The organism is Nonomuraea sp. NPDC049625, assembly GCF_040675285.1.
Classification (GTDB): domain Bacteria; phylum Actinomycetota; class Actinomycetes; order Streptosporangiales; family Streptosporangiaceae; genus Nonomuraea; species Nonomuraea angiospora_A.
The window spans coordinates 1-56033 of sequence record NZ_JBFAOQ010000037.1 but is presented as its reverse complement, the minus strand read 5'-3'; the positions used below and the strand labels follow the sequence as shown (position 1 = coordinate 56033).

The 56033-nt window shown below is 72.0% G+C and carries 52 protein-coding genes and 1 pseudogene (1 of these 53 running past the window's edge); 34 read left to right on the top strand and 19 right to left on the bottom strand.

Going from position 1 to position 56033, the window contains the following annotated elements:
• The 8 genes from AB0J87_RS62740 to AB0J87_RS62705 all read left to right on the top strand — a co-directional run.
• Nucleotides 1-306, top strand: partial view of a serine hydrolase domain-containing protein gene (locus tag AB0J87_RS62740; RefSeq protein ID WP_363985345.1) — the end only. Its footprint begins 1008 nt before the window's first position; the window shows 306 of its 1314 coding nt (coding positions 1009-1314); the start codon falls outside the window, past its left edge; the stop codon is at nt 304-306.
• A gap of 10 nt (nt 307-316) precedes the next feature.
• Complete coding sequence (locus AB0J87_RS62735; protein WP_363985343.1) at nt 317-1630, top strand: serine hydrolase domain-containing protein; 1314 nt, start codon at nt 317-319, stop codon at nt 1628-1630.
• The gene (locus AB0J87_RS62730) at nt 1623-2465 is read left to right on the top strand and encodes a serine hydrolase (protein ID WP_363985341.1); all 843 of its coding nucleotides are present in this window, start codon (nt 1623-1625) and stop codon (nt 2463-2465) included. Before AB0J87_RS62735 ends, AB0J87_RS62730 begins: the two co-directional genes overlap by 8 nt.
• Nucleotides 2466-2494: 29 nt before the next feature.
• A complete protein-coding gene (locus AB0J87_RS62725) occupies nt 2495-4084 on the top strand; it encodes a helix-turn-helix domain-containing protein (protein WP_363985339.1) in 1590 nt (529 codons plus the stop codon).
• A 97-nt stretch (nt 4085-4181) separates the two neighbouring features.
• The gene (locus AB0J87_RS62720) at nt 4182-5762 is read left to right on the top strand and encodes an ABC transporter substrate-binding protein (RefSeq protein ID WP_363985337.1); all 1581 of its coding nucleotides are present in this window, start codon (nt 4182-4184) and stop codon (nt 5760-5762) included.
• A gap of 47 nt (nt 5763-5809) precedes the next feature.
• Nucleotides 5810-6769, top strand: a complete 960-nt coding sequence (locus AB0J87_RS62715) for an ABC transporter permease (protein WP_363985335.1) — start codon at nt 5810-5812, stop codon at nt 6767-6769.
• Entirely contained in the window at nt 6769-8652 is a 1884-nt protein-coding gene (locus AB0J87_RS62710; RefSeq protein WP_363985333.1) for a dipeptide/oligopeptide/nickel ABC transporter permease/ATP-binding protein, read from the top strand. The genes AB0J87_RS62715 and AB0J87_RS62710 overlap by 1 nt, the downstream gene beginning before the upstream one ends.
• Nucleotides 8649-9326: an ATP-binding cassette domain-containing protein gene (locus AB0J87_RS62705; RefSeq protein WP_355211588.1), complete on the top strand. Its 678-nt coding sequence runs from the start codon at nt 8649-8651 to the stop codon at nt 9324-9326. The genes AB0J87_RS62710 and AB0J87_RS62705 overlap by 4 nt, the downstream gene beginning before the upstream one ends.
• A gap of 41 nt (nt 9327-9367) precedes the next feature.
• Here the strand turns inward: AB0J87_RS62705 and AB0J87_RS62700 are convergent, their stop codons facing one another.
• The gene (locus tag AB0J87_RS62700; RefSeq protein ID WP_363985331.1) at nt 9368-9736 is read right to left on the bottom strand and encodes a hypothetical protein; all 369 of its coding nucleotides are present in this window, start codon (nt 9734-9736) and stop codon (nt 9368-9370) included.
• 35 nt (nt 9737-9771) lie between these two features.
• Here AB0J87_RS62700 and AB0J87_RS62695 point away from each other — a divergent pair, with 35 nt between their 5' ends.
• Nucleotides 9772-10374 (top strand): helix-turn-helix domain-containing protein, encoded by a 603-nt coding sequence (locus tag AB0J87_RS62695; protein WP_363985329.1) that lies wholly within the window; start codon nt 9772-9774, stop codon nt 10372-10374.
• A gap of 78 nt (nt 10375-10452) precedes the next feature.
• Here the strand turns inward: AB0J87_RS62695 and AB0J87_RS62690 are convergent, their stop codons facing one another.
• The 4 genes from AB0J87_RS62690 to AB0J87_RS62675 form a co-directional block, all read right to left on the bottom strand.
• Nucleotides 10453-10926, bottom strand: a complete 474-nt coding sequence (locus AB0J87_RS62690) for an SRPBCC domain-containing protein (protein ID WP_363985327.1) — start codon at nt 10924-10926, stop codon at nt 10453-10455.
• Nucleotides 10923-11282 carry a metalloregulator ArsR/SmtB family transcription factor gene (locus AB0J87_RS62685; RefSeq protein ID WP_363985325.1) on the bottom strand — a complete coding sequence of 120 codons (360 nt, stop codon included), beginning with the start codon at nt 11280-11282 and terminating at the stop codon, nt 10923-10925. Before AB0J87_RS62685 ends, AB0J87_RS62690 begins: the two co-directional genes overlap by 4 nt.
• 63 nt (nt 11283-11345) lie before the next feature.
• Nucleotides 11346-11963 carry a LysE family translocator gene (locus AB0J87_RS62680; protein ID WP_363985323.1) on the bottom strand — a complete coding sequence of 206 codons (618 nt, stop codon included), beginning with the start codon at nt 11961-11963 and terminating at the stop codon, nt 11346-11348.
• Entirely contained in the window at nt 11960-12715 is a 756-nt protein-coding gene (locus AB0J87_RS62675) for a metallophosphoesterase (protein WP_363985321.1), read from the bottom strand. The genes AB0J87_RS62680 and AB0J87_RS62675 overlap by 4 nt, the downstream gene beginning before the upstream one ends.
• Before the next feature lie 93 nt (nt 12716-12808).
• On the opposite strand from AB0J87_RS62675, the gene AB0J87_RS62670 reads away from it, so the two are divergent.
• Nucleotides 12809-13426, top strand: a complete 618-nt coding sequence (locus AB0J87_RS62670; RefSeq protein ID WP_363985319.1) for a CGNR zinc finger domain-containing protein — start codon at nt 12809-12811, stop codon at nt 13424-13426.
• Between the two features lie 21 nt (nt 13427-13447).
• Here the strand turns inward: AB0J87_RS62670 and AB0J87_RS62665 are convergent, their stop codons facing one another.
• Nucleotides 13448-16243 carry an AAA family ATPase gene (locus tag AB0J87_RS62665; protein WP_363985317.1) on the bottom strand — a complete coding sequence of 932 codons (2796 nt, stop codon included), beginning with the start codon at nt 16241-16243 and terminating at the stop codon, nt 13448-13450.
• A gap of 94 nt (nt 16244-16337) precedes the next feature.
• Here AB0J87_RS62665 and AB0J87_RS62660 point away from each other — a divergent pair, with 94 nt between their 5' ends.
• A complete protein-coding gene (locus tag AB0J87_RS62660; protein ID WP_363985315.1) occupies nt 16338-17507 on the top strand; it encodes an MFS transporter in 1170 nt (389 codons plus the stop codon).
• Complete coding sequence (locus tag AB0J87_RS62655) at nt 17497-18888, top strand: M20/M25/M40 family metallo-hydrolase (RefSeq protein WP_363985313.1); 1392 nt, start codon at nt 17497-17499, stop codon at nt 18886-18888. Before AB0J87_RS62660 ends, AB0J87_RS62655 begins: the two co-directional genes overlap by 11 nt.
• On the opposite strand, the gene AB0J87_RS62650 is transcribed toward AB0J87_RS62655, so the two are convergent.
• Nucleotides 18849-22247, bottom strand: a complete 3399-nt coding sequence (locus AB0J87_RS62650) for a serine/threonine-protein kinase (protein WP_363985311.1) — start codon at nt 22245-22247, stop codon at nt 18849-18851. The genes AB0J87_RS62655 and AB0J87_RS62650 overlap by 40 nt on opposite strands.
• Nucleotides 22248-22522: 275 nt before the next feature.
• Here AB0J87_RS62650 and AB0J87_RS62645 point away from each other — a divergent pair, with 275 nt between their 5' ends.
• The 3 genes and pseudogenes from AB0J87_RS62645 to AB0J87_RS62635 form a co-directional block, all read left to right on the top strand.
• Nucleotides 22523-23113 (top strand): Chromate resistance protein ChrB, encoded by a 591-nt coding sequence (locus AB0J87_RS62645; RefSeq protein ID WP_363985309.1) that lies wholly within the window; start codon nt 22523-22525, stop codon nt 23111-23113.
• Nucleotides 23110-23550 carry a DUF1232 domain-containing protein gene (locus tag AB0J87_RS62640; protein WP_363985307.1) on the top strand — a complete coding sequence of 147 codons (441 nt, stop codon included), beginning with the start codon at nt 23110-23112 and terminating at the stop codon, nt 23548-23550. The genes AB0J87_RS62645 and AB0J87_RS62640 overlap by 4 nt, the downstream gene beginning before the upstream one ends.
• Nucleotides 23551-23809: 259 nt before the next feature.
• Nucleotides 23810-24079, top strand: a pseudogene (locus AB0J87_RS62635) (winged helix-turn-helix domain-containing protein); the annotation flags it as partial.
• 22 nt (nt 24080-24101) lie between these two features.
• On the opposite strand, the gene AB0J87_RS62630 reads toward AB0J87_RS62635, so the two are convergent.
• A complete protein-coding gene (locus AB0J87_RS62630) occupies nt 24102-25982 on the bottom strand; it encodes a histidine kinase (protein ID WP_363985305.1) in 1881 nt (626 codons plus the stop codon).
• 60 nt (nt 25983-26042) lie between these two features.
• Between AB0J87_RS62630 and AB0J87_RS62625 the strand changes: the two genes are divergently transcribed.
• From AB0J87_RS62625 to AB0J87_RS62610, 4 genes are all read left to right on the top strand, one after another.
• Nucleotides 26043-26648, top strand: a complete 606-nt coding sequence (locus AB0J87_RS62625) for a response regulator transcription factor (RefSeq protein ID WP_355211647.1) — start codon at nt 26043-26045, stop codon at nt 26646-26648.
• Between the two features lie 141 nt (nt 26649-26789).
• A complete protein-coding gene (locus AB0J87_RS62620; RefSeq protein ID WP_363985303.1) occupies nt 26790-27680 on the top strand; it encodes an alpha/beta hydrolase in 891 nt (296 codons plus the stop codon).
• Nucleotides 27680-28723, top strand: coding sequence for an aldo/keto reductase (locus tag AB0J87_RS62615; protein ID WP_363985301.1), 1044 nt, complete (start codon nt 27680-27682; stop codon nt 28721-28723). The genes AB0J87_RS62620 and AB0J87_RS62615 overlap by 1 nt, the downstream gene beginning before the upstream one ends.
• Before the next feature lie 27 nt (nt 28724-28750).
• The gene (locus AB0J87_RS62610; protein ID WP_363985299.1) at nt 28751-30013 is read left to right on the top strand and encodes an alpha/beta fold hydrolase; all 1263 of its coding nucleotides are present in this window, start codon (nt 28751-28753) and stop codon (nt 30011-30013) included.
• A 129-nt stretch (nt 30014-30142) separates the two neighbouring features.
• Here AB0J87_RS62610 and AB0J87_RS62605 read toward each other — a convergent pair whose 3' ends face one another.
• Nucleotides 30143-31105, bottom strand: a complete 963-nt coding sequence (locus tag AB0J87_RS62605) for an aldo/keto reductase (RefSeq protein WP_363985297.1) — start codon at nt 31103-31105, stop codon at nt 30143-30145.
• A gap of 106 nt (nt 31106-31211) precedes the next feature.
• Here AB0J87_RS62605 and AB0J87_RS62600 point away from each other — a divergent pair, with 106 nt between their 5' ends.
• Entirely contained in the window at nt 31212-31832 is a 621-nt protein-coding gene (locus AB0J87_RS62600; protein ID WP_363985295.1) for a TetR family transcriptional regulator, read from the top strand.
• A gap of 321 nt (nt 31833-32153) precedes the next feature.
• On the top strand, nt 32154-33443 hold the full coding sequence (locus tag AB0J87_RS62595; protein WP_363985293.1) for a glycoside hydrolase family 30 beta sandwich domain-containing protein: 1290 nt from the start codon (nt 32154-32156) through the stop codon (nt 33441-33443).
• A gap of 42 nt (nt 33444-33485) precedes the next feature.
• Here AB0J87_RS62595 and AB0J87_RS62590 read toward each other — a convergent pair whose 3' ends face one another.
• Nucleotides 33486-35246 (bottom strand): GAF domain-containing protein, encoded by a 1761-nt coding sequence (locus AB0J87_RS62590; RefSeq protein WP_363985291.1) that lies wholly within the window; start codon nt 35244-35246, stop codon nt 33486-33488.
• Between the two features lie 117 nt (nt 35247-35363).
• Between AB0J87_RS62590 and AB0J87_RS62585 the strand changes: the two genes are divergently transcribed.
• Genes AB0J87_RS62585 through AB0J87_RS62560 form a run of 6 tightly spaced genes read left to right on the top strand, consistent with a single transcriptional unit; the run spans nt 35364 to nt 41952 of the window.
• Nucleotides 35364-36827 carry an aldehyde dehydrogenase family protein gene (locus AB0J87_RS62585; protein ID WP_363985289.1) on the top strand — a complete coding sequence of 488 codons (1464 nt, stop codon included), beginning with the start codon at nt 35364-35366 and terminating at the stop codon, nt 36825-36827.
• Between the two features lie 31 nt (nt 36828-36858).
• Complete coding sequence (locus AB0J87_RS62580; protein WP_363985287.1) at nt 36859-38256, top strand: MFS transporter; 1398 nt, start codon at nt 36859-36861, stop codon at nt 38254-38256.
• A complete protein-coding gene (locus AB0J87_RS62575; protein WP_363985285.1) occupies nt 38253-39446 on the top strand; it encodes an FAD-dependent monooxygenase in 1194 nt (397 codons plus the stop codon). Before AB0J87_RS62580 ends, AB0J87_RS62575 begins: the two co-directional genes overlap by 4 nt.
• Nucleotides 39447-39470: 24 nt before the next feature.
• A complete protein-coding gene (locus AB0J87_RS62570; protein ID WP_363985283.1) occupies nt 39471-39917 on the top strand; it encodes a hypothetical protein in 447 nt (148 codons plus the stop codon).
• The gene (locus AB0J87_RS62565; RefSeq protein WP_363985281.1) at nt 39914-40885 is read left to right on the top strand and encodes an amidohydrolase family protein; all 972 of its coding nucleotides are present in this window, start codon (nt 39914-39916) and stop codon (nt 40883-40885) included. Before AB0J87_RS62570 ends, AB0J87_RS62565 begins: the two co-directional genes overlap by 4 nt.
• Nucleotides 40882-41952, top strand: a complete 1071-nt coding sequence (locus AB0J87_RS62560) for an NADH:flavin oxidoreductase/NADH oxidase (RefSeq protein WP_363985279.1) — start codon at nt 40882-40884, stop codon at nt 41950-41952. Before AB0J87_RS62565 ends, AB0J87_RS62560 begins: the two co-directional genes overlap by 4 nt.
• 9 nt (nt 41953-41961) lie before the next feature.
• Here the strand turns inward: AB0J87_RS62560 and AB0J87_RS62555 are convergent, their stop codons facing one another.
• The 3 genes from AB0J87_RS62555 to AB0J87_RS62545 form a co-directional block, all read right to left on the bottom strand.
• Complete coding sequence (locus AB0J87_RS62555) at nt 41962-42633, bottom strand: hypothetical protein (protein ID WP_363985277.1); 672 nt, start codon at nt 42631-42633, stop codon at nt 41962-41964.
• Nucleotides 42633-43142: a SigE family RNA polymerase sigma factor gene (locus tag AB0J87_RS62550; RefSeq protein ID WP_363985275.1), complete on the bottom strand. Its 510-nt coding sequence runs from the start codon at nt 43140-43142 to the stop codon at nt 42633-42635. The genes AB0J87_RS62555 and AB0J87_RS62550 overlap by 1 nt, the downstream gene beginning before the upstream one ends.
• Before the next feature lie 86 nt (nt 43143-43228).
• Nucleotides 43229-44122 (bottom strand): LysR family transcriptional regulator, encoded by an 894-nt coding sequence (locus AB0J87_RS62545; RefSeq protein ID WP_363985273.1) that lies wholly within the window; start codon nt 44120-44122, stop codon nt 43229-43231.
• A gap of 121 nt (nt 44123-44243) precedes the next feature.
• Here AB0J87_RS62545 and AB0J87_RS62540 point away from each other — a divergent pair, with 121 nt between their 5' ends.
• The 4 genes from AB0J87_RS62540 to AB0J87_RS62525 are packed head-to-tail and all read left to right on the top strand — an operon-like array spanning nt 44244 to nt 48537.
• A complete protein-coding gene (locus AB0J87_RS62540; RefSeq protein WP_363985271.1) occupies nt 44244-44780 on the top strand; it encodes a nuclear transport factor 2 family protein in 537 nt (178 codons plus the stop codon).
• A gap of 57 nt (nt 44781-44837) precedes the next feature.
• Nucleotides 44838-45347 (top strand): PadR family transcriptional regulator, encoded by a 510-nt coding sequence (locus AB0J87_RS62535; protein ID WP_350742052.1) that lies wholly within the window; start codon nt 44838-44840, stop codon nt 45345-45347.
• Nucleotides 45344-46036 (top strand): ABC transporter ATP-binding protein, encoded by a 693-nt coding sequence (locus AB0J87_RS62530; protein WP_363985268.1) that lies wholly within the window; start codon nt 45344-45346, stop codon nt 46034-46036. Before AB0J87_RS62535 ends, AB0J87_RS62530 begins: the two co-directional genes overlap by 4 nt.
• Nucleotides 46033-48537, top strand: coding sequence for an FtsX-like permease family protein (locus tag AB0J87_RS62525; protein ID WP_363985266.1), 2505 nt, complete (start codon nt 46033-46035; stop codon nt 48535-48537). Before AB0J87_RS62530 ends, AB0J87_RS62525 begins: the two co-directional genes overlap by 4 nt.
• A gap of 22 nt (nt 48538-48559) precedes the next feature.
• On the opposite strand, the gene AB0J87_RS62520 is transcribed toward AB0J87_RS62525, so the two are convergent.
• Together AB0J87_RS62520 and AB0J87_RS62515 are read right to left on the bottom strand one after the other, a co-directional pair.
• Nucleotides 48560-49747, bottom strand: coding sequence for an MFS transporter (locus AB0J87_RS62520; protein WP_363985264.1), 1188 nt, complete (start codon nt 49745-49747; stop codon nt 48560-48562).
• A gap of 168 nt (nt 49748-49915) precedes the next feature.
• On the bottom strand, nt 49916-50281 hold the full coding sequence (locus AB0J87_RS62515) for a hypothetical protein (RefSeq protein WP_363985262.1): 366 nt from the start codon (nt 50279-50281) through the stop codon (nt 49916-49918).
• A gap of 175 nt (nt 50282-50456) precedes the next feature.
• Here AB0J87_RS62515 and AB0J87_RS62510 point away from each other — a divergent pair, with 175 nt between their 5' ends.
• Complete coding sequence (locus tag AB0J87_RS62510; RefSeq protein WP_363985260.1) at nt 50457-51746, top strand: HAMP domain-containing sensor histidine kinase; 1290 nt, start codon at nt 50457-50459, stop codon at nt 51744-51746.
• Between the two features lie 3 nt (nt 51747-51749).
• On the opposite strand, the gene AB0J87_RS62505 is transcribed toward AB0J87_RS62510, so the two are convergent.
• Together AB0J87_RS62505 and AB0J87_RS62500 are read right to left on the bottom strand one after the other, a co-directional pair.
• On the bottom strand, nt 51750-52427 hold the full coding sequence (locus AB0J87_RS62505; protein WP_363985258.1) for a response regulator transcription factor: 678 nt from the start codon (nt 52425-52427) through the stop codon (nt 51750-51752).
• Nucleotides 52428-52528: 101 nt separating this feature from the next.
• Nucleotides 52529-52960, bottom strand: coding sequence for a calmodulin-binding protein (locus tag AB0J87_RS62500; protein WP_363985256.1), 432 nt, complete (start codon nt 52958-52960; stop codon nt 52529-52531).
• Between the two features lie 153 nt (nt 52961-53113).
• On the opposite strand from AB0J87_RS62500, the gene AB0J87_RS62495 reads away from it, so the two are divergent.
• Nucleotides 53114-53764, top strand: coding sequence for a hypothetical protein (locus AB0J87_RS62495; protein WP_363985254.1), 651 nt, complete (start codon nt 53114-53116; stop codon nt 53762-53764).
• A 78-nt stretch (nt 53765-53842) separates the two neighbouring features.
• Entirely contained in the window at nt 53843-55312 is a 1470-nt protein-coding gene (locus AB0J87_RS62490; protein ID WP_363985252.1) for an SDR family oxidoreductase, read from the top strand.
• A 116-nt stretch (nt 55313-55428) separates the two neighbouring features.
• Here the strand turns inward: AB0J87_RS62490 and AB0J87_RS62485 are convergent, their stop codons facing one another.
• Together AB0J87_RS62485 and AB0J87_RS62480 are read right to left on the bottom strand one after the other, a co-directional pair.
• Nucleotides 55429-55932 (bottom strand): cellulose binding domain-containing protein, encoded by a 504-nt coding sequence (locus AB0J87_RS62485; protein WP_363985361.1) that lies wholly within the window; start codon nt 55930-55932, stop codon nt 55429-55431.
• A partial coding sequence (locus tag AB0J87_RS62480; RefSeq protein ID WP_363985359.1) for a hypothetical protein occupies nt 55902-56033 on the bottom strand: 132 nt, incomplete at its 5' end. The genes AB0J87_RS62485 and AB0J87_RS62480, both read right to left, overlap by 31 nt.

Genomic DNA, 56033 nt, shown 5'->3' with positions numbered 1-56033 from the left:
CCGTCCCTGCCGGAGACACCGGCCGGCGTGGACGTCGCGCCGTACGCGGGCGTCTACGAGCGGGCCGGCGCCCGGATCACGGTGAGCGTGCTCGACGACGGCAAGGCCCGCCTGCGCCTGGAGGCCACCGGCGAGCTGGCCGCCCTGCATGAGCCCGAGGAGTCCGACTTCGTCCCGGTCGATGAGAACCTGTTCCTGTTCCAGGCACCGGGCACCCGCGACTGGATGGCGGCCGTGTTCTTCGAGCTGGCCGATGGCACTCTGTACATGCACATGGGCGCTCGCGCCACTCCCAAGGTCGGCTGAGGAGAAGGACATGGACCTGCGGGATCGCCTCGCCGAGGCGGCGCGCGAGCATGGCGTGCCCGGCGCGGCCGTCGCGGTGTGGCACGACGGCGAGCTGCACGAGGCCGCCACGGGCGTGGTCAACACGGCCACCGGCGTGGAGACCACGAAGGACAGCCTGTTCCAGGTCGGCTCCACCACGAAGGTGTGGACGGCGGCGCTGGTCATGCAGCTCGTGGAGGACGGCCTGGTCGAGCTCGACCAACCGGTGGGGGAATACCTGCCGGACTTCGCGTTCGGCGGCGTCACCGTCCGGCAGTTGCTCATGCACACGGCCGGCTTCGACGGCGACGTGTTCGAGGACACCGGGCGCGGCGACGACTGCCTGGACACGTTCCTCGAGCACCTGCGCACCGCGGGGCACGTGCACGAGCCGGGCGAGCTGTTCTCCTACTGCAACGCCGGCTACTGCGTGCTCGGCGCGCTGGTGGCCAGGCTGCGCGGCGGCACCTGGGAGCAGGCGATGCGCGAGCGCCTGCTCACCCCCTTGGGTGCCACGCACGCGGCGCTGTTCGGTGAGGAGGCCGTGCTCTTCCGCGCGTCGGCGGGGCACGTCGGGCCGGACGCCACCGTCTACCCCCGCTGGCAGATGCCCCGCTCCAACGCTCCGGCCGGCTCCACCATGTGCCTGGCGCCGCGCGAGCTGGTCGCGTTCGGCCGGGCGCTGGCGGCCGGCGGCCTGGCACCGAACGGCACCCGGCTGCTGTCGGAGGAGTCGGTGGCCGCGATGCTCACGCCGCAGATCCACGTGCCCGGGGTGGGCGGCGCGCTGGCCGACCGCTGGGGTCTGGGAGTGGAGCTGTTCGGCTGGGGCGCGTTCGGCCACGACGGTGGCACGCCCGGGCAGAGCACGTTCTGGCGCGTCGTTCCCGAGTCGGGCTTCGTGATCGCGATGAGCGGGAACGGCGGCTCGTTCTTCGGCCTCATGGACGACGTGGCGCGGCCGGTCATCGAGCAGGCGACCGGCCTGACGATGCCCGCGCGGCCCCTGCCGCCGCAGGCGCCGAAGCCCGTGGACGGCGCCCCGTACGCGGGCCGCTACACCGGCCCGCAGCTCGGCTACGAGGTCGCCGCCGCCGGAGACGGCCTGGACGTCACGCTCATCCCCGGCCCGCTCATGGAGAGCATGGGCTCCACCCGTACGACCACCCGGTACGTGCACCTTCACGGCGAGTCGTTCATCGCCGTCGAGGCCGAGGACGGCCGGCACGACGTGGTCACGTTCGTGATGCGGGACGGGACGGCCGCCTACCTGCACAACGGCCGTGCGGTGGCCCGTGCCTGACCTGCGGGAGGTGTTCGACGAAGCGGGCGTTCGGGGCTTCCTGCACGCCCGAGAGGTGGACGGCGACGCCGAGATCGGGATGGACCCAGACGAACCCGTCGTGCTCGCCTCGGTCTTCAAGATCGCGATCGCGCTGGAGTACGCCCGGCAGGCCGCGGCGGGCGAGATCGCCCGCGGCGAGCGGCTCACCGTCACCGCGGCCGACAAGGACGGCGGCATCGGCACCTCCGGCTGCCTCGACGACGTGTCGCTCACCCTGCGCGACCTGGCCCACTTCATGATCACGATGTCCGACAACGCGGCGACCGACGTGCTGCTCCGCCGCGTCGGGCTCGCCCGGGTCAACGGCACCCTCGCCACGCTCGGGTTGAGCCGCACTCGGCTCATAGGCGGGTGCGCGGAGCTTTTCCGGCAGGTCACCGAGGACATCGGTGCGGACTGGGACGCCGCCACCGAGGACGAGCTGCGGGCCATGGCCGTACGCGACCCGGCCCGCACCACCGCCGGCACCCCGCGCGAGATCACCACGCTGCTGAGCCTCATCTGGCGCGACCAGGCCGGCCCTCCGGAGGCGTGCGCCGAGGTGCGGAAGGTCATGGGCGAGCAGATCTGGCCGCACCGGCTGGCCGCGGGCTTCCCCGACGAGGTGAAGGTGTCGGGCAAGACAGGCACCCTGTGGGGGATCCGCAACGAGTCGGGCGTCGTCGAGTACCCCGACGGCAAGCGGTACGCCGTCGCCGTGTTCGTACGAAGTGACGTCATCCGGTCCCGCCTGCCCGCCGCGGACGCCGCCATCGGCCGTGCCGCCCGCCTGGCCGTCGACCGGCTCCGCTGATGTCGGTTTTCGTGGACTATCGTGACCGTGTGAGGAACCGTCCCCGTGCCAGTCTGGGACGGATCCTGCAGGACCTCGGCACCACCGTCCTCGACGTGGCGGCCTCACCCGGTGACCTCGACGCCGAGGTCACCGGCGTGCACATCTTCGATCCGCTCGACGAGCTGATCGTCCCCACGGGTGGGATCCTGCTTGCGGTCGGCGTGCGGGGCGCCGCGGAGATCTGCTCCCTCATCGAACGCGCGCCCGCCGCCGCGGGCGTCGTCGTGAAGCTGCCCGTGGACGTCGACGAGCAGGTCCGCGCCACCGTGCTGGAGACCGGCGTCGCCGTGCTCGGCCTCACCCGGGCCGCCTCCTGGGCGCAGGTCGCCGCGCTGCTGCGTTCTCTGCTGGCCGAGGCCGACCTGGCCGAGCCCGAGCAAGGGCCGCAGGGAGACCTGTTCTCGCTGGCCAACGCCGTCTGCGCGCTGCTCGACGCGCCCGTCACCATCGAGGACAGGTCGTCCCGGGTGCTCGCCTTCTCCGGCCGGCAGGACGAGGCCGACCCGGGCCGCGTGGAGACCGTCCTCGGCCGTCAGGTGCCCGAGCGCTACCTGCGGATGCTCGACGAGCGCGGCTTCTTCAAACAGCTCTACCAGAGCCGCGCGCCCGTCTACATGGAGCTCGAGGACGAGGGTGTGATCAACCGGGCCGCCGTGGCCGTGCGCAGCGGCGACGAGATCCTCGGCTCGATCTGGGTGGCCGTGCGCGAGCCGCTCAGCGAGCAGCGGCAACGCGCGCTCGCCGACGCCGCCAAGATCGTCGCGCTGCAGTTGCTGCGCGAGCGGGCCGGGGCCGACACCCAGCGGCGCCTGCGCGCCGACCTGCTGTCCACCGTGCTGGCCGGCGGCGGCGACGCGCCCGAGGCGGCGGGGCGCCTCGGCATCGCCACCGCCCGGCTCTGCGTGCTGGCCGCCCAGCTCGTCCCGGACGACACCGCCGCCGATCCCGCCCGCGGCGAGAGCGATCGGCAGCGGTTCTGCGACGCGCTGGCGCTCCACGTCGCCGCCATCCACCCCAAGGCCGCCGCCGCGCTCGTCGGCTCCGTCGCGTATGCCGTGCTGCCGCTGCACTCGATAGGAGACGAGGAGGCGCGGGCCGTACGCGTGGCGGAGAGCTTCCTGGCCAGGGTCGGGCCCCGCCACGCCGCCAACATCGGCGTGGGACGCCTGGCCGCCAACCTTTCCCAGGTCGCCAGGTCGCGCGCGGACGCCGACCGGGCGCTGCGCGTGCTGGGCGCCCGCGGCACCACCGGCCAGGTCGCCGGCTACACGACCGTGCACTTCGAGTCGCTGCTGCTGCAGGTCGCCGACGTGGCCGCGGCCGAGGAGCAGACGCCCACCGGTCCCTACCAGCGGTTGCTCGACCACGACGCCGAGCACGGTACCGAGCTGGCCCCCACCCTGCGGGCCTATCTCGACGCGTTCGGCGACGTCAACGCGGCCAGTGCCCAGGTGCACGTGCACGCCAACACCTTCCGCTACCGGCTCAAGCGCCTGGTCGAGATCAGCGGCCTCGACCTGTCCGACCCCGACGCCCGGCTCACCGCGATGCTGCAGATGCGGATCTTCGGTCGCTAGCACGAGCCTTCCCGGCTTTTTCGTGTGCAGGCACATAGAACCGGATCTGCGCAGGCAGGAAGGTTGTGCACACCCCCCGTGCTCGTCTGGAGTCCTCATGACAAAACCAGCAGTCGCGGCCCTCGCCGGGCTCGCTCTGCTCACGGCCGCGTGCGGAGGCACGACGAGCGGTCCCGAGCAGGGCAAGCCGGCCACCGGCGGCACCTTCACGTTCGCGATCCCGGCCGATCCCGGCGTCCTCGACCCGGCCACGGGCGTGCTGACAGTCACCAACAACGTGCTCGTTCTGGCTTACGACACGCTCGTCTCCGTCGACGAATCAGGGAAGATCATCCCCGAGCTGGCCGAGAAGTGGGACGTCAAGCCCGAGTCGGTCACCTTCACCCTGCGGAAGGGGGTCACCTGCTCGGACGGCTCCCCGGTGACCCCCTCGAACGTGGCCGACAACGTCAACCACATCGCCGACCCCGCCGCCAAGTCGCCGATCTACGGCGTGCTGGTGCCCGTGGGCATGAAGGCGAAGGCCGACGACGCCGCCGGCACCGTGACCCTGTCCATGCCCGAGCCGTTCAGCTTCATCCTGGAGAGCACGCGGACGATGTTCATCGTCTGCGGCAAGGGGGTGAAGGACCGTGCCTCGATCGCTCGGGCCACCTCCGGCAGCGGGCCTTACCAGCTCACCGAGGCCGTCCCCGGCGACCACTACACGTTCAAGGTCCGCCGCGACTACGCCTGGGGTCCCGCCGGCGCCACCGCCAAGGACCTGCCGGAGACGCTCGTGATGAAGGTCGTGCCGAACGAGCAGACCTCCGCCAACCTGCTCATCGCCGGCTCCCTCAACGGCGCCCTCTTCAACGGTGCCGACCGGTCCCGCGTCGAGGCGTCCCCGGGCGTGACCAAACAGTCGATCACGGCAGGCAACGGCCAGTTCTTCTATCACCAGGGCGAAGACCGGCCGGCCCGCGACCCGGAGGTCCGCAAGGCCCTCACGCGGGCGCTCAACCTCCAGGAGCTGGCCGGCATCGCCTCCGGCGGCACCGGCAAGCCGGCCACCGGCCTGGTCCTGGCGCCCCGTCCCTGCCCGGGCGACTCCGTAGCCGGGCATGTGCCCGGCTACGACGCCGCGGCCGCCGCGGCCGCGCTCGACGCGGCCGGGTGGAAGCTCGGCGCCGATGGTTTCAGGGCCAAGGACGGCAAGCGGCTCAGCCTGCGCTACATGTACGCCACCACCCGCGGCCCCGGCTTCCAGGCCGCCGCCGAGTACATGGCGGAGACGTGGAAGAAGCTCGGCGTCGAGGTGAAGCTGAACGGCGTGATCGACACCAAGTTGTCGGAGTCGCTCAACGCCACCCAGGACTGGGACGTCGTGTGGCTGCCTTTCGGCGTCACCCTGCCCAGCCAGCTCGTCGGCTTCCTGTCGGGGCCGCCCGCCCCCAAGGGCGCCAACTTCGCCCACCTGGCCAACAAGCGCTACGAGGAGCTTGTCTCCAAGGCGAGCAAGCTCCCCGCCGCCGAGGCCTGCCCGTTGTGGCTGGAGTCGGAGTCGGCCCTGTTCGAAAGCGCCGACCTGGTGCCCGTGGTGGACAGCACGGCACTGCTGGCCGGCAAGGGCGCCACGTTCCGCACCACGGCCGGGAGCCTGGTGCCCACCTCGATCCGCCTCACGCAAGGAGACTAGTGAGCGTCCCCCGGACCACGCGGCGCCCGGGCAGCAAGGCGGGAAGCATGACCGTGCGCAGGACGCTGCGTACGGCCGTGCGCCGGATCGTGCGGTTCGCCGTGTCGCTGGCGGTGCTGCTGGTGGCGCCGTTCGCGATGATCCACCTCATCCCGGGCGACCCGGTGCGCGCCTCGCTTGGGCCGGCCGCCCCGATCGAGCTGATAGAGGCCCGTACGGCCGCGCTCGGTCTCGACCGCCCCCTGCCTGAGCAGTTCATCACGTACGTCGGCCACGTCCTGACCGGTGACTTCGGCACGTCCTTCCTGACGGGGGAGGCGGTGGGCGACGTCATCGCGGCCCGCCTGCCGAACACCCTGACCCTCGCCCTCCTGGCCACCGCCGTGGCGCTGATCGTGGCGGTGCCGCTCGGGATGTGGGCCGCCGTACGCACCGAGAACGGCCGCAACCGCGGCACCGACCTGGCCTTCGGCACGGTCACCGGCACCGCCGTGGCCGTGCCCGAGTTCCTGTACTCGATCGCGCTGGTGGCCGCGCTGGCCGTCGGCCTCGGCTGGTTTCCGCCCGCGGGCAAGGCCGGGCCGCTCACGTACGTGCTGCCCGTCGCAGCCCTGTCGGCCGGGCCGATCGCCATGATCGCCCGGATCACCCGTGTCGAGACCCTGCGAGAGCTGGGCACCGACTACGTGCGCCTGGCCCGCGCCAAGCGGCTGCCCGCGGCCCGGCTCCACCTGCGGCACGTGCTGCCCAACACGCTCACGGCCACCCTGACCGTGGGCGGCCTGCTGCTGACCTCGCTGATCGCGGGCAGCGTCCTGGTCGAGTACGTCTTCGCCTGGCCCGGACTCGGCCTGAAGATCGTCGAGTCGATCACGCAGAAGGACTACCCGGTCGCGCAGGCCGTGATCCTCGTGTACGGCGCCATCGTGCTGGTCGTGAACCTCGTCGTGGACCTGGTGCTCGGCGCGCTCGATCCCACCTCGGAGATCAAGGAGGTCTCGGCCTGATGCGGGCCAGGACGGCACCGGACGGCCCCCGGGCCGTGGACGGCCACGCGAAGAAGGGGCCGAGGTCCCGGGGCGGCCTGTGGCGCAGCGCCCCGGCACTGATCGGCGGCGTGCTGGTGCTGCTCATGGCGGTGCTGGCCGTGGCCGGGCCCATCATCTGGGGCGAGGCCGCGGAACGCATCGACGCCGGCGCCATCCTCCAGGGCGCCTCCGCCGAACACCCGCTCGGCACCGACAACCTGGGCCGCGACCTGCTCGCCCGGGTCCTGGTGGCGGGCCGTTACTCGCTGGCCCTGGCGCTGGCGGCCACGCTCATCGGCGCCGTCGGGGGCACCCTGCTCGGCGCGCTCCCGTCCGTGCTGCCCCGCCGGGCCGCCCGGATGGTCACCGGCACGGTCAACGCGCTGGTGGCCTTCCCCGGCCTGCTGCTGGCCATGTTCACGGCGGTGGTCACCGGGCTCGGCGCGCGTGGTGCGGTGCTCGGGATCGGCGTGGCCATCGCGCCCGGCTTCGCGCGGCTCACCCAGACCCTGGCCGCCTCGGTCTCCGGCGCCGACTACGTGGCCGCGGCCCGCATGCTCGGCGTGCCCCGCCGCCGCATTCTCGCCCGGCACATTCTGCCCAACATCGCCGAGCCGCTCATCCTCAACCTCGCCCAGTCGCTCGGCGGCGCGCTGCTCGGCCTGGCCGGCATGTCGTTCCTTGGCCTCGGCGTGCAGCCACCGGACTTCGACTGGGGGCGCCTGCTGTTCGACGGGTTCGCGCGGATCTACGTCACGCCCGTGGTCGCGGTCGGTCCAGCGGCGGCCGTCGCGCTGGCCGGCATCGGCTTCAACCTGCTGGGCGACACCCTGGCCAGGGCCGCCGCCCGGTCCCCGGCCGGGCAGCGCGACAGCGTCCGCCCTGAGCCACCGGAACCGGCCGGGCAGCCGGACCCGGACGCCGTCCTCGAGGTCCGCGACCTGACCGTCTCGTTCCCGGGTGGTTCGATTCCCGTACGCGAGCTGTCGCTGACCGTGACGCCGGGGGAGATCGTCGGCCTGGTGGGAGAGTCCGGCAGCGGCAAGAGCCTGACCGCCGCCGCCATCGGCGGCCTCGTTCCCTATCCCGGATCAGTGACGTACGGCCGGCTGGTCCTCGGCGGCGCCGACGTCGCCACCATGTCCGGCAAGGAACTGGGCACCGCGCTCGCCATGGTGTTCCAGGACCCGATGGCCTCGCTCAACCCCGCGCTGAAGGTCGGCGGCCAGCTCGCCGAGGTGGCCGTCGTGCACCAGGGCGCGAGCCGCGCGGACGCCCGCCGCCGCGCCGTCGACCGGCTGCGCCACGTCCAGCTGCCCGACCCCGCCAAGCACGCCGTCCAGCATCCGCACGAGCTGTCCGGCGGCATGCGCCAGCGCGCGGTCATCGCGATGGGCCTCATGGGGACGCCACGCCTGATCATCGCCGACGAGCCCACGACCGCCCTCGACGTGACCGTGCAGCGGCAGATCCTGCGGCTGCTGCGTGAGGTCGTCGAGGAGACGGGCGCGGCCCTGCTGTTCATCTCCCACGACATCGCCGTCGTCGGCGAGCTGTGCGACCGCGTCGTCGTCATGTACGCGGGTCGGGTGGTCGAGGAACTGTCCGCCGACCGGCTCGCCGACGGTGCCGCGCACCCCTACACCAAGGCGCTCATCGCGTCCCTGCCCGACCTCGACACCGACCGGAGCCGCCCGTTGGCCGGCATCCCCGGCACCCAGCCGGCCCCGGCGCAGGTCGGCGCGGGCTGCGCGTTCGCCGGCCGGTGCTCGCTCGCCACCGAACAATGCCGGACGGAACGTCCCGAACTCGTGGTCCATGGCCCGCGGCAGCGGGTCGCCTGCTGGGAGGTCACCTCGTGAGGATCGAAGGGCTGACCGTGCGCTACGGCGGCTTCACCGCGGTCGACGACGTCACCCTGGAGATCCCCGACGGCCACGTCGTCGGCCTCGTCGGCGAGTCGGGATCGGGCAAGTCGTCGCTGGCCAGGGCCGTGAGCGGGCTCGTGCCCTACACGGGCGGGATCGAGGGAGCGCCACGGATCCAGATGGTGTTCCAGGATCCGTACGCGTCGCTGGACCCGCGCATGACGATCGGCGAGACGGTCGGGGAGGGCATCGAGAAGCGCCGCCGTGCCACGGAGGTGCCGCGGCTGCTCGGTCTCGTCCAACTGCCCGCCGAGCTGGCCGGACGTTACCCGCGCGAGCTGTCGGGCGGTCAGCGGCAGCGGGTGGCGATCGCCCGTGCCCTGGGCGGCGACCCCGCCCTGCTGGTCGCCGACGAGATCACCGGCTCGCTCGACGTGTCGGTCCAGGGGGCCGTGCTCAACCTGGTCCGCGGGCTGCGCGACGAACTCGGACTGTCGATGTTGTTCATCTCGCACAACCTGGCCGTCGTCCGGTACGTCGCCGACACGATAGCCGTCATGCACCACGGCCGGATCGTCGAGCACGGGCCCGCCGAGCAGGTCGTCGGCGAGCCGGCGCATGACTACACGCGCGCGCTGCTGGCGGCGGTGCCGCGGCTCAGAGGGTGATCCACGCGGTGGAGGCGGTCACCTCGGCGCCTGGCCCCGCCTCACGTCTCAGGGCCGAGCGCCGTCCTGGCCGGGACCGCGCTCGCCGCTTCCTTGAGCTCGACGAAGATCGCGTACGTTTCCGTGTCGCCGATGTTCTGCCCGGCGTGCTCTTGCGCGCTCAGCCACCGCACCTGCCCCGCCTCCAGCGCAAGCTCGACCTGATGCCCGCCCGAGGTGAGGCGGCGGGTGAAGGACGACAACGTGACCATCACGCTGTCGGGATGCTCGTGCGGGGAGGTCGCGTCCCCCGGCCGGTCCCGGTAGCGGAGCACCCTGACCCGCTCGTTCTCGAAGACCACCGTGTACAGATCCGGGTTCGTCACCGCGGGATCGGCGCTCATGAACACCTCGCAGAGGCTTCGGCTCATCAACGGCTACATGGGACGACGGTACCATGATGGGCATGTCAGTACCATATGAGCTGACCGGCCGCCGACAGCAGAAAGCCCGCACCCGCCGATCCCTGGTCGAGGCCGCCCGTCACCTGCTGGCCGAAGGCGCCGACCCCACCGTCGAAGACGCCGCCGCCGCGGCCGGGATCTCCCGCACCACCGCCTACCGGTACTTCCCCAACCAGCACGCCCTGCTGGCCGCCGCCCACCCCCAGATCGAGCAGGCATCCCTGCTGCCCCCAGATCCGCCTGCCGACCCCGCGGCCCGGCTGGACCTGGTGATGACCGCTTTCACGCAGCTCACCCTCGACTGGGAGCCGCAATTGCGGGCCTCGCTGCGCCTGTCCCTGCAACCCGAGAGCGGCCAGCCGGCACTGCGCGGTGGGCGGGCCATCGGCTGGATCGAAGACGCCCTGGCCCCGCTCCGCGACAGCCACCCCGGCCTGGACATCCGCCGGCTGGCCGTGACCATCCGCTCGGCCACCGGCATCGAATCGCTCATCTGGCTCACCGACATCGCCGGTCTCACCCGGCACCAGGCGGCGGACACCATGCGGTGGTCAGCCCGTGCACTGCTCACCACAGCTCTCGACGAACACCGTCCCCGTTCCTGAACCCTGCGACCGGGCCCCGGTCGAGCCCGTCACGCATGGCTCGGACGCCTGCCGTCAGGGTCGTCTCCGCGTTCTGCGTCAGGACGGCTGTCCCGCGCGGCGCAGGTACGCCTCGATCCGGTCGAGCGCTCCCACCCAGACCTGCTTGACGAAGAAGTCGCGGATCTCGGGTGCCGGGAAGCCGCTCTGCACGACCGTGAACAGGGTGCCGCCCTCGTGCTCCTCGAAGGTGACCTCGACAGTGGTGGTCATGGTCATGCCGTCGGGAGTGCTGCCGGTGGACTCGCTGAGCAGGCGGTGCGGGCGGTCGATCTCCAGGAAGGTCTGCGTCTCACGGAACAGGTTGTCGGCGTCCGGCCCCCAGACCGCGGTCTGCCGGCCTCCGACGCGCAGGTCGACCTCGATCTCGACGATGCCGGGCTCCTCGTCGAGGATGCTGAACCAGATCTTCTGCTTCTCGGCGTCGGTGTAGGCGTCGAAGACCTCCTCGGGGGTCGCGGGCAGCACGCGGGTCGTGCGCAACTGGATGGCCTCGGTGTCGTTCCGCGTCATCGCTCGGTGTCCTTCCCGGTGTTCGCCTCAGGGGCGTTCTTGAGGGTGAAGTAGGCGTCGAGGCCGTCGAGCCGGCGCTCCCACAGGCGCTGGTAGAACGTGATCCACGACATGGCGTCCTCCAGGCGCTCGGCTCCCAGACGGCACTGCCGCGATCGGCCGACCTTCTCCGTCGTGACCAGTCCGGCGTTCTCCAGGACGTGCACGTGCTTCTTCATGCCGGTGAGCGACATGCCGAAGGGTTCGGCCAGCTCGCCGATCGTGGCGGGACCCTGGCCGAGCCGGATGAGTATCTGCCGCCGGGTCCCGTCCGCGAGGGCGGCGAACGTGCGATCGAGGACCTCTTGCTGAACCATATGGTTTACTTTACGACACTGAACCGATTGGTGCAATAAGCGCGGCGATCCGGAAGGCGGCGCCTACGTCGCGGCGGCCCGGACGCCGAGGACGACGAGCACCACGGCTGTCACCTTGCCGAGCGCCCGCTTGAAGCGGGCCGTGCGCACGAGGTGCGCCCCTTGGTGGATGAGGGTCGTCCAGGTCAGCAGCCACACCGCCATCAGCAGGGCGTGGGCGGTGGCCAGGGTGAGGATCTGCCCGCCGAGGGGACGGCCGGGCTGGACGAACTGCGGGACCAGGGTCAGGTAGATGGAGGCGGCCTTCGGGTTGAGTACGTTCGCGAGCAGGGCTTGGGTGTAGACGGAGCCGGTCCGTTTCGGCTGTTCCGTGCGCGGGGGAGGTGGGGGCAGGGTGGTGGAGCGCCAGGTCCACAGGCCCAGGCCGACGAGGTAGGCCGCGCCGAGGAGTTTGACGGTGGCGAAGGCCTGGCTGGAGTGCATGACGAGCGCCGACAGGCCGGCGACGGCCAGGGTCGCGTGCGCGTACAGGCCGGTGACCGTGCCGAGGATGACGGGGAGAGCCTGGCGGCGGCCGCCGGTCGTGACGTGCTGGATCAGCAGGGTCAGGCTGGCGCCCGGAGTGGCGATGACGGGCAGGATCGCCAGCAGGAACGCGGCGATCGCGTACGGGTGGATCATGCCGGGAGCACGACGCGGTAGTGGGTGGTGAGGCGGAGTTCGTCGTCCAGGATGTGGAAGGCGAGGCCGGGCGGTTGCTCGCGGTCGGCGGGCCGGTCGCCCTCCCACGGCAGGCGCAGGGTCCAGGTGACGGCCGGTCCGACGATCAGGGGGCGGCCGGCGAAGGTGGAGGCGGCGGCGGTGTGAGCGTGGCCGGTGAGCACGGCGACGACGTGGGGGTGGGCGTGGAGCAGCGCGGCCAGGGCTTCGGGCTCTTGTAGCCGTGCGGAGTCGGGCAACGGGTGGTGGAGTTCGACGGGCGGCTGGTGGAAGGCGATCAGCGCGGGGGTGTCCGGGGCGAGCCCGTCGAGGGTGGTGTGCATCCAGGCGAGGGTTTCGGGGTCCAGGCAGCCCTCGTCATGGCCGGGGATGGTGGAGTCGCACATCAGGATGGCGGTGCCGGCGATGTGGTGTGCCTGGTTGACGGGGCCGGGGCCGGGGCCGGGTGGGCGGCGCAGCAGCGCCTTGCGGTAGGCGGGGCGGACGTCGTGATTGCCGGGGCAGGTGAGCACCGGGAAGGGGGCGTCCAGGATCGCGGCGGCCTGCTCGTACTCGGCCTCCTCGCCGTGATCGGCGATGTCGCCGGTGACCAGCAGGGCGTCGACCGGGCGGGGCAGGGCTCTCAGGTAGTCCATGACCCGGGTGGCGCGCCGGGTCGCCCTGTCGGTGCCGTCGAGGTGCAGGTCGCTGATCTGGGCCAGCAGCAACGTCATCGTACGATCTCCTACGGGGTCTCTAATGGTTAAATAATATTTAGCGTTAGGAACATAAGGTATGGATGGGACGCAAGCAACCGGGAGGTTCGAGTGGAGCGCTGGCCGGCCCTGGAACTGGCGAGCACGATCCGTCACGACGGCGACGGCGGTGTCGCCGACGACCTGGCGACCTTGCAGAGTGCGACCCGCTGGATCCACCAGCAGGCCGAGCTGCTGGCCGGCCACGTCGACCTTGCGGGGCTGACGATGGACGAGGAGCTCAGGAGCGAGATCGTCGAGTTGCGCCGGGCCGTGCGGGCGCTGTTCGCGCGGGCAGTCAGCCCGGCGCCGCCCAGCCGGGCCGACGCCCATCGGCTGATGCCCGCCGAGCTGGCGCTGGCGCACCTCAACGCGGCGGCCGCCCGTGAGGCGATCGTCCCGCAACTTGACTGGCCCGAGGGCGGGACACCTCGTACGGCAGTGTTGTCGGGCGAGCGCGACGCCGGCGTCCGGCTGATCGCCGGCCTGGCGCGGGCCGCCATCGATTTTCTGAGCGGTCCGCAGCGTGAGCAGTTGCGCTCCTGCAACGCGCCGCGCTGCGTACGCTACTTCGTCAAGAGCCACGGGCGGCAGGAGTGGTGCAAGCCGTCCTGCGGCAACCGCGCCCGGGCGGCACGCCACTACCAGCGTCACAGCGCCACGGCCGCCCGAGACCTGCCCGGGACCTGACCGCCTACGCCTTCAGAAGAACTAGATCAACTCGTGCCGGTGGGCGGCCGTGGCGGCTTGGACGCGGCTGCGTACGCCGAGCTTGGCGAGGATGTTGCTCACGTGCGCGCCCGCCGTCTTGACCGAGATGAACAGCTCCTCGGCGATCTGCCGATTGGTACGGCCGTCGGCGACCAGGCGCAGCACGTCCCGCTCGCGCGGCGTGAGGCCGAATTCGCGCTCCTCGGCCGGCTCGGTTCCGACCTGCACGGCGAGGGGGATCCGGGCCAGGCGCGCCAGCCGTTCGATCCGGGCACGCAGGGGCTCTGCCCGCAGGCGGCCCGCCTCACGGGAGGCGTCGGTCAGATGGGAGGAGGCAGCGGAGCGGTCTCCCGTCTCCGCGGCGTGTTCCGCGGCCCGCAGCAGGGCCAGAGCCTGGGGGTACGGCTGGCGAAGATCTCTCCACGCGGCCGCGACGCGGGCCCAAAGGTCAGGCTGTCCGGTCGCGGCGGTGCGGGCGAGGCGGTGGGCCTCCTGGACGGGCCCGATCACCGGCAACGCGGCCGCGGCCTCGGCCAGGCCGGGTACGGGCAGGGACGCGCCCGCCTCGATCACCGGCCACAGGTAGCGCGGGCTCGTTCTTCCGCTGCTCAGCGCCGCCTCCACGAGTCGCGCGGCGTCGGCCGTGCGCCCCTGCGCTCTGAGCAGATCCACTTCCAGGCGCACCAGCAGGAGGTGGTCCTGGGCATAGGACGTGCCTCTGGTGAAGACCTCGCGGGCGTGGGTCGCGGCGTGCTCGGCGCCTGCGAGGTCGCCTCTGGCCAGCGCGATCGTGCCGGTCAGCACCATCAGGTACGCGCGAAGGCTGGGTGTCGGGGTGATCCGCAGGGCGTGTTCGACGATCTCGGTGGCCTCGTCCCACCGGCCCAGCGCGATCAGCGCCTCCGCGAGGTTGCCCGCGTGGGTCGGGCCCGCGGTGCGGGCGAGACCCGCCCGCGTGGCGGCGGCGAGTCCCCGGCGGGCCGCCTCGGCCGCTTCGGCGTACCTGCCGGCACCCTGCAGGACGTCGGCCTCACAGCGATAAGCGTGCAAAAGCGCGCCCTCGTCACCGATGCGGCGGGCCGTCGCCTGGGCGGTGATCAGGTGAGGCAGCTGGGCGTCGAGGTCGCCCGCGCGTGCCCGCGCGTACGTCAGGTTGACGGTGGCCATGACCTCAGCCCTGGCATCGCCCGCGGCCTGCGCCGCTTCCCGCGCCTCACGGGCGGCGACGCGGCCTTCCTCTTCCAGCGGGACCGTGAGGAGGCGATTGGCGAGCAGATTGAGTACGGTCGCGCGTGCCGGATGCCCGTCCGGTGTGAGCCGGGCGGCTTCGCGTAGGTCGTCCAGGTCGCCCGGCAGGCCGAGGAGGTGGCGCAGTTCGCCGCGGTGGGCGATCAGCCAGCCGGCACGCGCGGGATCGACCTCGGCCGGGAGCGCTGCCTCGACCAGCTGGACGGCGGTCGAGTTCTCGCCCGCGGCGATGGCGGCGCGTATCGCTTCGTCGAGCACGCCGGCCTTGGAGGTGGCCGGATCGGGCGCCTGATCCCACAGCTCCAGCACGCGAAGCAGCATGTGCAGGTGTTCCGCGTGCGCCAGGGACGCCGCGGCCTCGGCGGCGGCGCGGCGGGCGGCCGCCAGCGTCCTGGCCGGATGGCGCTTGGCGGCGTGCCAGTGCAGGGCGGACTCGTACGCCGCCCGGCCCAGCGGGGCGAGCTCCGGGTCCGTCTCCAGGGCTTCGGCATAGCGTACGTGAAGGTGCCCGCGTTCCCCGGGAAGCACGTCCTCGTAGAGCACCTCCTGGATCAGCGTGTGACGGAACGCGTACACCTCCTCCTCGATCAGCAGGAGGTTCGCGCTCACCGCGGGGCGCAGCGCGTCGGCGAGGCCGGCGTCGTCCAGCCCCGTGATGGTGCGCAGCAGCGCGTGGCCGACCCGGGCGCCGCCGACGGCCGCGGCGTGGACCACCCGGCGGGTTTCCCGCGGCAGCCGGTCGAGCGGGGTGATCAGCAGGTCGCGAATGGACGCGGGCACCGGCGCGCCCGCCCGGGCCGACAGCGCCTCGACGAACAGCGGATTGCCCTCGCTGCGCCGGACGACGTCCTCGATGACCGCGGGGGCCGGCTCGCCGCCGAGCAGGCCGCGAAGCTGCCGGACCACCTCGCCCCTGCTGAGCCGGCCGAGCTCCATCCGGGTCGTCCACGGCCGGCGATCCCATTCGGCCAGCACGGGGCGGAGCGGATGCGTCCGGTGCAGGTGGTCGCTCCGGTAGGTCACGACCAGGAGGAACGCCGCGGCCGCCTGCTGGTTCCTGATGAGGAAGTCGAGCAGCTCCCGGCTTGAGCGATCGCTCCAGTGCGCGTCCTCGGCGACGATCACCAAGGGCCGGTCCTCGGCGAGGTTCTCGAACAGGGTGAGGAACTCTTCGAAGAGCCGCGCCTGCGTCAGGGCGGGATCGCCGTCACCGGCGGGCCGGCCCAGGAGCGGCAGCAGCCTGCCCAGCTCACCGGGCTCGCCACGGGGCAGGAGGCGGAGGAAGCCGTCCGCGCCGATCTCGCGCAGCAGGCGGCGCAGCATGGCGGTGAACGGCGCGAACACCAGGCCGTTCTCGCCCACCTGGGGGCAGTCTCCCGACAGCAGCCACGCCTCTCCAGCCAGCGGCGCCGTGAACTCGGCGATCAGCCGGGACTTGCCCACCCCGGCTTCGCCGCCGAGCAGCACGGTGGCGGGAGAGCCTTCCCGGGCATGCGCGTAGGCCGCGTCCAGAGCGGCCAGCTCCGCGTCCCTGCCTACGAAGACCATGGGACACAGGCTCTCAGATCGGGATGAAACCTAGGGATGGCGGATAGGGCATTCGCCCGATGTGTTCGGCGGCCGTTCTGGCGAGGCTGGCCCGGTGATCCAGACCGGTGTGCAACCGCTGCTCAGCCGTCCGATGGTCATCCTGGGGATGACCTCGGTCGCTGCGATGACGAGCTTCTACCTGCTTGTTCCGATCGTTCCGCTGTACGCGGCGTCAGGTGGTTCGGGGGATATGGGCGCCGGGTTCTCCACCGGCGTCACCATGCTGGCGACGGTGCTCATGGAACTGGCCATGCCGGCGTTGCTGGCCCGGTACGGCTACCGCGTCGGCATGGCGCTGGGCGTCCTCCTCCTCGGCGTTCCCCCGGCCCTGCTGGTCCTGTCCTCCGCGTTGCCGATGGTGCTGGCCACGAGCCTGGCGCGCGGGGCCGGCCTGGCCATCGTGGTCGTGGTGGGCCCCGCCATGGTGGCCGAGCTGGCCCCGGCCGAGCGCCGGGGCGAGGCGCTGGGCGCGTACGGCGTGGCCGTCGGGATCCCCGCGATCCTGGGGCTGCCGACCGGCTTGTGGCTGGTTCCGCTCATCGGCTACGGGCCGGTCTTCCTCGCGGGGACGGGGCTGGCGCTGCTCGCGCTCATCGGGATTCCCGGGCTGCCCGCGAGGGCGGCGCCGGTCGAGCAGCATGGGGGCGTCCTTCGCGCTCTGCGCCACGCCGGCCTCGCCCGGCCCGCCATCGTCTTCGCGACGATCACGCCGGCGGCCGGCGTGCTGCTGACGTTCCTGCCGCTGGCCGTCCCCGCCGGCTCAGCGGGGACGGCCGCGACGGCGCTGCTCGCACACTCCTGCGCGATGCCGCTCGCACGGTGGGCGGCCGGCCGATACGGCGACCGCCACGGCCAGTCCGTCCTGCTGATGCCGGCCGTGTTCGCCGCGGTCATCGGGATGGCCGGGATCGTCTGGCTCGACAACCCCTACGCGGTGATCGCGGGGGCGGCGCTCTTCGGCGCCGGGTTCGGCGCCGCCCAGAACGTCACCCTGGTGCTGATGCTCGCGCGGTCCTCCTCCTCCGCGTTCGGCCGGGTGAGCGCGCTGTGGAACCTCGCCTACGACGGCGGGATGGGGATCGGCGCCGTCGGGTTCGGACTCGTGGCCGGGCCCGCGGGATATCCGGCGGGCTTCGCGCTGATCGCCGCGGTGCTGGCTCTCGCCGTTCTTCCCTCCTGGCTCGACACCCGATCGGAAAGGAAACCCATCAATGAGCGATGACCTGCGGCGCGCCGTGCAGAAGGCGCTGCCGGGCGTACGAGCCGACCTCGAAGCCCTCATCCGCATCCCCTCGGTGAGCGCCGACCCGGCCGCTGCCGAGGACGTGCGCCGTTGCGCGGAGCTGACGGCACAGCTCTTCCGCTCCGGCGCCGCGCAGGAGGTGGAGATCCTGGACGACGTCCCCGGCGGCCGGCCGGTGGTCCTCGCCCGTTGTCCCGCACCACCCGGCCGTCCCACCGTGCTGCTGTACGCCCACTACGACGTGCAGCCCGCCGGCGATCCGGCCCTGTGGTCGAGCAGGCCGTTCGAGCCGCGCGAAAGCGGCGGGCGGCTGTACGGCCGCGGATCCGCCGACGACAAGGCGGGAATCGCCACCCACCTGGCCGCGTTGCGCGCGCACGGCGGGCGTCCGCCGGTCGGAGTCGTCGTCATCGTCGAAGGAGAGGAGGAGATCGGCTCCCCGACGCTCGGCGCCTTCCTCGACCGGCACCGTGAAAGGCTCGCCGCCGACGTGATCGTGCTCGCCGACTCGGAGAACATCGACGTCGGCGTCCCTTCGTTCACCACCACGTTGCGCGGCATGGCCAACTGCGTCGTCGAGGTGCGGACGCTGGCCGAGAGCGTGCATTCCGGCACGTACGGCGGGGCCGCTCCCGACGCGCTCACCACGCTGTGCCGCCTGCTCGCCACCCTCCACGACGAGGACGGCCACGTCGCGGTGGACGGCCTGGTCACCGGCAGCCCGCCGCGGACGGGCTACCCCGCGGAACGGTTCCGGGCCGAGGCGGGCGTGCTCGACGGCGTCAGGCTGCTCGGCTCGGGCGGCATCCCCGAACGGGTCTGGACCGGACCCGCGGCGACCGTCCTGGCCATCGACGCGCCCGCCGTATCCGGAGCCGCCAACGCCCTCACCGCATCCGCCCGAGCCAAGGTGAGCCTGCGCATCGCGCCGGGCGACGACGCGGTACGGGCCCGCGCCGCACTGGCCAGGCACCTCCGCGACCACGCACCCTGGGGCGCGCAGGTCGAGGTCACCGAGGCGGAGATCGCGCAGCCCTGTGCGGTCGACACCCGGGGTCCGGCCTTCGACGCGGCACGCCGCGCCTATCAGCGGGCCTTCGACGCCGACGTGGTCGATCTCGGAGGCGGCGGCGCCATCCCCTTCGTCGCGGAATTCGCCGCCGCGTACCCGAAAGCCGCCGTCCTCATCACGAGCCCCGGAGGCGACCCAGCCGCCCGCGCCCACGGCACCGACGAGAACCTGCACCTGGCCGACTTCGAACGCGCCTGCCTCGCCGAGGCATTCCTGCTCACCGAACTCGCGGACTGGGGCTCCCGCGCTCAAGAGCAGCTGTCGCGGTATGGAAGGTCCGGGACGTAGGCCCTCCATTCAGCGGTGGTGAGGGAGCCGCCCGCCCGCCGGCAGATCGCCCGGATGACGCCGGCAGGCTCGACGACGTGCGTCCGCGCCACCCCGTTGAGATCAAGGGTGACGACGCCGGCCCCGTCAGCCGTGAAGGCGATCGACTGGAGCTGCCCCATCTCCGAATCCCGGCCTCCCCCGAAGTCGCGCAGCGTACCGAGGCTCGTTCCCGTGACCGGATCGAACAACCGCACCCTGCCGTCCGTCGCGCCGACCGCGACGACGTCGTCACGCGGGGAGTAGGCGGCGATCGACAGATCGCCGGACTTGTCGCGGACGACCGGCCCGAGGCGCTTGCCGGCGGTGTCCCACAGCGTCAGGCGGCCTCGGGAGTCCAGGACCACCACGCCGTCGCCCTTGTGGAGGAAGAAGATCCGGCGGCCGACGGTGTCCCTTCCGCTGGCGCTGAAGGGCCCGGTCACCGGCCGTCCGGTGGCGGCGTCGAGCAGGCGCTGGCCGGCACCGGCGAGAGCCAGCCGCCTGCCATCGGGAGAGAAGGCCACGTCGTTCGTCTCCGGGAGCGTCGTGTTCCAGAGCTTCCGCTTGGCCTTCCAGTCCCATACCTGGGCGGCGTACTTGAGCACGGCGCGGCCATCGTCCGGGCTGCGCAGGACGAGCGCGAGGCGGGTGCCGTCCGGGCTGAAGCTCACCACGTGGGGCTCCAGATCTCCCGGGTCGATCTGGCCCAGGACGGCTCGCGTGGCGACGTCCACGATCTTCACCGTGCCCTGGTCCACCGCGGCCAGCAGCCTGCCGTCCTTGCTGAAGTACGCCTCCTCCGTGGCGGGCAGGGCGCCCACCGCCTTGTTGCTGCGCACGTCGCGCAGCTGGGTCCGGTCGCCGGTCTGGGTCACCGAGAGCTGCCCGTCCGGGCTCAGCCTGCCGAAATTGGTCGAAGAGTCCGCCGGGGTGACGGAGAGGTCGGAGACGTCGACGGAGAAGACCCGGTCCTCGACGAGGTAGCGGAACGTCCGGCCGTCGAAGGCGCCCTGGGGCTGCTCGCCGTCAGTGTCCATGTTGCCCAGCAGCGGCACCGCGGTGAGCAACTGGGCGTCGGCCATCCGCCAGAACTGCACCTCCTCGCCGGTGATCGAGGCGAGCAGCTTCCCGTCCCCGCTGACCGTCACCGCGCCGCGGTTCCAGGTCCCCTGTGTGCCGGCGCCGTCCTTGACGCCGATGTCCACGACGGACCTGTCCTCGACGTCGGTCAGGCGCACCGACTTCGCCCGCGGCGTCGCCTGCCACCTGCCGTCCGCGCTCGCCGTCGCGGCGACCGTGGAAAGCCGCGTGCGCTCGCCGGTCCGCGGGTTCCATTGCTGGTACTTGTCAGGGTCACGGATCACCACCGTCCGGTCGTCCGCGCGGACGATCTCCGCCCAGCCGTTCACGAGGTCGAGCGGGCGATCGAAGACCCAGGTCCCGATGGCCGTTCCGCCGGACAGCTCCCAGGCCCGGATCCGCTTGTCCGTCAGGACGACGAGCGTACGGCCCGAAGGGGCCAGGGCCACCGCGGTCACCTGGTCTCCGGCCAGCCCCAGCCGGTTGATCCCACCGATCCGCTTCCCGGTGCGCACGTCCCACACCTGGGCGGTGTCCTGGCTGACGTCGGCCAAGGTACGCCCGTCGGCACCGAGGGCCCGGACCGTGTCGCCGGCGCTCACCCCCGTGAACGTCGCCGACTCGCGCTGCGCGAGCGCCGTCATCAGCCCTGCCCTGGTGAGCGGCGTGCGGTCCAGGCTCCACGCCGCCACGCTCAGCCGCATCGCCAGCATCGGATCCGTGACGCGTACCTGTTGCACGAGCCCGGCCAGCCGGGTCGCCTCCGACCTGCCGAGCGACGCGGTGACCTCCTCGGCGCGCCGATCGGCGACCAGGCCCTGCTGGACGGCCAGCCCGCCGGCCACCAGCGAGATCACCAGCAGCCCGCCGAGGGCGAGCGACACCAGCCGGGCACGCTTGGCGCCGCGTCTGGACAGGTCCGCACTCGCCTGGAGGAAACCTCGCTCCACCGGGGCCAGCGTGATGTCGCGCCGAGAGTTGGCCGCCCACTGCAGGGCGTCGTCCAGCCTGCTGCCACGGAACAGGTCGCCGTCCCGCCGGCCGGCCCCGTCCCACCGGCGCGCCGCCGTGAGGATCTCCCGGTGGACCGCCAGCCCGTCGCGGTTGTTGCCGATCCAGTGCCTGTACCTGGGCCAGGCGTGCGGCAGGGCCGGCCGCGCCAGCCAGATCTCCTCGCCGCCCGTGGCCAGGAGGTACGCGAACACCTCCAGAATCCGGTTGATCGCCGCCGTCTCGTGCTGCCCCCTCCCCTGGAGGAGCTCGGCCCGGGCCGCCCGCCGTCCGATCAGCTCCCCATGCTCGTCCACGGTGACCAGCCGCAGGAAGACCTCGGCCACCATCTCGCGCTCGGCGGGCCCGAGCATCGCGTACGCCTCCTCCGCCAGCGCGCCCAGCGCGGGGTCGTCGGCCGTCACCGCGATCCGGGTGGCCTCGCGGCCGCCCACGGCGAGCAGCCCGGCGACATCCAGCTGCCCGCCGCCGCTGACCAGGCCGAGCAGCAGCTCCCGGGAGGTCGGACGGTCGAGCGGATCCTTGGCCAGGGCGGCGGCCACCAGCGGGTGCAGCGACTCCGGCAGCACGCTGAGATCCGGGCTGGCGGACAACACGCGGTGCATGACCCCACCCAGGCTCTCGGCCTGGAACGGATCCTCGCCGGTGGCGGCGAACATCATGATGCCGGCCCAGGCGAACACGTCCGCCGGCGCCCCCGCCCGGTGCCCGGTGAACACCTCCGGGGCCATGTACGTGGGCGTTCCCGAGACCAGGCCGGTCTCGGTGAGCGACATCTCCATCGTCCGGGAGATGCCGAAGTCGATCACTCGCGGGCCGTCCGGCCCGAGCAGCACGTTGTCCGGCTTCAGATCACGGTGGATCACGCCTGCCTCATGGACGGCGGTCAGGGCGGTGGCGATGGCGGTGGCCAGCCGGTGCAGGTCCCCGCCCACGAACCGGCGGCCGTCGAGGACGACCTGACGCAGGCTCGGCCCTTCGACGTACTCACTGACGATGTACGGGCGAGTCCCCTCCAACTGGGCGTCGAGCACGCGCGCGGTGCAGAACGAGGCAACCCGCTGCGCGGCCGTCATCTCCCTGCCCAACTGGGCGGCCTGGTCGCTGTGCAGGACCTTGATCGCGACGCGGCGGGCGTCCTCCGTGTAGGCCTCGTAGACGACCCCCTGGCCGCCCGCGCCCAGCCGCCCTGCCAGCCAGTACTGCCCCAGCCGCTGCGGATCCCCATCCAGCAGTTTCGTCGCCATACATCATCCCCGTTTGTCAGTGACTATGCGGGATTCGATGCGCCCGGCCCGAATAAAGTTCGATCACGAGAGCTCACTCGTACGGCGCCGAGGACGCGCGAGCAGAGCCTCAGCCTGCGCCATCGGCAAGGGGACGACCACCGCCCCTCCCACAACCAGGAGCACCCGCACCGCCGACCCCGCCGACCCCGGCGACGGCGGAGCGACGGCGCGGGTGTGCATCCGATGCGATGTACACCTCTTGCTGCCATTTGTTACGGATGTAACATGGCGGCGTGACGGATCCTACGGATGAGGCGGGATGGTTGCTGGTCAGCGTGTCCACGGCCGGGGCCGCGCCGACGCTTCGTGTGCAGGTGTGGCGCAAGCTGCGTTCGCTGGGGGCGTTGTATCTGCAGCAGTCGGTATGTCTGCTGCCCGAGCGGGAGCAGACGTTGCGGCAGGTGCGGCGGTTGCTGGATCGGGTGCGCCAGCAGGGCGGCACGGGCCGCATGTTGCGCCTGACCCTGACCGACGCGGCGGAGGAGCGGCAGGTCATCGGCGAGTTCAACGCCGCCCGCGACGCCGAGTACGCCGAGGTGCTGGAGCGCCTGCCCGCCTTCCGCGACGAGCTGGCCATGGAACGGGAGCGGGGCCGGGCCACCTACGCCGAGGTCGAGGAGTCGGAGGCGGATCTGGAACGGTTCCGCTCCTGGATGGCCAAGATCGACGCGCGGGACTACTTCGCCGCCTCGACCGGCGCGGCGGCTCGGGCGGCGGTCGAGGAGGCGTCCGCCGACCTGGCCGCCTTCGAGCAGGCGGCGCTGGCGGCCGAGGCCCCGATCGGCGTCGGACCGTCAGATGTGCGTGAGGGTGATGAGGCATGACCGGCTCGTGGTTCTGGGACCTGTTGATCGGGATCGTGGTGGCGCTGCTGGTGGCCTGGGTGGTGCTGATCGGCGCGCTGGCGATCGTCCGGCCCCGTGGCGGCCTGTTGCGTGAGGCGTTGCGGCTGCTGCCGGATGTGCTGCGCCTGGTGCGCCGCCTGGCGGCCGACCCCGACCTGCCGCGCGGGGTACGGGTCCGGCTGGCGCTGCTGCTGGCGTACCTGGCCCTTCCCATCGACCTGGTGCCCGACTTCATCCCCCTGCTCGGCTATGCCGACGACGCCATCATCGTCACCGCCGTCCTGCGCTCTGTCGTACGCCGCGCCGGGCTGCCCGCCGTACGCAGGCACTGGCCCGGCACCGACGACGGCTTCGCCGTTCTGGCCCGGCTGACCGGGCTGGACAGAGCGGCCACCGGTCCTCAAGAAGCGGAATGACGGCGCAATCGTGGGCGGGTTGCAGAGCCCCCGGGATGGCCTGCACCTTCCCCGCAGGTTGGCCGCTCAGGGTGAGGTGCACGTGGTGTTCGGCGGCCAGGGCGGCCCAGACGGCGGCCCGGTCGGCCCGCACCGCGTCCAGGTCGACCGGCTCGGGTACGGTGGCCGCGTGTTCCAGCGCGAGCAGCCCGTTGACCATCCGGGCCAGCACGCCCTGGCCCGCCGCAAGCCCGACGCGCGGCCCCGGACGCTGCGCGCGGCCGGGATCGAGCTGGACCCGGTCCGCCGCACGGTCGTTCGCGACGGGCGGCAACGGGACCTCTCGGTGAAGGAGTTCGCCGTGCTGGAGGCGCTGCTGCGGACGAGCCCCGGCTTTCTGAGCGCCGAAACCCTGCTCGAACAGGTGTGGGACGAGAACGCCGACCGGTTCACGAACACCGTCGCAGTGACGGTGGGCCGGCTGCGGCGCAAGCTCGGCGACCCGCCGGTCATCGCGACGACGCCCGGAGTCGGCTACCACATCGCCTAGCCGGTGCACACTCCTCCCGGCCCTAAGGATCTGTGGCGAATTCGGCGACCAGTTCGAAGCGGCCGCCCCTTTGCGATCCGGCGGTGAGCCGGCCCCCGGTGCGTTCGGCCAGGCCGGTCAGCCCTGATCCGCCGGGGCCCGGTCGCGGGGCTGAGGGCGGGGCTTCGGCGGCTCCGTCGTTGACGACGCGCAGCCGGACCGTGTGGCCCACGGAGACGATGGTGATGGTGCAGGTTCGGGCGGTGCTGTGCCGTACGACGTTGGTGACCGCCTCGCGCAATGCCGCGGCCATCGCCGTGTCCACCTCGGGTGGCAGGGGTCCGGTCTCGACGGTGGCGACGGTCCGTATCCCGGCGGTCTCCAGGACGGTGTGCGCCGCGGCCAGTTCCTGGTCAAGGCTCAGCCCCACGGTCGCGTGGGCCACTGATTCCAGTTCGGCCCGTGCGCGCTCGACCAGTTCGGGCAGCGTGGCCAGTTCGGCGCGGGCGCGTACCGGGTCGATGTCCAGCAGCCGCTCGCACAGCTCTCCCTTGAGCGCCACCGCCGACAGGCTGAAGGACAGCAGGTCGTGCAGGTCGCGGGCGACCCGGGTGCGCTCCTGGATGAGGGCTTCGCGGGTCAGGTCCCGCTCGGCCTGGTGCAGCAGGACCACCAGATTCGACAGCCGGATCAAACCGTAGGAGACCCAGGTGAGGATGGTCAGGGATATCAGGTTCGCCGCCATCCCCGCCAGGTTGGATGGCGGCGGCGGGTAGAAGAGGAGCGCGATGTACAGCGCCACCGCCACACCGGTGAGGACCAGGGAGCGCGGCGGACGCATGCGGGTGAGCACCAGCCCGAGGAAGAAAGGCCACAGGCAGGTGAGGAAGACGAGCTCCCAGAGCAGGTAGCCGAACGGTATGACGGGGACACCCAGCAGCAGGCCGAGAAGGATCATCTGCTTGCGTGACGGCTTCATCAGCAGCTGGACCGCTCCGGCCGCGGCCATCAACGGCACCGTCAGGAGCAGGGTCCACGGCCGGTGGTAGGTCACGACGGAGACGACCGCGTGAAGCGTGGCCTGGCAGGCGATCAGGGCGGCCAGCATGAGGCGCGCCACCTTCGGCGACTCGATCGGCGGCGGCAGAGGGGGCGAGACGCGGTAGCCGGCGGCCGTCGCGCGGATGTCGGCCAGCGCCTGCCGGGCGGTGCCGACGGCCACGTGGAGACGGTCGCGTGCGATGTCCGGTTCGGCGTCGACGGCTTGCGCGAGCCGCTCCGAGACCGCTCGCAGGTGCTCGCCGACGACCGCGCCCAGCTCTCCGCCGAGCCGTCGCCGTTCCCGCTGCAGCTCCAATCGCGCCAGATCCCCGCGCGCCGCGTCGAGCCTGGCAGCCATCACCGTCAGGGCGTACAGGCCGAAGACGATCAGACCGTTGGTGGCGGTCTTCAGCGTTCTGATGATCGTCGTCAGCACGTCGTCGCCGGCCCACAATCCGGCCACGCCCGTGGCGACCAGGAGGAGCCCGAACAGCGGCCAGGCCACCCGCCCCCGGAACGAGCACAGCACCGCGACCGCCAGCGGCCACGGCAGCCACTCCCAGTGCGTGCCCGCGACGGCGAACGGCACGGCGTACAGGATCATCAGCGCCGCCAGCAGGCCGTTGCGGACCCGGAGGCGATGCGGCCCGGCCAGCAACGCCACCAGCGGCGGATAGGGAGCCATCGTGACGAGCACGACCGGCCACGCCAGCCCTTCCTCCAACGCCGCCATCAGCCGGAAGGCCATGATCAGTCCGAGGGCGGACCACATCATCGCGCGCACCAACCGCAGCCGCGTATCCCGAGTGTCGTCCAACTCGTCGTCCACCGGGTCGTCCTTCACTGCCGCGTCGGGAAACTGGAGATCAGTGGGACCAATCATCCGGTACCACCTGCCTGGCACCACACCCGGCTGCCGGAAGGCCTGGTGATACTGTTCGGCGTGATCAGGATTCTGCTCGCCGAGGACGTGGAGCTGCTGCGTTCGGCGCTGGTGGGACTGCTGTCCTTGGAAGACGACCTCCAGGTGGTCGCGGAGCTCGCCTCTGGCGCGCTCATCGTGCCGACCGCGCTGGAGGTCCGGCCGGACGTGGCCGTGCTCGACATCGACCTGCCCGAGGTGGACGGCCTGACCGCCGCCGAACGGCTTCGCGAGCGGCTGCCCGGGTGCCGGGTGCTCATCCTGACCGGTCTGAACCGGCCGGGCCAGCTCCGCCGGGCGCTCGCCGCCCAGGTGGCGGGGTTCCTGCCCAAGGACGTACGGCACGCCGAGCTGACCGGTGCGATCAGGACCGTGGCCTCGGGCGGGCGGGTGCTGGACCCGGCGCTCACGGCTGCGGCGCTGGAGGCGTCGGCAAGCCCCATGTCGCAGCGGGAGACGATGGTGCTCCGCCTGTCGGCCACGGGCGCCTCCCCTGGGGAGATCGCCGAACAGCTCTTCCTCACCCCCGGGACAGTCCGCAACTACCTGACGTCCGCGGCGGCGAAACTGGACGCTCGCAATCGCGTCGACGCCATCAGAATCGCCACCGAGGCGGGCTGGATCTGAGGCCGCCCGTCGCTATGAAAAATTCACATCTCAACAGGTGACGGACACGCTATCGAGCGACCCGCCAGATTTGAAAATCTCCTCTCCGGCAAGCGCCGTACTCCGCAGGTGACGCCTGCGTGAGAGCGAAGGAGATTCCTGATGTCGATGGAAAAGGTCGAGTTCGGCAGCGACGGGTACCGGCTGACCGGCGACCTTCACCTGCCCGAGCCCGGGACCGGCCGCGGCGCGGTGGTGCTGACCGGCCCGTTCTCCGGGGTGAGGGACCAGGTCACCGGTTACTACGCGGAGCGGTTCGCGCAGCGTGGATATGTGGCCCTGGCCTTCGACCACCGCAACTGGGGTGACAGCGAGGGCGAACCGCGTCAGCACGAGGACGCCTCAGCGAAGGTCTCGGACCTGCGCAACGCGGTCGGCTTCCTGGCCTCCCGGCCGGAGGTCGACCCCGACAAGATCGCGCTGTGCGGGGTGTGCCTGGGCGGGATCTACTCGGTGCAGCTCGCCGCGTTCGACCCCCGGGTCAAGGCCGTCGCGTTGATCGCGGCCGCCTACAACAACCCCGAGCTGATCCGTGACCGGTTCGGCGCGGAGAACTTCGCGGCGCTGATGGCCCAGTTCGCGCAGATAGCGCAGCGGCAGTCCGACACCGGCGAGATCGAGTACTGGCCCGCCGTCAACCCCGAAGGCATGCCCGCGGGGAACCCCGGCCCGGAACCGTTCGAGTACTACGGGACGGAGCGAGGGGCCCGGCCCGGCTGGGAGAACCGCTGCACCGCGCTGTCGGTGCTGCAGGAGCTGGCGCTGGACGTCGACTCCTACCTGCCGCTGGTCTCCGCTCCTCTGCTGATCGTGCACGGCACCGGCGACCAGGCCATTCCCGTGGCCGACGCGCAGGCCGCCTTCGCGGCGGCGCCCGAGCCCAAGGAACTTTTCCTGCTCGACACCGGCAACCACATCGAGTTGTACGACGACGACCGTTACGTAATCCCTGCCATTGATTGGACCGTTTCGTTCTTCGACAGGAGCATGTGATGCGTTACCGGCTGCTTGGCCGCACCGGTCTGCGGGTGTCGGACCTGTTCCTGGGAACGATGACCTTCGGACAAGAGTGGGGGTGGGGCGCCTCCGTCGAGGAGTGCCGCAAGATGTTCACTGCCTACGCCGAAGCGGGCGGGAACGTGATCGACACCGCCAACCGGTACACCGAGGGCAGCAGCGAGCGGATCGTCGGAGAGCTGCTCGGCTCCGACCGCGACCGCTTCGTGCTGGCCACGAAGTACACCCTGACCATGGACGGCACCGACCCCAACGCCAGCGGCAACCACCGCAAGAACCTGGTCCGTTCGGTCGAGGCCAGCCTGCAGCGGCTGGGCACCGGCTACCTCGACCTCCTGTGGGTCCACATCTGGGATCCCAACACGCCCGTCGAGGAGACGATGCGGGCCCTCGACGACCTCGTACGGGCGGGCAAGGTGCTGTACGTCGGGATCTCCGACGCGCCCGCCTGGCTGATCGCCCAGGCGAACACCATCGCCGAGTTCCGCGGGTGGACCCCGTTCGCCGGTCTCCAATTGCCCTACAGCCTCGTCAAACGCGACATCGAGCGGGAATTGCTGCCCATGGCCGCCGCCCTGGAACTGTCGGTGGCCGCGTGGTCGCCGCTGGCCGGAGGCGTCCTGTCGGGCAAGTTCACCAAGAGCGGCGCCGAGGGTCCCTCCCGGGTCGAGCGGGCCACCGTCTCCGAGCGCGACCTGGCCGTCGCCCGTACGGTGGACGCCGTGGCCGACGAACTCGGCGTGTCCTCGTCGCAGGTCGCCATCGCCTGGACGCGAGCGCACCGGCCCTGGATCCACCCGATCCTCGGCGCCCGCACCCTGGACCAGCTGACCGACAACCTCGCCGCGATCGACCTGGACCTGCCCGGAGAGGCGGTGACGCGGCTGGAGGAGGCCGCCGCGATCGAGCTGGGCTTCCCGATGGAGTTCATCCTGGACACCACGGCCGACTTCGTCTACGGACCCAGCGGGAAGCAGGTCGACGGCCGCCACGCGGCAGGTTCCGTTCGTTCCCGCTGACCGATCCCCAATGAAGAGGAGCCTCCCATGAGGTCTGTTCGTCATGCCCTGCTGACCGGCGTCCGCCGGCTCTCCCTGGCCGCCGCGGTCGGTGCCGTCCTGGCCACCGTGCCGGCCACCGGGCCTGCCACCGGCGCGAACGCCGACGACTGCGACCAGGCCTGCCAGATCGACTGGGCCTGGGCCGCCCAGCGGCAGAACGCCCTGCCTCGCACCGCCTTCTACGATGCGCCCGACCCGCTGCCGTGGGCACCGGGCGGGACCCTGATCCGCGCGGAGACCACCTCCGACTACGTGGTGGAGGACAAGCCGGTCGAAGCCGTCCGCGTGCTGTACCACTCCCGTACCTCCCGGGGCCGGGACGTGGCGGCCTCCGGCGTCGTCCTGGTGCCGCAGGACCGCCCGCGTCCGGCCGGTGGCTGGAAGGTGGTCGTGGACGCGCACGGTGCCAGCGGCATCGCGGCGGGCTGCGCGCCGTCGCTGATGCGCGACCTCTACCACGGCAACCAGATGGTCCGGTTCCTGGAGCAGGGCTACGCGGTGGTCGCCCCGGACTACGCGGGCCTGGGCACGACCGGCCGTCCGGAACTGCTGAACAAGGCCGCCGCGGCGGAGGACATCGCCGGTGCGCTACGGTCCGCGCGCCAGGCGGTGCCAGGCCTGTCGGGCGAGTGGGTGCTGTGGGGCCACTCGCAGGGCGGCGGCGCCGCACTCGCCTTCGCCGAACGCCAGCTGACGCGCCCGGTGCCGGGCTACCGGGGCGTGGTCGTCACCTCGCCCGCCGCCGACCTGCCCACCCTGGCCGCCCACGTCGCCACGACCGTCCCGTACGGCGGATTCGCCCCGCTGCTGGCCCAGGGCGCCGCGTACAGCGACCCGGCGATCGACGTCGGACGCCTGCTGACCCCGGTCGCCGTGGCCCGCATGGACGGCGCCAGGAACGGCTGCCTGGGCGTGGCCACCGCGGTGTACGCGGATCTGACCGGGCCGGCGCTGATCCAGCCGGGCTACTCCGGCGACCCGCGCTTCACCGGATACCTGCGCGACAACAGCGTCGGCCGGAAGCGCGTCGCAGGTCCGGTGCTGTTCCTGCAGGGCGGCGCGGACACCGTCACCCCCGAATCGGTCAACGCCAAGGTCGCCGCCGAACTCCGCGGCACCGGCACCCAGGTCACCTACCGCGTCTACGACGGCCTGGAGCACGACACCTACGGTGCCGCGACCGGGATCGACGACGGCGCGATGGCCGACATCCTCGCCTGGGTCGGGGCCCGCCTCGCCGCCCGCTGAAGCCCTGCGAGTGCCCGCGGGCCTGCCCGGCCGCTCACCGTCGCGGCGAGAACCCGAGGACCCGCAGCCGCTGCCCACCTCGGGGTGCCGCACGCCGTGCGGGCCCCGGGTGGCTGCGGAGGCAGGGGTTCAGACCCAGGTGGGGAGGGAGGCCTCGGCGTAGCGGCCGCCGAAGCCGCCGGTGGGCAGGATCGCCGCGATGGCGTCCAGGTCGGCGGGGGTGAGGACGAGGTCGGCGGCGGCGGTGTTCTCCTCCACTCGCTCGGGGGTGCGGGTGCCCGGGATCGGCACGATGTCCTCGCCCTGGGCGAGGATCCACGCCAGAGCGAGCTGGGCGACGGTGGCGCCCTTGCCGGCGGCGAGCTCCGACAGCTGCCGTACGGCCTCGACGTTCTTCTCGAAGTTGCCCGGCTGCCAGCGCAGGTCGCGGTTGCGCATGTCGCCCTGGTCGTAGGATCCGGCGGGCCGGGCGGTGCCGGTCAGGAAGCCGCGGCCCAGAGGGGAGTAGGCGACGAACCCGATCCCCAGCTCCCGCAGCGTCGGGAACAGCTGCTCCACGTCCCGCTCGAACAGCGAGTACTCGGTCTGCAGGACCGACACCGGCTGCACGGCGTGGGCCTTGCGGATCGTCTCCGGCCCCGCCTCGGACAGGCCGAGGTACTTCACCTTCCCGGCCTCGATCAGCTCCCCGACGGCCCCGGCGACGTCCTCGATCGGCACCTTCGGGTCGACCCGGTGCTGGTAGAGCACGTCCACGTGGTCCACGCCGAGGTGGCGCAGGCTGTTGTCGAGCACCTCGCGGATGTGCTCGGGACGCGAGTCGGTGCCGTAGTCGCGGGTGAACCCGAACTTGGTGGCGATGGTGATCTCGTCCCGGAACGCCGCGACGGTCCTGCCGACCAGCTTCTCGTTCTCGCCCCACCCGTACAGCTCCGCGGTGTCGAAGTGGGTGACGCCCAGCTCGTGGGCCCGCTGGATCGAGGCCGCCCCACCGGTCTCGTCGGCGGGCCCGTAGGCGAAGGAGATGCCCATCGACCCGAAGCCGATGGCTGAGGCGGCCAGACCCTGACGGCCAAGAGTGCGCTCCTGCACAGCGATCCCTCCAAATCAAACCAAACCGTTTGGTATGAACACTTCTCACACTACTCGCCGGATCGGCGAGGTCAAACCGAACGGTTCGGTTGACTACAGTTGGGGCATGGCCAGCACCGATTCCACCCACGACCGGATCATCGCCGCCGCCCGCGCGGAGTTCGCCCAGCACGGGATCGCCGGCGCCCGCGTCGACCGGATCGCCAAGGCCGCCAGCACCAGCAAGGAACGCGTCTACGCCTACTTCCGCAGCAAGGAAGGGCTGTACGAGCACGTCGCCTCCGCCGAACTCGTCGCCGCCGCCGACGCCGCCCACCTGGACCCCGCCGACCTGCCCTCCTACGCCGGCCAGCTGTTCGACTACTTCACCGCCAACCCAGACCGGCACCGGTTCATCCTCTGGGGCCGCCTGGAACGGGCCGCCGCACCCAGTGAGACCGCCTACACCGGCGCCGTCCTGCGCACGCTCCCCGCCAAGATCGAAAAAATCCGGGCCGCCCAGGCCGACGGCGATCTCGATCCCGCCTGGGATCCCATCGACATCCTGGCGCTGGTCGTCCAGATCGCCATGACCTGGATCGACCAGACCGAACTCGGCGCCGTCGCCCCCCGTACCGCCGCCGACCCCAGCCCGGCCGCCCGCCGCGCCGCCGTCATCCGCGCCGTCGCCACGCTCTTCCCGCCCGCCACCTCCCGCGAACGGACAGAGGCCCCGACGGCCGGCTGACGTGCCTGCCGGCGGCCCGCGCCGCATTGCCCGCGCAAGTGAAAGTTTCACAGAAGTCACCCGTCGGAAACTGCGTAATTTGCGGCGGATAAGGAGTTAATTTGCCGCCTACAGGAAGGGGCTGTGCCGCCGCGCCGGTTGACGGGTCGCAGTAAGGGCTTTACGTTCCTGCAGAGATGTTAGCGCGAACAATCAGCGCAGGCCGTACGCGGGAAATCAGCGGCTCTGGACACTCTTGCTGCCGATGCCAGGCCGAGGCGCATTCCGAAAAATTGGGAGCGCTCCCAAAGAATTCGGCGCCAACAGCCACGAGGAGGAGACATGACGCAAGGTCGGAACGAGCCCGTCGGCGGCGAGCGGCGATCGCTGAGCCGGAGAGCCGTCCTGGCGACGATGGGGGCCCTGCCGGTCCTCACGGCCGCATCACCGGCCGCGATGGCTGCCGCCGCCGCGGTCATCGATGCGTCGGTGCAGCGGCAGACGATACGGGGCTTCGGCGGCATGACCCACACGGCCTGGATCGGCGACCTGACGGCTGCCCAGCGGGACACGGCGTTCGGCACCGGCGAGGGCCGGCTGGGGTTCTCGGTGCTGAGGATCCCCGTCCCCGAGAACCAGGCGGACTGGGGCCGTGATCTGGCGACGGCCAGGCGCGCGAGCGAGCTCGGGGCGGCCGTCATCGCGTCGCCGTGGAATCCGCCCGCCCGCATGGTCGAGACCTTCGTCCGCGGCAGTCAGACCAACGCCAGGCGCCTCAGATACGACATGTACGGCGCCTACGCCCAGCACCTGAACGACTTCACCACCTACCTGCGGAACAACGGGGTGAATCTGTACGGCATATCGGTGCAGAACGAGCCCGATTACGCGCATGACTGGACGTGGTGGACTCCCACCGAAATGGTGCGGTTCCTTCGGGAGAACGCCGGCTCGATCGGCACCAGGGTCATCGCGCCCGAATCCTTCCAGTACCTGAAGAACATGTCGGACCCGATCCTCAACGACTCCACGGCGCTCGCCAACGTGGACATCATCGGGGCGCACCTCTACGGCACATCGTTTGCGAACTTCCCCTATCCCCTCTTCAAGCAGAAGGGCGCGGGCAAAGAACTCTGGATGACCGAGGTCTACTACCCCAACAGCTCCGATTCGGCGGACCTGTGGCCGCAGGCGCTCGACGTGGGGGAGCACCTCCACCGCGCCATGGTGGAGGCGGAGTTCCAGGCGTACATCTGGTGGTACATCCGGCGCGGCTACGGCCCCATGCGTGAGGACGGCCAGATCAGCAAGCGCGGCGCCAACATGGCGCACTTCGCCAGGTTCGTCCGGCCCGGGTATGTGCGGATCGAGGCGACGGCGAGCCCGGCGTCGAACCTCTACGTGTCGGCGTACCGGGGTGGCAGCTCCACGATCGTCGTGGTCGCCGTCAACAAGGGGACCTCCGCGGTGAGCCAGCAGTTCACCCTGAGGAACAGCACCGCGTCCAGGGTCTCCTCCTGGCTGACCGACGCGGGCAGGAACGTCGCACCCCAGGGCACGACCAGCGTGTCGAACGGTTCCTTCACCGTCACGCTTCCCGCTCGAAGCGTGATGACCTTCGTGACCGCGTGACCCGGACGATCGGCGGGACCGACGCCAAGCCGGGAGACAGGCTCACACCCGGTCGTGCGCGGCGTCGGTTCCTTCTGCCACGTCGAGCACGATGAGGGCGGCACGGGCGTCGACCACTGCCTGGGACGAGCGGAGGTCGAGGCCGGTGAGGGCTTCGATGCGGCGAAGGCGCTGGCTCACGGTGTTCGGGTGCAGGGTGAGGGCGCGGGCCGTCAGGTGGCGGTCCATGCCCGAGTCGAGGTAGGTGCGGAGGGTCCGCAGCAGCGCGGCTCCGTGGTCGTGGTCGTACCTGAGCAGGGCGCCGAGCGTACGGTCGGCGTATGCCCGCAGCCGCACGGGATCGCCGAGTTGCAGGAGAAGCCCCGCGACGCCGAGATCGTCGAGGGTGATCGTGCTGCCGCTCCGCCCGGCATGGCCGGCGACGGTGAGTGCGCCGCGTGCCGTGCGGTAAGCGTTCAGGAGGTCGCGCTGGGCCGGGTCGGACACGGCGACGGTGGCGTCGTCGACCCCGCGGGCAGAACGCACGCTCCGCCGGAGCGCGTCGGCGGCGGGTCTGCCCGCCGCGGGGCCGGTTGCGACGACGGGCCACAGGGCGACGATGACGTCGCGGTGAACCGCGACGAGCGGTCGGGGACGCACACCGGACGCGAGCGCGACGGCCTCGGTCAGCGCGCGCTGGACGGCGCCCGCCGGAGCCGGGCCCCCGCCCGTGGTCACCTGGGCGACCAGGGTGAGATGGTCTCGGACGAGATCGTGGCCGAGCAGGCCGGCGCGGTCGCGTACGGAGGGTGACATGGGGTCGGCGCCGGCGAGGAGGTCGGCGAGGAGGTCGCCGCGCAGGTTCTGCTCGACCTCAAGGGCGGTGCGCCGGCGCAGGAGTTCGAGGGACAGCACGATGGAGGCGTGCTCGAGGGCCCGGCGGTCCAGAGGTGCGAGCTCGCCGGCCCGGCCGGGAACCCAGACCCGGGCGGCCACCTCCCCTTCGAGGACGACGTCGGCGACGACGTGCGGGCCCTGCTCGCGGACGAGCCCGCCCCCGTCGGCGCGCCGGCCGTAACCGGCATCAGCAGGGAGATCGGGCGGACCTCCGGCCTGGGCGAGGACCTCGCCGCGTACGTCCCGGACCAGCACGGGAGCGCCGAGAAGATCGTGCAGGGCGCCGGCGATGCCCTCGACCCCGCCCGCGCGTACGGCGACGCGCAGCAGGCGTTCGTGGATCTTCTCCGAGCGCATCACGAGGTCGCGCTGGTCGCGCAGATCGTCCAGCACCCGTGCCGAGGTGATGGCGAGGGCCGCGTGCTCGGCGAGCAACTGCAACCGGTCGATCTCCTCGGGGCCGAACTCGTGCACGGCCGAGCGATAGCTGTTCAAGGTGCCGATCACGCCGGAGGCGGTGACCAGGGGGACCGACAGCATGGACCGGTAGCCCTGCTCGCGGGCGACGCCGCCCCAGATGAAGTCGGGCTCGAGGGAGATGTCGGCGACCGCGCACGGCCGGCCCGACCGGTACGCCCGGCTGGACGGGGCGCCGCCGGACGCGTCGGCCTCCAGCCGGACCGGCCGGTCGGAGTTGACCCGGGCGACATAATCCTCGGTGAGCCCGCTCCAGCCGGCGATCACGAGGTTCCGCTCCGCGGGGTCCGGCACGAGCACGCCGCAGAAGTCGAGCCCGAGCAGCTCCCGGGCGGTCGCGGCGACGAGGTCGAGGACGTCCCGCAGCCCCCTGCCGGCGTTGACCGCCGCCGTCAGGGCGCTGACCGCCGCCAGCCAGCTGCGCAGCTCCATGGCATCTCCGCCGTCCATGCCGTGAATGTACAGCGCAACACTTCATGTCGGAAACAGTGTCACTCCGAACATGGTCGTGGCGACACTTCGCCGTAACACTGAGTTCATCGAAGTCGCACCACCGGAGGTCATGGCATGTCGAACTCCCCCGAGGAACCCAGGGACCGGCCGATCATCGATCCGGCCACCGGCGCCGTGATCCGTACGGTGCCGGACAGCACTCCCGGCGAGGTCGACGCGGCGATCCGCCGGGCGCGGGCGGCGTTCCTGGACGGGCCGTGGCCGGCGCTGACCCGGAGCCGGCGGGGCCGGCTGCTGCTCCGCGCGGCCGACGTGATCGAGGAAGCCGCGGAGTCGCTGTACCGGCTGGAGACCCGCAACAACGGCCGGCCGGTCACCGAGACGCGCGCCCAGCTCTCCCGGGTCCCCGAGTGGTTCCGCTACAACGCCGGCCTGCTCGCCGCACAGCGCGACGCGGTGCTGCCGTCCGACGGCCCCTACCTCACCTACCAGCGCAGGGCGCCGCTGGGCGTCTGCGGCATCATCACGCCCTTCAACCACCCGCTGCTCATCCTGGCGCGCAGCCTCTCCGCCGCCCTGGCCACGGGCAACACGGTCGTGGTGAAGCCGTCCGAACTGACCCCTCTGTCCACGCTCGAACTGGTCGGCCTCCTGCACAAGGCGGGCCTGCCGGAGGACGTGGTCACCGTCGTGACCGGCGGTCGCGAGGTCGGCGAGCGGCTCACCGGACACCCGGACATCGCCAAGATCACGTTGACCGGCGGCACCGAGGCCGGGCGCGCCGCCGCCGTGGCGACCGCGGCGCGGTTCGCGCGCGTCACCGCCGAGCTCGGCGGCAAGACGCCGATCGTGGTCTTCGACGACGTCGATCCCGAGGTGGCCGCGGAGGGCGCGGCGTTCGCGGCCTTCGTCGCGGCAGGCCAGTCCTGCGTGGCCGGATCCCGGTTCCTCGTGCAGCGAAGCGTCCACGACCGCTTCGTCTCGGCGCTGGCCCGCCGTGCCGAGGCGATCCGGATCGGCGCCCCGTCCGACGCTCGCACCCAGCTCGGCCCGATGGTGAGCGCCGCGCAACGGGACAAGGTCCTGCGGATGATCGCCGTGGGTGTGGAGGAGGGCGCGCGGCTCGTCGCGGGCGGCGGCGTCCCCGATCTGCCCGAGCCGCTGAGCGGCGGCTTCTTCGTCCGCCCCACCGTCCTGGCCGGCGCCTCGAACGACATGCGGGTGGCGCAGGAGGAGATCTTCGGCCCGGTCGCCGTCGTCGTGCCGTTCGAGGACGAGGCCGACGCCGTCGCGAAGGCCAACGACAACCGGTACGGCCTCGGCGCCGGCGTCTGGACCCGCGACCTCGCCCGCGGACACCGCGTCGCGGACCGGATCGCGGCCGGGATGGTCTGGGTCAACGACCACCACCGCCTGGAGCCCTCGCTGCCCTGGGGCGGGATCAAGGAGTCCGGCACCGGCCGCGACGCGGGCGCCGAGTCCTTCGACGACTTCACCTGGATCAAGACCGTCGTGGCCCGCACCGCGCCCGACGACGTCGACTGGTACGGCGCGGACACGCCCGGCCGCCTCAACTGACCTCCGCACCCCCCGGCCAAGGAGAAGGTCCATGCCGAAAGAATCGTACGAATCACCGCCCGGCCACTGGCGCGCCGAGATCACCCGCACGCAGTGGCTGGTCCTGGCGGGCACGACGATGGGCTGGGCCCTCGACGGGTTCGCGGCCAGCCTGTACGGGCTGGTCCTGGGCCCGGCGATGACCGAGCTGCTGCCGCACAGCGGTATCGCCGCGGACGCCGGAAGCATCGGCCTCTACGGCGGCCTCACCGTCGCGCTGTTCCTCCTGGGATGGGGCACGGGCGGCATCCTGTTCGGAATGCTGGCGGACCACTTCGGACGCGTCAAAGTGCTGTCGGCCGGCATCATCACGTACGCCGTGTTCACCGCGCTGGCCGCCTTCGCCGACACCTGGTGGCAGCTCGGCGTGTTCCGGTTCATCGCCGGCCTCGGGTCCGGCGTGGAAGCTCCGGTCGGCACCGCGCTGGTCGCCGAGGCCTGGCGCAACCGCTACCGGGCCCGGGCATCCGGCGTGATGATGTCCGGCTACGCCATGGGCTTCTTCATCGCCGCGCTGGCCTACGCCGTCCTCGGCGGGCACGGCTGGCGGCTGATGATGGGCATCGCCGTCATCCCCGCGCTGCTGGTGTACTTCATCCGCCGGCACGTCCCCGAGCCGCCGGAGATCAGCGGCAGCATCGCCGCGCGCCGGGAGCGGAAGGCCCGCGGGCACCGCACCGCGCAGGACCGGTTCGTGCTGCGGCGGCTGCTGACCCGCCCGTTGCTGAGGCACACGCTGATCGGGACCGGGCTGGCCACCGGTTCCCTGGTCGCCTTCTGGAGCGTCTCGACCTGGTACCCGCAGGTGATCCGGCAGGCGGCCGCGGCCGCGGACCTGCCCGCCGCCGTCGCCAACGAGCGCGTCGCGGTCGCGTCGATGCTGTTCAACGCGGGCGGCATCCTCGGCTACGCCAGCTGGGGCTTCCTCGCCGACGTGATCGGCCGCCGCAGGGCCTTCGCCACCAGCTTCGCGATCTCCGGCGCGAGCGTGGCGTTCCTGTTCCCCTTCTCCCACACCCACACCACGTTCCTGCTGGTCATCCCGATCGTCGGGTTCGGGCTGTACGGCGCCCTGTCGGGGATCCTGGTCTATGGACCCGAGCTCTTCCCGCCGAGCGTGCGGGCGACCGGCATCGCGCTCTACAACGGGATCGGACGCTACATCACCGCGAGCGGCCCGCTGGTCGCCGGCGTCGTCGCCGCCTCCTGGTTCGGCGGGGACCTCGGGCTCGCCACGACGTGCGTCGTCGCCGTCGGGTTGCTGGGCTCGCTCGCGCTGTTCGCCGCCCCCGAGACCCGCGGCGCCCCGCTCCCGGACGATCCCGTGCCCGCCGCCCCGTCGAGCCATCCCGACCGCGACGCGGTCAGCGCCGGAGAGGAGACCCGGTGACGTCCCGCTACGAAGGTGCCCGCGCCGCCGTCATCGGCGGATCCATCGGCGGGCTGACCGCCGCCCTGCTGCTGCGCGACCTCGGGTTCTCGGTCGAGGTGTTCGAGCGCACCCCCACCCCGCTGGACGGGCGGGGCGGCGGGATCGTCCTGCAGCCCGACACCGTACGGTGGTTCACCGAGCGCAGTACGCAGAGCCTCGACGCTCTGAGCACCGCGACGGAGTACGTCCAGTACCTCGACCGCGACAACGGGATCGTGCACCGCGATCGGCGCCGCTGGACCCATACCTCCTGGGGCACCTTCTACCGGGGCCTGCTCGCGGACTTCGGCACCGACCACTACCACCTCGGGGAGTTCGCCTGTGGCGTCGCGCAGGAGGCCGAGCACGCCACCGTCCGGTTCGTCAGCGGCCGCCGGGCCGAGGCCGAGCTGGTCGTCTTCGCCGACGGCATCACCTCGACCGGCCGTCCCCTGCTCGATCCCGGCGCCCGGCTCGAATACTCCGGCTACATCGGCTGGCGGGGCACCGTACCGGAGCACGAGCTGAGCGGGACGACCCGCGCCCTGCTCGGCGACGCCATCTCCTACAGCGTGGTGCCGCACTCGCACATCACGCTCTACCCGATCCCCGGCGAGCGTGGCACCGGCCAGCGGGACCGGCTGATGAACTACGTCTGGTACCGCAACGTGCCGGCAGGCGGACAGCTCGCGGAGATGCTCATCGACAAGCGCGGCTTCACCGGCACCGTGTCCCTGCACCCGGGCCAGGTCCAGGACCGCTACGTCGAGGACATGCGAGAGGCGGCCTCCCGGTTGCTCGCGCCCGCCGCGGCCGAGGTCATCACGGCCACCGAACACCCCTTCATCCAGGTGGTCTCCGACATCCGCTCCACGCGGATGGCCGACGGCAGGGTGGCCCTGGTAGGCGACGCGGCCGCGGCGGCACGCCCACACGCCGCCGCGGGCACCGCCAAGGCGGCCGCGGACGCCTGGGCGCTCGCCGACGCCCTCGCCGCCGCCGACGGCGACATCCCCGCCGCCCTGCGCAAATGGGAGCCCGGGCAGCTCGAACTCAGCGCCAGGCTGCTGGAGCGCGTGGTGGCGATGGGGGAACGCTCGCAGGTCCACAACACCTGGACGCCCGGAGACCCCAGCCTGCGCTTCGGGCTCTACGGCCCCGGCCGCTGACACACAACCAGATGAGGAGATGAGATGTCCGACACCGCTTTCCTGTCCGACCTGCCGCTGGCCGGCGACCTGGTGGCCACCGGCTTCGACGGCTGGTCCGACGACCTGCGTGCCGAGTTCGACGCGCACGCCCACGACGGCGAGGTGGGCTCGAGGCTGCTCAGCGCGAACGACCGGGTCCGGGTCTGGGAGATCAGGCTCGCGCCCGGCGAGCGCTGGCACGCCCATCGGCACGTCCTGGACTACTTCTGGACCGCGGTGAACGCCGGCCGCAGTCGCCAGCACACCAGTGACGGGACCACGCGCGAGGTCTCCTACTCCGCCGGTGAGACACGGCACTTCGCCTTCGGGGCGGGGCAGTACCTGTTGCACGACATCGAGAACATCGGCGACACCGACCTCGTCTTCACCACCGTGGAGCACCTCGACAGCGCGAACGCGCCGCTCCCGCTGCCCGGGGCCGTTCGATGATCGGTCCCCTCGCGGACGGCCCGATCGACGTCCACGCGCACTGGCTGCCGCCCGAGTTGTTCGACCTCCCGCCGGGGGCGCCGTACGGCCCGTTGCACGACCGCGACGGTGAACTCCACCTCGGCGACGTCCCGCTGTCCATCCCGACCCGGGCGATGAGCGACGTGCCCGCGATCCTGGACGACATGGCCGCCGCCGGGATCGGGGTCCGGGTGCTCTCGGCTCCTCCGTTCGCCTTCCCGGTCGCCGGCCCCGCCGCACCGTACGTGGACGCCTTCAACGACGCGCTGGCCCAGGTCGTGAGCGGCTCGGGCGGGGCCCTGGCCGGGCTGGGCCTGGTGTCCCTCGACGACGCGGAAACGGCGACGGCGCAGCTCAAGCGGCTCGCCGCGCTGCCCGGGGTCGCCGGGGTGGCCGTCCCGCCCGTGCTCGCCGGCGCTTCGCTCGACCGCGGCGTGCTGCGGCACGTCCTCGGCGTCGCCGCCGCGGAGGGGCTGTCCGTGCTGGTGCACCCCATGCAGCTCCCGCGCCCGGAGTGGCGCGACCACTACCTCGCGAACCTGGTCGGCAACCCGGTCGAGACGGCCACCGCGGTCGCGGCGCTGTTGCTCGGCGGGGTCGTCGAGCAACTGCCGGACCTGCGGATCTGCTTCGTGCACGGCGGCGGATGCGCGCTCGGCCTGCTCGGCCGCTGGGACCACGGGTGGCGGACCCGCGCGGACGTGCGGCGCGACTCGGCCCGGCCGCCGGGCGAGAGCGTGCGCTCGTTGTGGTTCGACACCGTCACCCACGACCGCGCGCTGCTCGGCCTGCTCACCGCGAAGGCCGGGAAGCAGGCCGTGGTGTGCGGCAGCGATTATCCCTTCGACATGGCGCAGCGCGACCCCGTCGGTTTCGCCGAGGCGGGCGGCCTCGACGTGGCCACGCTCGCCGTCAACGCGCGCGCGTTCCTGGGGTTGCCGGCATGAGCACGCTCTTGAGCCCGCTGACGCTGCGCGAGCTCACCCTGCCGAACCGGGTGTGGCTGTCGCCGATGTGCCAGTACAGCGCCGGCCCGGACGGCGTACCGGCGGACTGGCACCTCGTCCATCTCGGCGCCCGGGTGACGGGTGGCTTCGGACTGGTGCTCACCGAGTCCACCGCGGTCTCGCCGGAGGGGCGGATCAGCCCGCGGGACACCGGCTTGTGGTCGGACGAGCAGGTCGCGGGCTGGCGGCGGATCACGACGTTCGCGCACGCGCACGGCACACCGATCGGCGTGCAACTCGGCCACGCCGGACGCAAGGCGTCGACGTTTCCGCCCGGGCTCGGGAGCGGCTCGATCCCGGCGGCGGACGGCGGCTGGACCGCGCTCGGGCCGTCGCCGCTCGCCTACCGCGGCTATGCCACACCCGCACAGGCGAGTGCCGCCGACCTCGACCGGATCGTGGCGGACTTCGCCGCCGCGACCCGGCGCGCGGCCGCGGCCGGCTTCGACGTCGTCGAGATCCATGCCGGGCATGGATACCTGTTGCACCAGTTCCTCTCGCCGCGCGCCAACCGGCGGACGGACCGCTACGGCGGCGGCTTCGACAACCGGGTCCGGCTGCTGCTGGAGGTGGTCGATGCCGTGCGCGGGGCATGGCCGGCCGAGCGCCCCCTGCTCGTCCGGGTCTCGGCCACCGACTGGGTGGACGGCGGCTGGACGCCGGAGGAGACGGTCGATCTCGCCCGGCTCCTGCACGACCGCGGAGTGGACCTGCTCGACGTCAGCACCGGCGGGCTGGACCCGGACCAGCGGATCCCGGTCGGCCCCGGCTACCAGGTCCCGTTCGCCCGGCAGGTGCGGGACAAGGCGATGCTGCCGGTCGGCGCGGTCGGCCTGATCACCGACCCGGACCAGGCCGAGACCGTGCTCGGCGAGGGCTCCGCCGACGTCGTCCTCCTGGGGCGGGAGGCACTGCGCGATCCGTCGTGGCCGCTGCGCGCGGCCGCGCGCCTCGAACCGGCCACCCTCCGGGACCGCTATCCGCGGCAGTACCTGCGTGCCGTCTGAATCAGGTCGTCACACGGCGATCTTCTGCAAGGTCTTCCCCTTGGCGTCGGTGATGACGAGCCTCAGCACGTCCGTTCCCGGGGGATACTCGATGGCCCAGAGCCCGAGCCCCGGGCTGACATTCCGGGCGAGGTTCGCCTGAAGCCTCCGCCCGTCCTTGGTGACGGCCGTCACCCCGTGAACGTCGTCCTTGGCGACACCGAACCAGACGGCTTTGCCCCGAAGCTTGCCCTGGATACGGGCGAACTCCTTGGTGAGCGGCGGAAAACCGGAGCAGGAGCTACCGTTCGGGCCGCTTTCGCACAGGAAGAGCTCACCCTTGCGGGGCGCGTCGCTCACCCACATCATCAGCGGCGGTACGGAGGCGATCGTCCCCTTGGGGGGATGCTTCTTCTTGAGTTCCGCGAATCCCCTGCCGGGCCGTGGCGTGACCGTGATCGTGACCATGGCGGACGGCGCGGTGGGCAGGGCGGCGACGATGCTGTTCTGGCGCTCCGACCACGGGTGAACCGGCCAGGCCACGAGAACGGCCGCGGCGGCCCCCACCGCCGACGTCGCGGCGACGGCAGCATGACGGCGTCTGCGCCGGGCGTGTCCCGTCGCCATGGCCCGGCTCACGTTCGTCGTGCTCGGCGGCCCCTCTTGGCGCGCCAGCGAGTCGAACACCTCTTTGACATCCATCACGATTCCTCCGTACGTGCGAGACGGGACTCCGGCGCGTCGAGCAGCGAGCGCAGGGTGGCCAGGCCGCGCGCGGTCTGGCTTTTGACGGTTCCGGTGGAGCAGCCCAGCGCGTGGGCGGTCTGCTCCACGCTCAGGTCACAGTGGAAGCGCAGCACGAGGGTGGCGCGCTGGCGGGCGGGAACGGCGGCCAGAGCCCGGTTGACGTCCATGACCAGGTCCCGGTCGCCGCCCTCGGCCGGCCGGTCGGACGGAGTGGGCGTCAGCCGTACCCGGGAGAACCAGCTCCCTCGCTGTTCGGCGAGGAAGACCCGGATCAGCATCGTGCGCACGTAGGCGTCGAGGTCGTCCGCGGCCCGTGCCTGGCGCCATTTCACGTAGAGCCGCGTTATCGCCGCCTGCACCAGATCGTCGGTGCGGTGCCAGTCCTGGCACAACGGGTATGCGATCTTCCTCAGCCAGGACAGCCGGACACTCACATAGGCGGTGTACTCCTCGTCAAGGCTCATTGGTCTCCCCGATAGATGACTTCACACCCCAGGAGATGCGTCCGGCCCGGGCGCAGGTTGCAACACGCCGGCCGATGGATGGTCGCTCAGGCGGAAGTGACCAGGTCGTGAGCGGCCTCGGCGAAGGCGCGGACGCGGGCGGTGGCGCCGTCGGACCGCCACAGCAGTCCCCATCGCAGCGGCGGCGCGTCGCTGATGTGGACGTAGGCGACGTCGGGGCGTGCGTAGTAGCGCCTGGCCTGGGCTCCGACGGGGAAGGCGCCGTGGCCGGCGCCGATGAGGGTGAGCATCTCGTTGAACGTCGAGGCCGCGGGACCCGGCTCGATCGGCCGTCCGGAGGGAGTGACGCCGGGGGTGCGGTCCTGTCGCAGCGAGACGGGCAGGGTGTCCGGTAGCTGGAGGAGCTTGACCCTGGCCAGGTCCTCGAGCGAGACCGACGTACGGCGGGCGAACGCGTGCCCGGACGGCACGGCGAGCATGCGCGCCTCGGACACCAGCACCGGGCCGGTGGCGATGTCCGGCTCGTCGATGGGGAACGTGCCCAGCGCGAGATCGACCTGGCCGTCGCGCAGCCAGGGCATGAGATCGACCATCTGCGCCTCGCGAAGCCGCACCTCGCAGTCCGGCAGCCGCCGCTGGAACAGCTCGGCGGCCCCCGCGAGCAGCTGCCCGCCCGCCGCGCCGACGAAGGCCACCCGCAAGGTGCCCGTCAGGCCCCGACCGGTGTCGATCGCCCGCGTGAACGCGGCGGCGATCTGGTCCCAGGCGGGCCGGACCTCCTCGTACAGTCGCCGCCCCACCGGGGTCAGCTCCACCCGGCGGCTGGTACGGGTGAACAACGGCACCCCGGTCCGGCGCTCGAGCTTGGCGATCGTCTGGCTGATCCGGGCGGTGGACACGCGCAGCCGCTCGGCGGTACGGCCGAAGTGCAGCTCCTCGGCCAGGGTCAGGAACGCCTCCAGCTCATGCCGCTCGAGCACGTCACCTCCAGATCGTTAACTGTCGCTTCACGATCCTTCCACAGAGCCGCGTTGATCGCCCTTCGCCCCGGGACGAGAGTGGTACCCGCCAGACACCCTCTGACCTGCACGGGAGCAAGCCATGTACGTCACCGCCGACCACGCCGTCGCCACCCCGGCGAACGACCCGGACGCACTGGTACGGGAGCTTCGGGACCGCGCCGAGATCCTCGACGCGCTGTACCGGTTCGGCCTGGGCCAGGACCTCAAGGACAAGTCGCTGTTCGCCTCCGCCTTCGCCGCCGGGGCGGAACTCGACTTCCGCCCCGCCGCCGCCAAGTGGGGCGGCCGGCCGCCGGTGATGTCCGGGCGGGACACGATCGTCGGCACCATCCTGACCATGTTCACCGGCCGGGTGGACACCACCCACCAGGTCACCAACCCCCGCATCGCCGTGGACGGGGACACCGCGCGGCTGACGGCCCTGGTGGAGGCCCAGCATCTGCTCACCGCCGACCACGCCGTCTTCGCCCTGCTGAAGAACCCCTATGACGTCGACCTGGTCCGCGACGGCGAGCGCTGGGTCATCCGCCGCGTGCGCATCGACAACGCCTGGTACACCGGCGACCCCACAGCGATCTTCGGCTCCCCGGCGACGCCTTCACCCCGGCCGCGCTGAGCCGAATGCGGCGGATCCGCTTGAGCGATGCATACTGCATATGCATACTTAGTATCCATGTCGATCAGGCACGGCCTGCTGGCGCTGCTCAGCAGAGGGCCTCGGCACGGCTATCAGCTGCGGGTGGAGTTCGAGGCCTCGACCGGGGCGACCTGGCCGCTCAACATCGGCCAGGTCTACGCGACGCTGTCCCGCATGGAGCGCGACGGCCTCGTCGAGCCGGGCGAGTCGGACGAACAGGGCCGGGTCGCCTACACGCTCACCGCGGCCGGCCGGGCGGAGCTGGCGCGATGGTTCAGCACCCCCATCGTCCAGTCCGACCGGCCGCGGGACGAGCTGGTCATCAAGCTGGCCATGGCCGTCGAGGCCAAGGAGGTGGACGTCGCCGAGGTCATCCGCCGGCAGCGTACGGCGACCATGCGCGCTCTCCAGCAGCTGACCAAGGCCAAGCGAGCTGTGACGGGAGGCGCGGCTCAGCGGCTGGTGCTCGATTCCATGATTTTCCGGGCCGAGGCCGAGCAACGGTGGCTGGACCACTGCGAGGCCGTTCTCAAGGAGGAAACATGACGGTCGTACGGCTGGCCGAGGTGGCCAGAGTCCACGGCGAAGGGGCGACAGCCGTACACGCTCTCAAGGGCGTGAGCCTGGAGGTCGACGCGGGGGAGCTGGTCGCGGTCATGGGCCCGTCCGGGTCGGGCAAGTCGACCCTGCTCAACCTCGTGGGCGGGCTGGAGCAGCCCACGTCGGGCACGGTGCACGTCGACGATCAGGACCTGGCCGCCGTACGCGACCTGGCGGCATTACGGCGGCGCAGCGTCGGCTACGTCTTTCAGGACCTCAACCTGATCCCGTCGCTGACGGCGGTGGAGAACGTGATGCTGCCGCGCGAGCTCGACGGCGCGCGCCCACGCCTCGCCCGCGAGGAGGCCATGGTCGTGCTGGCGGAGACCGGCGTGGAAGAGCTGGCCGACCGCTTCCCCGACGAGCTGTCCGGCGGCCAGCGCCAGCGGGTCGCGATCGCCCGCGCTCTGGTCGGCGAGCGGCGCCTGGTGCTGGCCGACGAGCCGACCGGCGCGCTCGACACCCGCACCGGCGATGAGATCCTGCAGGTCTTACGCGCCCGCTGCGACGCGGGCGCGGCGGTTTTGCTCGTCACCCACGAGCCGCGCTACGCCGCCTGGGCCGACCGGGTGGTGTTCCTGCGTGACGGGATGGTCGCGGATTCCACGGACGTGCCGCTGGAGAGCGCCCGATGAGCGCCGTTCTGGTCGCGCTGCGCCTCGCCCGCCGCAACGCGTGGCGTTCCCGGGGGCGAAGCGCGCTCATCATGGTGATGATCGGCCTGCCTGTCCTGGTGATCACGGCGATGCTCACCCTCACCGCGACCATGAGCGTCAGCCCGCGGGAGGGGCTGGTGGCCGAGCTCGGCGCGGCCGATGCCCTCCTCATGCAGGCGCCCGAGGGTACGGTGCTTCGCCAGGAGCCGAACGGGACGAGCTGGAGCGGGGGCGGCGGCGGAGCGACCGTGCCCCGGCGCAGCGCCGCCGAGGTGGGGGCGCTGCTCGGACCGGGCACCCGGGTGATCCCGTTCGATGCCGGTGTGCTCCAACTGGGGACCGAGCGGGTCGAGGCGCTGCGGACCGACCTGCGCGATCCCCTCACCAAGGGGATGCGGACACTGAGCGAGGGCAGGTTGCCCGCGGCCGCCCGCGAGGTCGCGGTGACCTCCGCGTTCGGCCTGCGGCCCGGCGATCTGCTGCGGCCGTCCGGCGCGGCGCCGCTGACGGTGGTGGGCGTGGTCGAGCACCCGAACCGGCCCTCTCTGCGGCAGGTCGTCGGTCCCGATCTCCCGCTGGCGTCGGTGAATGAGTTCTGGTCTCCGCGCGAGAACGGCACCGGATGGCTCGCCGACACCGCCGAGCCCGTGTCCTGGACCCGCGTGAGCGCGCTGAACAGCGCCGGTCTGTACGTCACCTCGCGCGCCATGATGACGGACCGTCGCTCGTGGACTCGTGACTCGGGCTTCGACGTCCAGTCCACGGTCGGGATCGGCACCATGGTGATCATGGTGGTGCTGGTGACCGTGCTGCTGGCCGGGCCCGCTTTCGCGGTCGGGCTCAGGAGGCGGCGCCGGGAACTGGCCGAGATCGCGGCCCAGGGCGGCTCGGCCGCGCAACTGCGGACGATCGTGGTGGCCGACGGACTGGTTCTCGGCGGGGCCGCCACCCTCGTGGCGACGGTGCTGGGCATCGGGGCGGGAACGCTCGGCGCCCCGATCATGGCGCGATGGGGAGGACAGGTCGGCCCGCCGGAAGTGCCGTGGCCGCCGGTTCTGGCCGTCGCCGCTCTGGGCCTGCTCACCGGGATCGTGGCAGCGCTGGTGCCCGCCGTACAGGCGGCTCGGCAGAACAGCGCGGCGGTGCTGGCCGGCCGGACGCCCGCGGTGGCCGATCGGCCGGGATGGCCGCTGGCGGGGGCCGCGCTGGTGCTGGCCGGACTGGGGGCGACCGTGGTGGCGCGGCGCCAGCCGGGCTCGGTGTGGGTGCTCGCCTCCGCCGTGCTGGTCCTGCTCGGGCTGGTGGTGCTGACGCCGTGGCTGGTCCGTTGGACGGGGCGGCTGGCCGGGCGGTTGCGGCTCCCGCTGCGGATGTCCGTACGTGACGCGGTCCGCCACCGATCCCGTACGGCGAGCGCGGTGGCGGCGGTCATGGCGGTTACGGCCACCGTCGTGGCGGTGGGCATCGGCACGTACAGCGAGTACATGGACCAGCGCAACGCCTACACCTCGGCGCGCCCGACCGGCATGCTGGCGATCTGGGCCGGAAACATCGGCGATCCGGCCTGGAGCAGGCTTCGCGCCGAAGCCGCCCGCCAGCTGCCGGGCGTGCCGCTGGCCGCCGGTTACCAGGTGAAGGACGCCAAGGGCCACCGCTACGCGTTGCGGTACACGGTGCGATGGAACGGCACCCGCACGCGTCGCACGGTGGCCGTCGGAGACCAGACCCTGCTCAGGCTCCTGCAGGGGCGCCATGATCCGCAGGCGGCCGCGGCGCTGGCGAGCGGGAAGGCCGTGGTGTTCGACCCGGCCGCGCTGCGGGACGGCAAACTCGCGCTGCGGGCGAGCTCCACGTCCGGCCCCGCGCGCAAGCTCGACGTGCCCGCGGTGCTGGCCACACCCGCCGACGAGCACCAGGGGGGCGCCCTGCTGCCGCGTGCCCTGGTGGAGCAGGCCGGTTTCGCGACGGCGGAGCGCCAGCTCTACGCCATGTACCGGCCGTCGGCGAACTCGACGCTGGCGCGTGATCTGGCCAAGGTGACCCCCCGCGTCACGGTCGCCTCCGAGGAGGGCTACCGCAACATGCCCGACCCCGCCCCCGGCCTGTGGCGCTGGCTCGGCGGCGCTCTCGTCCTCGTCGTCGGCGGCACGCTGGCCGCCACCCGCCTGGCAGCCGCCGACATGCGGCCCGAGCGGGCGACGATGGTGGCCATCGGCGCCCCGCCCAGGATGTCGCGGGCGGTCGTGGCGGGCCAGGCCCTCTACATCTCCGGGCTCGGCGCGCTGGTGGGGCTGCTCGCGGGAACGGTGACGGGCCTGGCCCTGACCCGGCCGATGACGACGCACGGCGCCGGAGATCCCGCCACGATCGCGATACCGTGGCCGTTTCTCGTCGCCGTGGTGGTCGGGCTGCCCGTTCTGGCGAGCGCGGCGGCGCTGATCACCCGGACCAGGCTGCCCCTCGCCCGCCGGCTCCTGTGACACCGACCGGCTGGACGGTCGCTCATCCTTCGGCCAGGGGCGCGCCTCGGTAGGCGCGCCAGAGGGCGAGGTCGTAGCCGAGGCCCAGGGCCGCGCCGAGCAGCAGCGGAGCTCCCAGCGCGGCCAGCGTGCCGGTCAGCAGCGTGGTGGCGGCGATGGGAGCGGCCGAGACGGCGATGCTGCGGGCCATGCTGGTCATGCTGGCGGCGGCCGTGCGGTGCGCGGTGGGAACGACCGCGGCCGTGAAGGCCTGCCGCGCCGGTACGTCGATCTTGGAGACCGTCTGGCGGAGCAGCAGCAGGGTGACGGCGGTGGCGAGGTTCTGGGCGAACGGGATGCAGGCCAGCAGCAGGTTGGCCGCCGTGTGCGGAAGGAGCATGGTGGCCAGCAGGCCGCGCCGGGCGGCCAGCAGCGGCGCGGTGAGCTGGGCCAGGGCCGGCAGCAGGTTGGCGGCGAAGAACACCAGGCCCAGTTGCGTGGTGGTGGCGCCGTAGCGGTGGGCGAACCACCAGGCCAGCACGGCCTGGACGGCCAGCCCGCCGGACAGGGCGTCCAGGGCGGACAGCCCGGCCAGCAGGCGGACCTGGCCCGGCACCCGCACGCGGTGCACGCTCCGGTCAGGTCGTGCGGTCTCGGGGGCCTCGGCCTGCGGCGACAGGTGCCAGAACAGCGTCACGGTGCCGGCCGCCAGGACCGCGTACAGGGCGAAGGCGGCGTCCGGGGCCGATGTCCACGACTGGAGCCCGAGGGCGGCGGCGGCCAGGCCGCCCAGCGCGCCGGATGCCATGGCGGTGACGTTGTAGCAGGTGAAGATGGCCGTATGGCGGGACGGGGGGCAGTTCTGGGCGAGGATCGCCTGCTCCACCCCGGAGAACGGGGTGTTGTCGTTGGTGGAGGGCGAGATCGTCCCGATGAAGGCGGCGGCGACCAGCACGGGGTAGGACTCGCTGAATGCGAACACGACGCCGGTCACCGCCATCAGGCAGCCGCACGCGATCAGCGTTCGCCGCCGTCCCCACACGTCGGCGAACAGGCCCAGCATCAGGCTCGCGAACACCGAACCGGCGGCGGCCACGGCCAGCAGCAGCCCGGTCTGCCAGGGTGCGTCGCCGTCCTGGGCGAGCAACTCGGCCAGGAGCACGCTGGTGCATCCGTACCCGAAGGTCCGCAGTGCCCGGGCGGCGATGACCAGCAGGCCGTTACGTCCCACTTCGGCGGGAAATCGGCCCCTGAGCTGCGCATATGGCATGCGGCATGATGGCGCGGGCAATACCCCGGGCACACGGCGAACGCGCGAAGACAGGCAAAGATCTTCCTGCGGCCGCCGCGCGCCCACGACCGAGCCGGGCACCCGAGCGGGGGGTGCCCGGCGCCTGGTTCAGCCGTCCTCGGGCTCGGAGGCGTCGCCCTTGCCCTCCTGCTCGTGCTGGTCGTCCGCCTGGCCCTGCTTGCCTTCCTGGCCGTTGTCGTCGTTGCCGTCCTCGGCTTCGGCCTGCTCGCCGGCCTGGTCGTCGTCGCCGTCCTCGGCCTCGGCCGTCTGGCCCTGCTCGTCTTCCTTGGTGCCCTCGTCGGGCTCCGCGCTCTCCTGGGGCGTGGCGGCCTCGTTCTCGGCGGGGGCGGCGGAGGACTGGGTGGAGGCGGGGGCGGGGCTCTGGCCGGTGGAGGAGGCGAACGCGGCGGCTCCGCCGCCCGCGACGAGGACGGCCACGGTGGCGAGTCCGGGGATGAGCATGGACTTACGCATTGAAATATCTCCGATGCATTGACGTCGTACTGACCCCGTCAGTCTGCGCAAACGTGGGACAGCGGAAGGTTCGGCCATTCATAACGCGGGGTTAATCCTGGTCCGAAGCCGGGCGGCGAGGGTCCCCGACAGCGGGTTAGCGGGGCGTTTACCTTGTATCTGCCACTCTGGAGGGGTGACAGCGCGGGGCGTGCCGCTGCGGCGGCGGGTGCTGGTGGTGATCGTGAGCGTGACCGCCCTGGCCGTCGCGCTTTTCCTGGTGCCGCTGGCGGTCGCGGTGAGCCTGCTCTTCCACGACCAGACCGTGGCGGCCCTGCAACGCGACGCGGCCTGGGTCGCCGCCGCCGTGCCCGACGAGCCGCGGACGCCGTTGAGACTGCCGACGGGCATGTCGGGTGACCTGGCCATCGGCGGCTACAACGTGACCGGCGCCCGGCTGTTCGGCGACGGTCCCGCCCACTCACGGCTGACCGTCTCCAGCAAGGACGGACGCGTCCACGACGCCGTCGAGGGCGGTTTCCTGGCCGTGTCCGCGCCGGTCCCCTCCGACGAGGGCACCGCCGTGGTCATCCGGGTGGCGACACCGAACGCGCAGGTCGAGGAGCGCGTTCACGAGGCATGGTTGCTGTTGGGCGGACTCGCGCTGATCGTGATCGCGTTGGCCGCGGGCGCGGCCGTGCGGCAGTCGGCCAGGCTCGCCGCACCGCTCGAACGGCTCACCACCGCGGCGCAGGCCCTCGGAGGCGGCGACTTCAGCGTCCGCGCCTCCCCTTCCGGCCTGCGCGAGGCCGACCAGGCCGGGCAGGCCCTGGAGTCGACCGCCCGCCGCCTCGGGGCCGTACTGTCGCGCGAGCGGGCCTTCAGCGCCGACGTCTCCCATCAGCTCCGCACAGGTCTGACCGGCCTGCTGCTCGGCCTGGAATCCGCCCTGTCCCGCCCCGGAGCAGACCTGGTTCCGGCGGTACGGGCCGCGTTGAGCAGGGGCGAGCGGCTGCAGGAGGTGATCGACGATCTCGTACGACTCAGCCGCGACAGCCGCGTGCCGGCCGAGCACCTCGACGTCGGCGGGCTGATGGAGGAGGTCCGGCAGGAGTGGCACGGTCCGCTGGCCGAGCACGGCCGCCGCCTGACGATCACCGTGGAGCCGGAACTGCCGCCGGCGACGGCTCAGCCCGCGGCCGTCCGGCAGATCCTGCGCGTACTCGTCGACAATGCGGTACGTCACGGCCACGGAGAGGTCGCGGTCACCGTCTCCGACGTCGGCCCCGGGCTGGCCATCGAGGTGGGCGATCACGGGACGGGCGTGGCCGAGGGCGTCGATCCGTTCGTCAGGTCCAGCGGCGACAGCCACGGCATCGGCCTTGCCCTGGCCCGCTCGCTGGCCGAGGCCGAAGGCGGCAGGCTGGTGCTCAGCCGGGCCAGACCGCCGCTGTTCAGCCTGCTGCTGCCCGGCCGCGGCAGGTGATGGTCATGGCTCGTAGCGGTAGCCTCGCCCCCGCACCGTGACGATCCGCTCCATCCCCTCGCCGTGCTCGGCCAGCTTGCGGCGCAGCGCGAACACGTGCACGTCCAAGGTCTTGGTCGGACCGAACCAGTTCTCGTCCCACACCTCGTCCATGAGCTGCTCGCGCGTCACCACCTCGCCCGCCCGGCTCACCAGCGCCGCCAGCAGATCGAACTCCTTGGGCCGCAGCGCCACCTCCGCCTCCCCGACGTAGGCGCGCCGGGCGGGCAGGTCGAGCCGCAGCCGCCCGGCGGTCAGCAGCCGTTCCCCCTGGGCCGGTCCGCGGCGCCGCAGGTGGGCGCGGATCCTGGCCATCAGCTCGGTCAGCCGGAACGGCTTGGTCAGGTAGTCGTCGGCACCCGCGTCGAGCGCCACCACGACCTCGAACTCCTGGGTACGGGCCGTGAGCACGACGATCACCGTGTCCGGCGCCCTTGCCCGGAGCCGCCGGCACAGGGCCACCCCGTCCACGTCGGGCAGCCCCAGATCCAGCAGGACGAGATCAGGCTGCTGCCGCTCCGCCGCCCGTAGCGCCTCGGCCCCGTCCGCGGCCGGCTCCGCCTCGTAACCCTGGGCGGCCAGCGCCTCGACCAGCTCGGACCGGATGACCAGGTCGTCCTCCACGACCAGCACGCACGTCATGCGCCCGATGGTACGGGCTGCGTCGTCAAGGGCGGTCGAGCTGCGCGGGCGGCCCCCGGACCGCTTCTCCCGGGGGCCGCGATGGCAGACGACGTCAGGGCCTATGCCGTCGGGATTTCGCGCACGAGCCGGGAAGACCAGGGGCACCAGACATAGCCGGGCAGGAACGCCCCGCCGGCCTCGTCCAGGTTCTCCTCGACGTAGGGGATGGTCGCGTCGCAGACCTCGATCGCGACGTCGAAGAAGTCGATCGTCTCGGACCGCAGCTGGTAGCTCCAGCGAGGGTTGTAGGGAGCGGGGCGCGGCACGATGCGTCCGATGACGTGTGGCCTGTCCGCGGTGGCGCCGCTGAGCAGGTCGCGGGCGTGCTGGATCTTGTCGGGGTCGGTGATTTCGACGATGAACCGTGCCTGGGTGAAGTCGGTGAACTCGAAGTAGGCCCGGGCCGCTGCCTGGGCGGGCACGGGGGCGGCGAAGCCGAGCGTCGCGATGGCGGCGATTGCCGTGACGGTCCTGGTCAGGATGCTGCGCATGGAGACCTTTCACCTCGTACGATTACTGTGAGTAGCTTTTCCATGCGCTAAGTAATCACAGGAGGGTGAGGGCGTCCCCTGCCGTCACAGTGATAACGCTGTCACCGCGTGCAACGGTCTCAATCGCCGCCTCCGGCTGAAATCCCGGCCTGGGTGAACAGGAGCTCGCACAACGGCGCCTGGCGGTTGGCCGCCAGGCTGCCCACCGGCTCCCCGGCCCGCGCCGAGGTGCGATGGCCGGACGGCGAGGTCTCGCAGGTGCCGCTCATCACGGCGGAGCGGGCGTACGCGGAGTTCAGCAAACCGGCCGGTCTCATCGAAGAGGAGTGTCCGGCCAAGGGATGCCGCCTCCTCCGGGTGACCGGGGCCAGGCTGGGCAAGGTCCCGCTGGAGACCAGCCGAGGCGCGATCCAGGTGCCCGCCTGGATGTTCACCGTCGAGGGGGTCGAGCAGAAGAAGGTTCACGTGGCGGTCGACCCCTCGGCCGTCACCGCCCGTCCCGAGCGGGTGCAGGGGAGCGTCGAAGAGGTGATGGCGTTCGGCCTCGTCGCCGGCAAGCCAAGAGAGCTGCTGCTCCGCTACGGGTACGGCGCCTGCGACACCGTTCACGGGGCACGCGCCTACGAGACCGGACAGTTGGTAGTGGTCGACGTGGACGAGGAGGACTCCGGCTCGGGCAAGCCCTGCCCGGCGATACTCAAGACGGCCACGACCACGGTCACGCTCGCCCGGCCGCTTGGAGACCGCCTCGTGCTCGACTCCGGTACGGGGCTGCCGGTGCTGCGGCGCGCCCGCGACTCGTAGCGCTCTGACGTGCGGTTATGTCCCGATCGGCTGGGTATCCCGCCCCGGAGGGCACACCCTACAGCGGAGGGTGCGGAGATGGCGCGTTGTCTGGTCACCGGGGCGACCGGCTACATCGGCGGCCGGCTGGCCCCCGAACTGCTCGCGGCAGGTCACGAGGTCCGATGCATGGCACGATCCCCTGAGAGACTGCGGGACCTGCCCTGGGTGGCGCGGACGTCGGTCGTCAAGGCGGACGCCACCGATCCCGGACAGACCCGGGAGGCCCTGGACGGCATCGAGGTGGCCTACTACCTGATCCACACGATGGGCGGGGCAGGACAGTTCGCCGAGAACGACCGCAGGGCCGCCGAGACGTTCGCGGCGGCGGCCGAGCAGGCGGGGGTGCGTCGCATCGTCTACCTCGGTGGGCTCGTCCCCAGCGAGCGGCTTTCCCCTCATCTGCGGTCCAGGGCGGAGGTGGGCGAGATCTTCCTGCGGGCAGGCGTGCCGGCGGTGGTGCTGCGGGCCGCGGTCATCATCGGCTCCGGTTCGGCGTCGTTCGAGATGCTGCGATACCTGACCGAACGGTTGCCGGTCATGACGACGCCCCGCTGGGTGCACACCCGCACGCAACCCATCGCCGTACGGGACGTGCTGCGTTACCTCACCGCCTGGGCGAGCGTGCCCGACGAGGTCAACCGTGCCTTCGACATCGGCGGCCCGGACGTGCTGACCTACGCCGACATGATGCACGGGTACGCGTCCGTGGCCGGTCTGCCCCACCGCGCGATCATTCCCGTGAGGGTGCTCACCCCGAGGTTGTCGAGCCTTTGGGTGGGCCTGGTCACCCCGGTCCCGTCGGGGATCGCGCGGCCGCTGGTCGAGTCACTGCGCAATGAGGGGATCTGCGGCGAGCACGACATCGCTCGCTACGTGACCGACCCGGAGGACGGGTTGATCGGTTTCCGCGAGGCCGTCTCACTGGCGCTCAAGAAGATCAAGGAGGCGGACGTCGCCACTCGCTGGTCCTCGGCCTCCACACCCGGCGCCCCTAGCGACCCGCTGCCGACCGATCCCGACTGGGCGGGCGGCAGCCTCTACATCGACTGCCGCAGCCTCCGGGTGGACGCGGACCCCGAGGCGTTGTGGCAGGTCATCGAGGGTATCGGCGGTCACAACGGCTGGTACTCCCTTCCGGTCGCCTGGCACCTGCGCGGCCTGCTGGACAGGCTCTTCGGCGGCGTCGGGCTGCGCCGCGGGCGGCGTGACGCACACCGGCTGAGGACGGGCGACACGCTCGACTTCTGGCGGGTGGAAGAGGTGCTGCCCGGCCGCCTGCTGCGGTTGCGCGCCGAGATGCGACTGCCGGGCCTGGCCTGGCTGGAACTGAGCGTCTCCCGCTCCGGCGGTAGCACCTTCTACCGGCAGCGGGCGATCTTCCATCCGCACGGCCTGCTCGGGCACCTCTACTGGTGGGCGATCAGCCCCTTCCACGGCCTGATCTTCGGGCGCATGCCCGTCAACGTGGCGGCGGCCGCCGCCCGGCGAAAGGCCGTGCCCGCGTAGGACCCCCGGCGGGAGGTACGGGCCGCCGCCACGGCCGATTCACCGGTGGCCGGCACCGGCCGTCGACGATGCGACGACGAAGGCGGCCGGGAGTGCCACTCGTCGGCGTGGGTCGCTTACCTTCCTTGAGAGGTCGGGGTCGTGCAGGTGACGCCGGTGGGGGCGGTCGAGCCGTTGCCGTTGGCGGTGAAGCCGAAGGTGGTCGTTCCGTTGGCGGCGATGCTGCCGTTGTAGGGGGTGTTCTTGACGGTGACCGCGCCGGTGGTGCCGGTGTTCACGCCGTTCCAGAGGCTGGTGATGGTCTGGCCGCCGGCCAGGGTCAGCTTCACGGTCCAGCCGTCGAGTGCGGACGGCCCGTTGTTGGTGACGGTCAGCTCGCTCTGGAAGCCGGTGCCCCAGTCGTTGACCAGCCGGTACGTCGCCGTGCACCCGCTCGGCGTGGGCGTGGGGGTGGGCGTCGGTGTCGAGGTGGTGCCGCCGCTGACCCGGTAGACGACGGTGCCGTGCGAGGGCACGGCGGCCGAGATGGTGCCGGTGCTGGTGCCGGCGGCGTTCGTCCAGGTGTCGCGCAGGGTGAACGAATCGCCCGTCAGGCCGATCGCGGACGCGGTGGTGCTGATCGTGGTGTGCTGCCGCCCTGGTTGAACAGGGCGACCGCGACGTCGCCGTTGCCGAGCTTCTTGGCCAGCACGCGCCGGGTTCCGTCGTTGCTGACCTGGCG

Coding starts and splice junctions, on each gene's coding strand:
- AB0J87_RS62540 (WP_363985271.1), top strand. CDS start 44,244: ATGTACGTCACCGCCGACCACGCCGTCGCCACCCCGGCGAACGACCCG.
- AB0J87_RS62695 (WP_363985329.1), top strand. CDS start 9,772: ATGTCAGTACCATATGAGCTGACCGGCCGCCGACAGCAGAAAGCCCGC.
- AB0J87_RS62525 (WP_363985266.1), top strand. CDS start 46,033: ATGAGCGCCGTTCTGGTCGCGCTGCGCCTCGCCCGCCGCAACGCGTGG.
- AB0J87_RS62600 (WP_363985295.1), top strand. CDS start 31,212: ATGGCCAGCACCGATTCCACCCACGACCGGATCATCGCCGCCGCCCGC.
- AB0J87_RS62565 (WP_363985281.1), top strand. CDS start 39,914: ATGATCGGTCCCCTCGCGGACGGCCCGATCGACGTCCACGCGCACTGG.
- AB0J87_RS62515 (WP_363985262.1), bottom strand. CDS start 50,281: ATGCGTAAGTCCATGCTCATCCCCGGACTCGCCACCGTGGCCGTCCTC.
- AB0J87_RS62550 (WP_363985275.1), bottom strand. CDS start 43,142: ATGAGCCTTGACGAGGAGTACACCGCCTATGTGAGTGTCCGGCTGTCC.
- AB0J87_RS62720 (WP_363985337.1), top strand. CDS start 4,182: ATGACAAAACCAGCAGTCGCGGCCCTCGCCGGGCTCGCTCTGCTCACG.
- AB0J87_RS62620 (WP_363985303.1), top strand. CDS start 26,790: ATGTCGATGGAAAAGGTCGAGTTCGGCAGCGACGGGTACCGGCTGACC.
- AB0J87_RS62690 (WP_363985327.1), bottom strand. CDS start 10,926: ATGACGCGGAACGACACCGAGGCCATCCAGTTGCGCACGACCCGCGTG.
- AB0J87_RS62675 (WP_363985321.1), bottom strand. CDS start 12,715: ATGACGTTGCTGCTGGCCCAGATCAGCGACCTGCACCTCGACGGCACC.
- AB0J87_RS62585 (WP_363985289.1), top strand. CDS start 35,364: ATGTCGAACTCCCCCGAGGAACCCAGGGACCGGCCGATCATCGATCCG.
- AB0J87_RS62700 (WP_363985331.1), bottom strand. CDS start 9,736: ATGAGCCGAAGCCTCTGCGAGGTGTTCATGAGCGCCGATCCCGCGGTG.
- AB0J87_RS62640 (WP_363985307.1), top strand. CDS start 23,110: ATGACCGGCTCGTGGTTCTGGGACCTGTTGATCGGGATCGTGGTGGCG.
- AB0J87_RS62560 (WP_363985279.1), top strand. CDS start 40,882: ATGAGCACGCTCTTGAGCCCGCTGACGCTGCGCGAGCTCACCCTGCCG.
- AB0J87_RS62715 (WP_363985335.1), top strand. CDS start 5,810: ATGACCGTGCGCAGGACGCTGCGTACGGCCGTGCGCCGGATCGTGCGG.
- AB0J87_RS62710 (WP_363985333.1), top strand. CDS start 6,769: ATGCGGGCCAGGACGGCACCGGACGGCCCCCGGGCCGTGGACGGCCAC.
- AB0J87_RS62615 (WP_363985301.1), top strand. CDS start 27,680: ATGCGTTACCGGCTGCTTGGCCGCACCGGTCTGCGGGTGTCGGACCTG.
- AB0J87_RS62500 (WP_363985256.1), bottom strand. CDS start 52,960: ATGCGCAGCATCCTGACCAGGACCGTCACGGCAATCGCCGCCATCGCG.
- AB0J87_RS62685 (WP_363985325.1), bottom strand. CDS start 11,282: ATGGTTCAGCAAGAGGTCCTCGATCGCACGTTCGCCGCCCTCGCGGAC.
- AB0J87_RS62535 (WP_350742052.1), top strand. CDS start 44,838: ATGTCGATCAGGCACGGCCTGCTGGCGCTGCTCAGCAGAGGGCCTCGG.
- AB0J87_RS62735 (WP_363985343.1), top strand. CDS start 317: ATGGACCTGCGGGATCGCCTCGCCGAGGCGGCGCGCGAGCATGGCGTG.
- AB0J87_RS62655 (WP_363985313.1), top strand. CDS start 17,497: ATGAGCGATGACCTGCGGCGCGCCGTGCAGAAGGCGCTGCCGGGCGTA.
- AB0J87_RS62530 (WP_363985268.1), top strand. CDS start 45,344: ATGACGGTCGTACGGCTGGCCGAGGTGGCCAGAGTCCACGGCGAAGGG.
- AB0J87_RS62680 (WP_363985323.1), bottom strand. CDS start 11,963: ATGATCCACCCGTACGCGATCGCCGCGTTCCTGCTGGCGATCCTGCCC.
- AB0J87_RS62570 (WP_363985283.1), top strand. CDS start 39,471: ATGTCCGACACCGCTTTCCTGTCCGACCTGCCGCTGGCCGGCGACCTG.
- AB0J87_RS62555 (WP_363985277.1), bottom strand. CDS start 42,633: ATGGATGTCAAAGAGGTGTTCGACTCGCTGGCGCGCCAAGAGGGGCCG.
- AB0J87_RS62505 (WP_363985258.1), bottom strand. CDS start 52,427: ATGACGTGCGTGCTGGTCGTGGAGGACGACCTGGTCATCCGGTCCGAG.
- AB0J87_RS62490 (WP_363985252.1), top strand. CDS start 53,843: ATGGCGCGTTGTCTGGTCACCGGGGCGACCGGCTACATCGGCGGCCGG.
- AB0J87_RS62630 (WP_363985305.1), bottom strand. CDS start 25,982: ATGATTGGTCCCACTGATCTCCAGTTTCCCGACGCGGCAGTGAAGGAC.
- AB0J87_RS62595 (WP_363985293.1), top strand. CDS start 32,154: ATGACGCAAGGTCGGAACGAGCCCGTCGGCGGCGAGCGGCGATCGCTG.
- AB0J87_RS62610 (WP_363985299.1), top strand. CDS start 28,751: ATGAGGTCTGTTCGTCATGCCCTGCTGACCGGCGTCCGCCGGCTCTCC.
- AB0J87_RS62665 (WP_363985317.1), bottom strand. CDS start 16,243: ATGGTCTTCGTAGGCAGGGACGCGGAGCTGGCCGCTCTGGACGCGGCC.
- AB0J87_RS62580 (WP_363985287.1), top strand. CDS start 36,859: ATGCCGAAAGAATCGTACGAATCACCGCCCGGCCACTGGCGCGCCGAG.
- AB0J87_RS62590 (WP_363985291.1), bottom strand. CDS start 35,246: ATGGACGGCGGAGATGCCATGGAGCTGCGCAGCTGGCTGGCGGCGGTC.
- AB0J87_RS62650 (WP_363985311.1), bottom strand. CDS start 22,247: ATGGCGACGAAACTGCTGGATGGGGATCCGCAGCGGCTGGGGCAGTAC.